Below are 47,628 nucleotides of genomic sequence, written 5' to 3'. Positions count from 1 at the left end.
GTCGTGGCTGGTCGCGCAGTTCCCCGCGCCCCTTCGGGGCGCTGCCGAACCGCAGCACGCCGCGGGGCGGAGCCCGGTTCCGGCGATCATCGCGTGGCACGCTTGATGCCTCGTCGTCGAGAGCGGTCGGAGCGGCTCCGTGGATCAGTTGGCCCTGCTGTTCTTGCTGTTGCTCGGGGCCGTGGTGAGCGTGCCGTTCGGGGACCGGCTCGGGCTGCCCGCGCCCGTACTGATGACGCTCGGCGGAATCGTTTTGGCACTGGTGCCCAGCGTGCCGAATGTCGACATTCCGCCGGAGCTGATCCTGCCCGCCGTGCTGCCGCCGCTGCTCTACGCCTCCGCACAGCGCACCTCCTGGCGGCAGTTCGCGGCCAACAAACGCCCCATCTTCCTGCTGGCCGTGGCCCTCGTGTTCGTGACCACGGCGGCCGTCGCCGCCGTCGCCCATGCCATCGTGCCGGGCCTGCCCATCGCTGCCGCCGTCGCGCTCGGCGCGCTCGTCGCCCCGCCCGACCCGGTCGCGGCGACCGCCGTCGCAGGCCAACTGGGTCTGCCGCGCCGCATGGTGTCGATCCTGGAGGGCGAAGGGCTGTTCAACGACGTGACGGCCATCGTGCTCTACCACGTCGCCATCACCGCGGCCGTCAGCGGTTCCTTCTCGCTGCCGCACGCCGCACTCGAACTGGTGCTCTCCGCCGTCGTCGCCGTCGTCGTCGGCCTTGCGCTCGGCTGGGCCGCCAACAAGCTCATGGGCCTCCTCGGCGACGCCACGCTCCAGGTCGGCCTGACCCTGCTGGTGCCGTTCGTCTCGTACGTCCTCGCCGAGGAGCTTCACGGCTCCGGCGTCCTCGCCGTCCTCACCACGGCCCTGTTCCTTGCCGAATACGCCCTCGACGCCGACGACGTGCTCACCCGCCTCAGCGGGCGCACCTTCTGGAACGTCGTCGACACCCTGGTCACCGGGGCGGCGTTCGGCCTGGTCGGGCTCGAACTGCACAACGCCGTCGGCACCGCGTCGGGCCGATGGGGCGAGATGCTCGGCTGGGCCGCCGCGATCGTCGGCGTCGTGATCCTCGTACGACTGCTGTGGCTGCTGCCGGCGACATGGCTCACCAATCGGCTGCACATGCGCCGCCGCGACGACGAGGACATCCCCGTCAGCCTGCGCGAGACGGTCGTCATGTGGTGGGCCGGAATGCGCGGCGTGGCGTCCGTCGCCCTGGCCCTCGCCATTCCACAGCAGATGAACGACGGTTCGCCCTTCCCGGACCGCGACGAGATCGTGTTCATCGCGTTCGGCGTCATCATGGCCACCCTTGTCCTGCAGGGACTCAGCCTGCCCTGGCTGGTCGGGAAGCTCGGGGTGGAGGCGGACACCGAGGCCGAGAAGGCCCTCGAGAAGAAGCTGGCGGTGCGCGCGGCCCACGCCGCCCGCCAGCGGCTGAAGGAGATCCGGGACGTCGAGGAGCTGCCCGAGGAGGTGACCGAACAGCTCCTGCGCCGCGCGCTCGACATCGGACTGCGGATCAGCCCCGACATCGGCGACGAGGAACGGCGCGAGGCACAGGCCCACCGCGTGGAGCGGATCAGACGCATCCGGCGCATCCAGGGCGAGATGCTCTCCGCCGCGCGCCACGAGGTGCTCTCCGCGCGCAGCGAGCCGGGCGCCGATCCGGAGATCGTCGACCGCGTGCTGCGCCACCTGGACGTGCGCAGCCTGAGGTGAGACGGCGCGCCCACGGAGACCGGCACCCGTGTGAACTGTCGGGTGAACCCGCCCACTTGGCCCACCAGGCCGCGGGTGACACAGAATCCCGAGGTAACGTCGCCGCATGACGCGGAACGTGGTGATCAGCGGTGGCGGTACGGGTATCGGGCTCGCGGCGGCGCTCGCCTTCGCGGCGGACGCGGACCAGGTGCTGCTGCTCGGGCGCCGCGCCGAGGTGCTGGAGAAGGCCGGGGTGCCGGGCGCCCTGACGTACGCCGCCGACCTGACCAAAGTCGAGGACGTGCGCGGAGTCGCGGAATTCGTGGCGGCCGAGCTCGGCACCGTGGACGTGCTGATCCACAGTGCCGGTGGCAGCGGGCTGCTGGAACCCGGGCCCGGGACCGAGGCCGGGGACGATCCACTGGCCGCCGTCGCGCACGCCTGGACCGTGGCCTTCCGTCTGAACACGCTCACCGCGGCCCTGCTCACGGAGGCACTCAGCGACCGGCTCGCCTCGCCCGGCGGCCGGGTGCTGTTCCTCAGCTCCATCGCCGCCTACCGCGGCTCGGGCTCGGGCGCCTACGCGGCGTCCAAGGCCGCCCTCCACCCGTACGCCTTCGATCTGGCCCGCAGGCTCGGGCCGCGGGGCATCACGGTCAATGTCGTCGCCCCCGGCTACATCGAGGACACCGACTTCTTCGGGGACCGCATGACCGAGGAGCGGCGGCAGCAGTTGATCGCCGAGACCTCCACCGGGCGGGCCGGGACGCCGGGGGACGTCGCCGCCACGCTGCACTGGCTGGCGTCGCCGTCCGCCAGTCACATCACCGCGCAGGTGGTGCAGGTCAACGGCGGTGCGGAGCGCGGGCACTGACCGTCCCGCCCCCCGGCTGGTCCTGGTCGGCCTTCGACGGGGCCCCTGGCCCCCGGACCTGGTGCGGGATGGCCGGCGGCAGTGAGGCCTGGGCGGTGGTGACGCGCGGTAGTGCGTACGGGTGTTCCTCCGTCAGCCAGCGGATCAGCTGCTCCCGCACGGTGACCCGCACCGTCCAGATGTCGTCCGGGTCCTTCGCCGTGACCAGGGCCCGTACCTCCATGGTGGTGGGTGTGGTGTCCGTCACGTCCAGGCCCCAGGCGCGGCCGTCCCACGCGGGGCAGGCGCGCACGATCTCCGCGAGCTTCTCGCGCATCTCGGGCACCGGAGCGCGGTGGTCCAGGTGGAAGAAGACCGTGCCGGTCATCTGGGCGCCGCCGCGCGACCAGTTCTCGAACGGCTTGCTGGTGAAGTACGACACCGGCATCGTGATCCGCCGCTCGTCCCAGGTCCGTACGGTCAGGAACGTCAGCGTGATCTCGTCGACCGTGCCCCACTCGCCGTCCACGACGACCGTGTCGCCGAGCCGCACCATGTCGCCGAACGCGATCTGCAGCCCCGCGAAGAGATTGCCCAGCGTGGACTGCGCGGCGATACCGGCGACGATGCCGAGGATGCCCGCCGAGGCGAGCAGCGAGGCCCCCGCCGTGCGCATCGCCGGGAACGTCAGCAGCATCGCGGCGGCAGCCACCACACCGACGACGGCGGAGACCACGCGCTGGATGAGCGTCACCTGCGTACGCACCCTGCGGACCCGCGCGGGATCGCGGCGCGCCGCGGCGTACCGGGCGTACGAGGACTCAACCACCGCCGCCGCGATACGGATCACCAGCCAGGCTGTGGAGCCGATGAGGACCAGGCTCAGGACACGGCCGATCGCCGCCGCATGGTCCTCGGCGATCCTCGCTTGCTCGTACGACCCTCGCAGCAGCCCCGTGCACAGCACGACCTGCAGCGGAAGGCGGCAGCGGCGCAGCAGCCCCCACAGGGGGGTCTCGTTGTGCCGGTCGTCGGCCCGGCGCAGAAGCCGGTCCACCACCCATCCGACGAGGAAGGTGAGCACGACCGAGCCACCGATGACGATCAGCGGACGCAGTACGTTGTCCATGCTTCGACCGTAACCAGTCCCGGCGCCCCCTGAACATGCCGCCTGAGCTGGCACCATGGGCCCATGAACATCATGCTGTTCCACTCGACGTACGGGCTCCGGCCAGCGGTGCGCGCCGCCGCGGACCGGCTGCGCGAGGCAGGGCACGAGGTGTGGACGCCCGATCTCTTCGAGGGCCGCACCTTCGACGACGTCGAGGAGGCAAGGGACTTCAAGGACGAGATTGGCAAGGACGAGCTGCTCAAGCGCGCCGTGCTGGCCTCCGCGCCGTACTCGGAGCGGGGCCTGGTGTACGCGGGGTTCTCGCTCGGAGCCGCCCTGGCCCAGACCCTGGCGCTCGGCGACGAGAAGGCGCGCGGCCTGCTGCTTCTGCACGGCACGTCCGACATCGCCGAGAACGCGTCAGCGGAGGACCTGCCCGTCCAGTTGCACGTCGCCGAGCCCGATCCGTTCGAAACGGACGACTGGCTGAGCGCCTGGTACCTGCGGATGCGCAAGACCGGCGCCGATGTGGAGATCTACCGGTACGCCGGGGCCGGGCACCTCTACACCGACCCCGACCTGCCGGACTACGACGCGGAGGCCGCGGAGTCGACGTGGCGGACCGCGCTGGGGTTCCTGGACAGCTTGTAGTCGCTCCGCCCCCGATTCCCGTTGCTCCGCACCCGATTCCGCGGATCCGCCCCGGAACAGCGAGGCTCAGCGCACCGGCGCGTAGACCCGCTCGACCTTCTGCGTGCCGCTGAGCGTGCGGTACGAACGCTCCCAGGACGCCGTCGCCTGGGGATCGGTGCGGTCGGAGAGCACGTAGTAGTCCATCTGGGAGCGCTCGGCGGTGACATCGAGGACCCCGTAGCCGTGGGAGTCCATGTCCAGCCACTTCACATGGCGGTTGGCGCCCTTGATCGCGGCCTCGGCGGCCAGCGACACCGTGTTCGGCGCGACGTGCAGGATGTCGTCGAGGTTGTCCGAGGTCACGGACGTCACCACGAACTCCGTGGCCGCCGACGCCGAGAGGGGATACGTCGACGCCTTCACCGGCACGTCGTTCGCCCAGGCCATGTGGATGTCGCCGGTCAGGAAGACGGTGTTGGTGATGCCGTTGTCCCGCAGATGCGCGATGAGCTCCCTGCGGTCGTCCGTGTAGCCGTCCCACTGGTCGACGTTGACCGCCAGGCCCTCCTTGGGCAGGCCGAGCAGCTCTGCCAGCGGGCCGAGCAGATCGGCCGGCAGCGAGCCGAAGGCGACGGGCGAGATCATCACCGACGTACCGACGAGCCGCCAGGAGGTGTCCGACGACGCCAGGCCCGACTTCAGCCAGTCGAGCTGGGCGCGGCCGGTGATCGTGCGGTCCGCGTCGTCCACGTCGCCGTTGCCGATCGTCGACTGCTGGGAGCGGAAGGAGCGCAGGTCCAGCAGGTGCAGATCGGCCAGCCTGCCGAAGCGGAGCCTGCGGTAGACGGTGCCCTCGGTGGACGGGCGCACCGGCATCCACTCGAAGTACGCCCGCTTGGCGGCGGCCTGCCGCTCGGCCCAGTCGCCCTCGGTCTCCGGCGTGTGGTTCTGGGCGCCGCCCGACCAGGCGTCGTTGGCGAACTCGTGGTCGTCCCAGATCGCGATGACGGGATGGGCGGCGTGCAGCGCCTGCAGATCCGGGTCGGTCTTGTAGCGGCCGTGCCGGGTGCGGTAGTCGGCGAGCGTGACGATCTCGTGCTGCGGCTCGTGCGTCCGGACGCCGTACTGGGCCGCCGGGTACTCGCCGGTCTTGTACTCGTAGATGTAGTCGCCGAGATGCAGCACTGCGTCCAGGTCGGCGCGGCCGGCAAGGTGGCGGTAGGCGGAGAACCAGCCCGCCTCCCAGTTGGAGCAGGACACGACGCCGAACCGGACGCCGGAGGCGGCGGCGTCGTACGCGGGTGCGGTGCGCGTCCGGCCCACGGGGGAGACGGCGTCGCCCGCGCGGAAGCGGAAGTAATAGACGCTCGCCTGGCGCAAGCCCCTTACATCGGCCTTGACCGTGTGGTCGGAGCCGGCCGTCGCGATGGTCGTGCCCCGGCCCACCACCGTGGTGAACCCCTTGTCCTCGGCTATCTCCCACCTCACCTCGGTGTCCGGGCCCTTGCCGGACCCGGGCACGGCCTCGGGAACCGGGGTGACCCGGGTCCACAGCAGCACGCCGTCGGGCAGCGGATCGCCGGAGGCGACGCCGTGCAGAAAGGCGGGGCCGTCGGCGGCCAGGGCCTCGGGGGCCGCGGCGAGCGGGGCGAGAGCGGCGGTGGCGGCCGCGGCCTTTACGACGGTACGGCGGCGCGGCGCACGGGAGTTGGGGGAGTCCGGAGAGCAATCCAGGGAGCTGAGTCGTCTGGTCACGGCCGATCAGATTACTGATCGGTATGAACGCAGAGCGGGCGAACTCGAAAAGTTCGCCCGCTCTTCCGCCGTGCTTACGGCGATTTTTGCTCAACCACCGGGTCGGCACCGGGATTTTCACCCGGCGATTTCCACCTGGGTGCGGCCACCTGGGTGCGACTGCTCAGCCCTTAAGCGTGCTGTCCGCTCAGGCCTTGAGCGCGTTGTCGATCGCCGTGTTGAACTCGGCGACGGTCATCGGCGCGTTCTGGCCGTCGGAGCCCGTGAGCTTCTTGCCGTCCATGACCAGGCCCGGCGTTCCGGTGATCCCATCCTTGTTCTTGTCGAAGACCTCGGACATGTCCAGCGCCCACTTGTCGAAGGTGCCGTCCTTCACGTCCTTCTGGAACTCCGTGTTGTTCTTGAGCGCGCCCACGGTGTTCGCGATCTTGATCAGGTAGGAGTCGTCCTTGAACTTGTCCTCGGTCTCCTCGGGGTGGTACTTGGCCGAGTAGAGCGCGGTCTTGTAGTCCAGGAAGGCTTCGGGGCTGACGTTGAGGGCGGCCCCGAGCGCGCTGAGCGCGTTCTTCGAGCCCTCGCCCTGGAGGTTGCGGTCGAGGAACGTGGCGCCGATGAACTGGAGCTTGTACTTGCCGTCCTCGACGTCCTTGTGCACCGTCGGGCCGACGGTCTGCTCGAAGCTGGCGCAGACGGGGCAGCGCGGGTCCTCGTACAGCTTGAGGGTCTTCTTCGCCGTGTCCTTGCCGATGATCACGGTGGTGCCGTTCGTGCCGGACGTGTTCGCCGGCTTGACCAGCTTGTCGTCCTTGGCGGCCTCCCAGTAGGAGGGCTTGTTGGCCTGTACGAGGGCGTAGCCGACGCCCCCGGCTATCGCGAGGACGGCGACGGCGGAGCCGGCGACGATGAGCTGCCGCCTCACCTTGTCCTTCTTGGCCTGCCGCTCGCGCTCGGCGCGCAGCCGCTCGCGGGCCGCCGTCTTCGCCGCCTGGCTGTTCCTCTTGCTCATGGTGGTGTTTCTCCGTGTGATGACGTGATGGCGTGACTGCGTACGTCGTGGTACGTCCTGCGTACGCGGGGACTGGGGGGACCGGCCGCTCTGCTCTGACCGCTCTGATCAGACGAGAGCAGGCGAGCGCGGCGGTCCGCGTCGTCCCACGGAGTGGACCAGCAGGCGCGTGCGCGCGGTACGCACCCGGCGCGCGGGCCGCGCCCGGCGGCGCCCCGGTGCCGGACGCGCGGTCACGGCGGCGACAGCGATCAGCAGCGGCCGGAACGTGCACGCCGCCACCGCCCGCAGCAGCTGCTCCAGTGCCCGCTCACCGCGCCGCAGCCACGCGGCCGCCAGCAGGCCGACGCCGACATGGGCGCCGAGCAGCAGCCACGCGGTGGCGGGGTCGGCGTGCGCCAGCAGCGCTGAGGCCCGGCCGGGGTCCCCGCCGGCCACCTGCGCCAGCGGGGTGCCCACGTCGCCGCCGCCGCACAGCAGGTCGAGGCCGACCGAGCGCAGCGGGCCTGCGACCGGGCCGCCCGCCCTGCCGTAGCAGACGTGCTGGCCCGCGGCGAACACCGTGTCGGCGGTCAGCTCCAGCGGGATCAGGAGCGCGGCGATCCGTCCGTACCCGCGCTCACGGCCTGCGAGCGCATAGGCCACGGCGAAGACGGCGGCGGCGATGACGGCGACGGTGGCCAGCGGCAGGGGGGTCCGGGACAGCAGGACATGCGACGCGACGGAGAGCATCACGACGAGTGCCGTGAAGACCACCGCGCGCACGGCTCTGAGCTGGGTCCCGGATATGACGTCCATTGCGCAGGAGTGTGCCATGGGAACGGATAAGCGACCCTTAAAGGGTCCCTGTGAGAGTCCCGACGGCCTCGGAAACGGCTACAGACCGGGAATCCGGCCGTTGCGGAACAGGTCGACGAAGATCTGGTGGTCCGCACGCGCGCGTGCCCCGTAGCTGTGCGCGAAGTCGACCAGCAGGGGCGCGAAGCCCTCCTCGTCGGCGGCGATCGCCGCGTCGATGGCGCGCTCCGTGGAGAAGGGGACCAGGGACTCGCCGGACTGGTCGTCGGCGGCCGAGTGCATCGTGGCCGTGGCCCGGCCCAGGTCGGCGACCACCGCGGCGATCTCCTCCGGGTCGTCGATGTCGGACCAGTCCAGGTCGACCGCGTACGGCGAGACCTCGGCGACCAGCTGTCCTGCGCCGTCCAACTCGGTCCAGCCGAGCCACGGGTCGGCGTGCGCCTGCAGGGCGCGCTGCGAGATCACCGTGCGGTGGCCCTCGTGCTGGAAGTACTCGCGGATCGCCTGGTCGGTGATGTGCCGCGAGACGGCCGGGGTCTGGGCCTGCTTGATGTAGATCACGACATCGTTCTCGAGGGCGTCGCTGTTGCCCTCGAGGAGGATGTTGTACGACGGCAGCCCGGCGGAGCCGATGCCGATGCCGCGGCGGCCGACGACGTCCTTCACGCGGTACGAGTCGGGGCGCGACAGGGACGACTCCGGCAGCGTCTCCAGGTAGCCGTCGAAGGCGGCCAGCACCTTGTAGCGGGTGGCCGCGTCCAGCTCGAGCGAGCCGCCGCCCGGCGCGAAGCGGCGCTCGAAGTCGCGGATCTCGGTCATCGAGTCGAGCAGCCCGAAGCGGGTGAGGGAGCGGGCGTCGCGCAGCGCGTCCAGGAGGGGGCCCTCGGCAGTGTCCAGCGTGAACGGCGGCACCTCGTCGCTCTTGGCGCCGGTTGCCAGGGCGCGGATGCGCTCGCGGTAGGCCGCCGCGAAGACCTGCACCAGTTCGGTGATCTGCTCGTCGCTCAGCGCCTTCGCGTACCCGGTCAGCGCCAGCGAGGCGGCCAGGCGCTTGAGGTCCCAGGTGAACGGGCCCACGTAGGCCTCGTCGAAGTCGTTGACGTTGAAGATCAGGCGGCCCGTGGAGTCCATGTAGGTGCCGAAGTTCTCCGCGTGCAGGTCGCCGTGGATCCACACGCGCGCGGTGCGGTCGTCCAGGTACGGGCCGCCGTGCTTCTCGGCTTCCAGGTCGTGGTAGAAGAGGCAGGCCGTGCCGCGGTAGAAGGCGAAGGCGGACGCCGCCATCTTCCGGAACTTCACGCGGAACGCCGCGGGATCGGCGGCCAGCAGCTCGCCGAAGGCGGTCTCGAAGACGGCAAGGATCTCGTCGCCGCGCTGCTCGGCGCTGGGCTGCGGGACCGACATCGCTGGGTGCCTCCTGGTACGGCTGGTGTCCGTGGTGTCTGGGGGACGGCGTTCCGTCCCCTTCCAACGGACGACAGTACGCGGGAGTGCCCGGCCTGTGGCCGCTGCGGCGATACGCGGGCGTGCCAGGAGGATGAACTGCTGGCGTGCCCTGCGTGTGTCTCGCTGCGGCACGCGCGCGTGCCCGGTCGCGGGGCTCGGATCGCGGCGCTCGTGTCCGTGGAGTGCCCTCGCCTGTCGGTGCCCGGGCATAGACTTCGAGGCTGTCCCCGGACTGTCGCCCACCCGTCACCCGACCACCACCCCTGATCGAGGCGCTTTGCGCCGCCGTAACATCGCCCTGGAGGCCAGACCGTGTCGAAGCCGCCGTTCACGCACCTGCACGTGCACACCCAGTACTCGCTGCTGGACGGTGCGGCGCGGCTCAAGGACATGTTCAACGCGTGCAACGAGATGGGCATGACCCATATCGCCATGTCCGACCACGGCAACCTCCACGGCGCGTACGACTTCTTCCACTCCGCGAAGAAGGCCGGAGTCGTCCCGATCATCGGGATCGAGGCGTATGTCGCGCCGGAGTCCCGGCGCAACAAGCGCAAGATCCAGTGGGGCCAGCCGCACCAGAAGAAGGACGACGTGTCCGGTTCGGGTGGTTACACCCACAAGACGATCTGGGCGGCGAACGCGACCGGTCTGCACAACCTCTTCCGGCTCTCCTCCGACGCGTACAAGGAGGGCTGGCTCCAGAAGTGGCCGCGTATGGACAAGGAGACCATCTCCCAGTGGTCGGAGGGGCTCATCGCGTCCACCGGCTGCCCGTCGGGCGAGCTCCAGACCCGGCTGCGCCTCGGCCAGTTCGACGAGGCCCTGAAGTCGGCCGCCGAGTACCAGGACATCTTCGGCAAGGACCGGTACTTCCTGGAGCTGATGGACCACGGCATCGAGATCGAGCGCCGGGTCCGGGACGGTCTGCTGGAGATCGGCAAGAAGCTGGGCATCCCGCCGCTGGTCACCAACGACTCGCACTACACGTACGCGCACGAGGCGGGCGCACACGACGCGCTGCTGTGCATCCAGACCGGCAAGAACCTCTCCGACCCGGACCGCTTCAAGTTCGACGGCACCGGCTACTACCTGAAGTCGACCGAGGAGATGTACGCCATCGACTCCTCGGACGCCTGGCAGGAGGGCTGCCGCAACACGTTGCTGGTCGCGGAGCAGGTCGACACCACCGGGATGTTCGAGAAGCGCGACCTGATGCCCAAGTTCGACATCCCGGAGGGCTACACCGAGGTCACGTGGTTCCAGGAGGAGGTGCGTCGTGGCATGGCGCGCCGCTTCCCCGGAGGCATCCCCGAGGACCGCCAGAAGCTGGTGGAGTACGAGATGGACGTCATCATCCAGATGGGGTTCCCGGGCTACTTCCTCGTGGTCGCCGACTTCATCATGTGGGCCAAGAACAACGGCATCGCGGTGGGCCCGGGCCGTGGTTCGGCGGCCGGCTCGATCGTGGCGTACGCGCTGGGCATCACCGACCTCGACCCGGTCCCGCACGGCCTGATCTTCGAGCGGTTCCTGAACCCCGAGCGCGTGTCGATGCCCGACGTCGACATCGACTTCGACGAGCGTCGGCGCGTCGAAGTGATCAGGTATGTGACGGAGAAGTACGGCGCCGACAAGGTCGCCATGATCGGTACGTACGGCACCATCAAGGCCAAGAACGCGATCAAGGACTCCGCGCGCGTCCTGGGCTACCCGTACGCGATGGGCGACCGCCTCACCAAGGCCATGCCCGCCGACGTCCTCGGCAAGGGCATCCCGCTCTCCGGCATCACCGACCCGAACCACCCCCGGTACTCGGAGGCGGCCGAGATCCGCGGGATGTACGAGAACGAGCCGGACGTGAAGAAGGTCATCGACACCGCAAAGGGCGTCGAGGGCCTGGTCCGGCAGATGGGCGTGCACGCGGCCGGCGTGATCATGTCCAGCGAGACCATTACCGACCATGTCCCGGTGTGGGTGAGGCACACCGACGGCGTGACGATCACACAGTGGGACTACCCGAGCTGTGAGTCGCTCGGCCTGCTGAAGATGGACTTCCTGGGCCTGCGCAACCTCACGATCATGGACGACGCCGTCAAGATGGTGAAGTCCAACAAGGGCATCGACATCGATCTGCTGAGCCTCCCGCTCGACGATCCGACGACGTTCGAGCTGCTCCAGCGCGGCGACACCCTCGGCGTCTTCCAGTTCGACGGCGGGCCCATGCGCTCACTGCTGCGCCTGATGAAGCCCGACAACTTCGAAGACATCTCCGCCGTGTCGGCCCTGTACCGGCCGGGCCCGATGGGCATGAACTCCCATACGAACTACGCGCTGCGCAAGAACGGGCAGCAGGAGATCACGCCGATCCACCCCGAGCTGGAGGCGCCGCTCAAGGAGGTCCTGGACGTCACCTACGGCCTGATCGTCTATCAGGAGCAGGTGCAGAAGGCCGCCCAGATCATCGCCGGCTACTCGCTCGGCGAGGCCGACATCCTCCGCCGCGTGATGGGCAAGAAGAAGCCCGAGGAGCTGGAGAAGAACTTCGTCATCTTCCAGGAGGGCGCGCGGAAGAACGGCTACAGCGACGCGGCGATCCAGGCGCTGTGGGACGTGCTGGTCCCCTTCGCCGGATACGCGTTCAACAAGGCGCACTCCGCGGCGTACGGCCTCGTGTCGTACTGGACCGCGTATCTGAAGGCGAACCACCCCGCCGAGTACATGGCGGCGCTGCTCACGTCCGTCAAGGACGACAAGGACAAGTCGGCCGTCTATCTCAACGAGTGCCGCCGCATGGGCATCAAGGTGCTGCCGCCCAATGTGAACGAGTCCGAGCACAACTTCGCCGCGCAGGGCGACGACGTGATCCTCTTCGGCCTCTCCGCGGTGCGCAACGTCGGCACCAACGTGGTCGAGTCGATCATCCGCTGCCGCAAGGCCAAGGGGAAGTACACGTCGTTCCCCGACTACCTCGACAAGGTCGAGGCGGTCGTCTGCAACAAGCGCACCACCGAATCGCTCATCAAGGCAGGCGCGTTCGACACCCTCGGGCACACCCGCAAGGGCCTCACCGCGCAGTACGATCCGATGATCGACAACGTGGTGGCGGTCAAACGCAAGGAGGCCGAGGGGCAGTTCGACCTCTTCGGTGGCATGGACGAGGGCACCGACGAGCCCGGGTTCGGGCTCGACGTCACCTTCTCCGAGGAGGAGTGGGACAAGACGTACCTGCTGGCCCAGGAGCGCGAGATGCTCGGCCTCTACGTCTCCGACCACCCGCTCTTCGGGATCGAGCACATCCTGTCCGACAAGACCGACGCGGCCATCTCCCAGCTCACCGGCGGCGAGCACGCCGACGGCGCAGTGGTCACCATCGGCGGCATCATCTCCGGCCTGCAGCGCAAGATGACCAAGCAGGGCAACGCCTGGGCGATCGCGACCGTGGAGGACCTCGCCGGCTCCATCGAGTGCATGTTCTTCCCGGCCACGTACCAGCTGGTGTCCACCCAACTCGTCGAGGACGCCGTCGTGTTCGTCAAGGGACGCCTCGACAAGCGTGAGGACGTGCCGCGGCTGGTCGCCATGGAGCTGATGGTCCCGGACCTGTCCAACGCGGGCTCCAACGCCCCGGTGGTCATCACCATTCCGACCACGCGCGTGACCCCGCCGATGGTCAGCCGCCTCGGCGAGATCCTCAGCCACCACAAGGGCAACAGCGAGGTGCGGATCAAGCTGCAGGGCGCCCACAAGACGACGGTGCTGCGGCTCGACCGGCACCGGGTCCAGCCGGACCCCGCGCTCTTCGGCGACTTGAAGGTGCTGCTGGGCCCGTCCTGCCTGGCGGGCTGAGGACAGGCACGCCGGCGCAACGACAGTCGAGGGGCGCACCCGCCTTTGGGTGCGCCCCTCGTGGCGTACCTACGGCCGCGTGAGCCTTATGGAAAGGCGTCAGTTGTGGCCGAAGCGACGCTGCTGCTTACGGGCAACATCAGCAGGGTTGCCCTGGGGTATCTCCGAGTGCGCTTCGGTCGCGACCGATTTCGCCTCCTGCGCCGCCTGTTCGGGCTGCGAAGCGCGTCCCTGCTGGGCACCCTGCTTGCGGTTCTTGTTCTTGGCCATGGTGATCAGCCTCCTGTGGGGGATCTAGGGGCCAGGGCCGGGACCAGATTCACATACGATGACAAGCAGCGCATTTCAGAGAATTACCGTGCGTAATAAGGGATGCAGGGAACCGATCCGCCGATACGCCACGCCGAAGATCGAGTTCGGGCCGTTAACACCCGTATGGTCGGGCAGACTCGAAGGAAACCCGAAGCACACCCGCACTCGTCGGTACGTGCGGGCCTCCGAAGACCCTTGAGGGAAACCTCGAGGAAATGCCCAGGGAAAGAGGGTGGATCGCGTGGACCGCTGCGTCGTCCTGGTGGACGCCGGATATCTGCTGGGGGCCGCCGCGAGTCTCCTCGCCGGGGAGCCGTCCCGGTCCCGGATCACCGTCGACCACGCCGCCCTCATCCAGGGGCTGCGCGACCGCGCCGAGTCGGATACGGAGCGGCCGCTGCTGCGCATCTACTGGTTCGACGGCGCCCCCGACCGCGTACCGCAGCCGGAGCACCGCAGGCTGCGCGTGATGCCGCGGGTGACCGTCCGGCTCGGTGCTCTGACCCGCAGCGACGGGCGCTGGGCGCAGAAGGGCGTCGACGCCGCGATGCACGCCGAGCTCACCGAACTGGCGCGCAACCGGGCCTGCTCCGATGTGGTGCTCGTGACCGGCGACGGCGATCTGCTGCCCGGCATGATGGCGGCGAAGGAACACGGGGTCGCCGTGCACCTGTGGGCTGTGCAGGCCGCCGGAAGCGACTACAACCAGTCCGAGGACCTCGTCGCCGAGGCCGACGAGCGGCGCGTCCTCGATCGGGCCTGGATCACCAAGGCCGTACGGGCCAAGGAGCTCGGCGGGATCTGCACGACGCCGCCCGCGCCGCGACCCGAGATCGCCGCGATCCTCTCCGCGCCGCTGCCCGAGTCCGCACTCGCCGCCGCGACCGAGCGGCCCGACGGCGAGCCGTCCGGTGTGCAGCACCCGCCCGCGGCCCGTACGGGCAACGGGACGGGCGAACGCGGCCCGGCGGCCGCCCCCAAGGGGGTTCCCACGCCGAAGGACCTGGCCGCCCTGCGCGGCCCCGGCACGCAGGCGGCACAGCATCCCGCCGGCGCGACGCTGCGCTGGTCGTCCGACAGGGGCTGGGTCGACCGCACCGGGATCGCCGAGCCCCCGGAGGCCGCATCGCTGCCGACGCTCGCGCAGCTCACGACCGCCGAGCAGGGGTGGGCCGACCGCGAGGAGGACATCACGACGGTGGGGGGCGATCCCTACGAGGTGGGGGAGGTCTTCGCCCGGCGCTGGATGGAGCGGCTGCCGGATCAGGGGCATGTGCAGCGGCTGTCCGCCATGTATCCGCGGATTCCGCACCGGATCGACGGGGAGCTGCTGCGGTACGCGGCGCGGTTCGGGCTGCTCGCCCATAAGGATGACCAGATCGATGAGCATGATCGGTATGCGATTCGGGCGGGGTTCTGGCGGGAGGTCGGGGTGCGGACCGCTGCGGAGCATGCTCCCGCGGGGGATTGAGTCTCTGGGTGCCCTCGTGTGTCGGGGTGCCCGGCGTCGGGGTGCCCGGGGGTACGACGGTGTGCCCTGCGTCGGAGGGTCCGCCTGTGCCCACCCGTTCCGCCCCAGCGGAACGATTGCCCACAGGCGGGGGGGCGGCGCGCGGAGCGACTGCCCGCAGGCGGCGCAGGCTCGGGCCCCGGCGCAACCGCCGGGGGCTCGACCACGTAGGCTCGTCCTTCGTGAGTACGCGCACCGCACTGTCAGGACACGGTATCGATGTCGTGTGTGCCGTGCGGGGCCTGGTGAAGACGTATCCCGCGACGCGCGGGCGGCGGGGGGTGCCCGCTACGGCCGAGGTGCGGGCCACCGACGACGTCGACCTCGACATCCGGCGCGGTGAGATCTTCGGGCTGCTCGGGCCGAACGGTGCCGGCAAATCCACCCTCGTACGCCAGCTGACCGGTCTGATGCGGCCCGACGCCGGAAGCATCGGCATCCTCGGGCACGACATCGTGCGCCACCCCGAGCGGGCTGCGCGGATCCTCGCCTACCTCGGGCAGGAGTCCACCGCCCTGGACGAGCTGACGGTGTCGCTGGCCGCCGAGACCACCGGGCGGCTGCGCGGACTCGACGTCCGGCGTGCGCGGGCCGAGCGGGACGCCGTGCTGGACGAGCTCGGGCTCGGCCCCATCGCCGCGCGGCCGCTGAAGAAACTCTCCGGAGGGCAGCGCCGCCTCGCCTGCTTCGCCGCCGCGCTCGTCGGCGAGCGCCCCCTCCTCGTACTCGACGAGCCGACGACCGGCATGGACCCCGTGGCGCGCCGCGCCGTCTGGGGGGCCGTCGACCGGCGCCGCGCCGAGCGCGGCACGACCGTGCTGCTCGTCACCCACAACGTCATCGAGGCCGAAACGGTCCTCGACCGGGTCGCGGTCCTCGACCGCGGCCGCGTCATCGCCTGCGACACCCCCGCGGGGCTGAAGGAGAAGGTCGCCGGGGCGGTACGGGTGGAGCTCGTGTGGCGGGAGCAGGCGCCGCTCGACGTGCCGGAGGTCGCCGCGCTGCGCGGCTCCGCCGTCGAGTCCGGCCGCCGCTGGACGCTGCGTCTGGCCCCGGACGAGGCCCGTGCCGCGGTCGCCGCGGTGACCGGCGGCGCCGCCTTCGCGGCCCTCGACGACTTCACGCTCGCCACGCCGAGCCTGGAGGACGTCTACCTCGCCCTCGGCGGCAGCGAGAACAGCGTGAAGGGCCTGGTGAAGTCATGACCCCCGCCCACGGTGCGACCTCGGCCCTGACCTCGGTCGCCGACGCACATGGCGCGTGCGGGCGCGTCCACGGCCCGGACAGGAGTGGTGTGCGATGAGTGCCGTGCCCTTGGAGGCCCCCGTTCACGCGGGCGGCGGTGGCGCCGGCGGCGGAGAGGCCGTCCACGGTGCCGCCGTGCTCGCACCCCGCGCCCGCCTGTTCCCCGCGCTCGCGGCCGTATACAGAGCGCAGCTCTCCCGGGCGCGGGTCGCCCGCATCCCGCTGCTGTTCGTGGCCACGTTCCAGTCCATCGGAATCATGATCCTGATGCGGGGCGTCGTCGACGGCGGGGGAGAGGCGCGGGCCGTCGTGGCCGGGTCGTCCGTCCTGGTCGTCGCGTTCGTCGCACTGAACCTGCTCGCCCAGTACTTCGGGCAGCTCAGGGCGGACGGCGGGCTCGACCACTACGCCACGCTGCCGGTGCCGCCCGCCGCCGTCGTCCTGGGCGCCGCGGCCGCGTACGCCTCCTTCACCGTGCCGGGCACGGTCGTCACGGCCGTCGTCGGCTGCACCCTCTTCCAGCTGCCGCTCGCGCACCTGTGGGTGCTGGTCGCGGTGATCCCGCTCGCGGGCGCCGCACTCGCCGGGCTCGGCGCCGCCCTCGGGCTGCTCGCGCCGCGGCCCGAACTCGCCACGCTGCTCGGCCAGCTCGGCATGTCCGCCGCGCTGCTGCTCGGCGTGCTGCCGCCGGACCGGCTGCCGTCCGTCGTGCAGTACGCGCGTGACCTGCTGCCCTCCACGTACGGCGTGGAGGCTTTCGCACGCACCTTCGGGCCGCACCCCGACTGGGCCGCCGTGCTCCTCGACCTCGCCGTGTGCGCGGCCGTCGGCGTCGTGTCCCTGACCGTGGCCACCATGGCGTACCGTCGGGCCGCCGTCCGATGACGCGTCCCGCGGCGGGGACTGGCACGATGTCAGGGTGACCGCACCGCTGACACCACCGCCGCATCAACCGCCCGCGCACGGCCCCTGGCAGTCCCCGGCTGCCGGACCCTCGGGACCCGCCGGTCCCGCTGGAGGAGGTGCGGTGCCGCCTGTCGCGTATGCATACGACGAGGACGGGCCCGGCATGAAGACCGAACTGCGGCAGGCCGCCGTGATCACGGTCGCGGTGGCCGTCGGCGGTGTCCTGCTGGGGCTGCTGTGGCTCTGGCTGGCGCCGCGCGTCCCGCTGGTCGCGGACGACAGCGCCGTCTATCTGAAGGACACCGAGGGTGAGCAGGCCATCGGTGTCGACGGCACCTTCACCCTTCTGGCGCTCGCCTTCGGCGCGGTCAGCGGGCTCGTCGTCTTCCTGATACGCAGGCGCGGCGGCATCCCGCTGGTCGTCGGGCTCGCCCTGGGCGGGCTGCTCGGGTCGGTGCTGGCCTGGCGGCTCGGGGTCTGGCTGGGGCCGGCGCAAGATGTAGTGGCGCATGCCAAGGCGGTGGGGAAGGGGGTCACGTTTGATGCGCCGCTGAAGCTGAATGCCAAGGGGGCCCTGCTGGCCTGGCCTGTGGCGGCCATGGCCGTGCATCTCGGGTTGACCGCGTTGTTCGGGCCGCGGGATCCCGAGCCGTACCCGGGCCCGTACGGGGGCGCCGCCGGGGCCTGAGGGGGCACCGCCGTCGTGGTGTTGTGCCCACCCTCCCCCAGCTACCGCTGGGAGGTGCCCCCAGCCCTGCGGAACGCCTGCCCACAACGGTAAGAACGCGTTATGCGCGGCCGATCGGCGCCAGTACCGCGTCCGTCAGCTTCGTCAGGTCGGACGGGGCCAGTTCGATTTCCAGGCCTCGGCGGCCTGCCGAGACGCAGATCGTTTCGTGCTTCTCCGCGGATGCGTCGAGTACGGTGCGCAGCTTCTTGCGCTGGCCGAGGGGTGAGATGCCGCCGCGTACGTAGCCGGTGGTGCGCTCGGCTGCCGCCGGGTCGGCCATCGCGGCGCGCTTGCCCGACACCGCCGACGCCAGCGCCTTGAGGTCGAGCGAGCCGGAGACCGGCACGACGGCGACCGTGAGTTCGCCGTCGACCTCGGCGACCAGCGTCTTGAACACCCGCTCCGGTGACACACCCATGGCCTCGGCCGCCTCCTCGCCGTACGAGGGGTGCGCCGGGTCGTGCTCGTACGCATGCACCGTGAACGACGTGCCCGCGGCGGTGAGGGCCACGGTCGCAGGGGTCCCCCCGGACTGGTTCTGTTTCTTCGACTTCTTCGCCATCCGGCTTCTCGCTTCTCCCCTGCGGCAGTTGGACCTGTGTCGTCGGTCAGTTGAGGCTGGTCGGCGCGCGGGTCAGCTCCGTGGCGGGCAGCGACGGCAGATTGCGGATGATCGCCGTCTCGGTGCGCAGCAGCCTCAGCTCGTCGCGCAGCCGCGACGACGTGTCCGGCGCCTGCAGCAGCCGCTGCTTCGTCGGGGTGTCGAGCATCGCGGCCGCGGCCACCAGGTACGACACGACCGACGGCTCGTCGGGCAGTTCCGCGCCCGTCGACAGCGACCGCTCGCGCGCCCCGGCCAGCCGCTTCTGGTACGTGCGGAAGGCGCGCAGCACGCCGTCGGCGAGAGCGCCCGCCTCGTCGCCCGGCTCCTCCGGAAGCTCCTCGAGCTCCGCGGTCAGAAACGCCCCGGAGGCGTCGACCGAGCGCAGCCGGACCCGGGTGGTGCCGGTCGCCAGCACCTCGAACGTGCCGTCCTCACGCTCCCGTATGGTCGCCGCGTCCGCGATGCAGCCGACGCCGTGGAACGCCTTCAGCGGGTCGTCGCCGAAGCCCGCGGCGGGGCCGCGTTCGGGCCGCGCCGTCTGGTCGGGCAGGCCGGGCGCGCTGGGCGCCACCTCGTGGCCGTCGCGGATCGCGACGACGGCGAACCTGCGCGGTTCGTCCTCGGGCGTCTTGAGCAGCTCGCGCATCATGGCGCGATAGCGCTCCTCGAAGATGTTCAGCGGCAGGACGAGCCCCGGGAACAGCACCGAGTTCAGGGGGAAGAGCGGGAGCCGGACGGTGGTCACGACGTAAAAGACTAATGGTCGCCGCCTGCTATCGGCCGCCGGTGTCCTCAGCCACGCGGCGGGCGCGCAGCGGCATGGCCGAGGCGACCTCGATGCGAACGCCGTCGCGCAGTTCCAGGAACTGGCCCAGCGGATCGTCCGAGACCCGGTCCCAGGGGAACGAGGTCGCGTACGGCCCGGTCAGCCGCAGCTGCTCCAGGGCATCGGTCCAGCGCTCGAGCCGGACGAGGACGTAGACGAGGAGGTTGCGGACCTCCGCCGGCCAGGGGTCCGCGGCCGCGTACTCGGACGACAGGGCGATCGCGAGGTCGGCGGCGGCGTCGAGACGCTCGCGCGGCACCAGCCGGGCGAAACCCGCCGGGCCGCCGCCCGGGTCGCTCGTCAGATACGCGAAGGCGGCGCGTGCGGGAAGCGCCTGCACCAGGGAGCCCGGGAGTGCGTCCTGGGCGGCGCGCTCGGCGAAGTCGAAGCACTCGCGGTGCGAGCCGTACCAGGCGGCCGACAGGTACTTGAGCGCTGCCACATGGCAGCCGTAGTGGTGCGGCGAGCGGCGCACCGCCTCCGTCCACAGCTCCTCGAAGACGGTGTGCGGGGCGTTGGTGCCGCGGGCGTGGTCCAGGGCGATGCGCCACGGCACCGGGTCGCGGGGGTCGCCGTCCGCGGCCGCCGCGATCAGCGGGCTCACCTCGCGCAGCAGCTCGGCGCGGGCCGGGGACTCCCAGCCGCGGACGACGGCCAGCTGTGCCTTCACCAGCAGGGCGTCCGGGTCGTGCGGGGCGGCGAACTGCCAGTACGCGAACCACTCGGGGCGGGACTGCGCGAAGCCCGCCAGACGCATCACGTACCGGTCGCGGTTCTCCCATTCGGCGGACTCGCGCGTGGCGGCGAGGAGCTTGGCGGCTAGGTCGTACTCGCCCCGGCCCGCGGCGACGAGAGCGGGCGCGAGGCGGTCGTCGGGCGCGTCGAGGAGCACCTCGTCGTCGGGGGGAAGTCCCGCGGCGAGGCGCGGGGTGTGCCTGGCCATCCGCGCGGCGCGGAACAGGGCATCCAGCAGGGCCATGGGTGGGGGCTCGCCCTCCTGGGGTCGCTCGATTGATGGTTGCGGTGGAGAGACCGCTGAACTGCAGAGATGGTTGCCTGCGCGAGATAACGGTTCAGCAATCTGCGCGGCTGTCGCGTGACGGTTCAGCCTCTGCGCAGTAGTCGCGTGACGGTTCAGCTTCTGCGCAGCAGCCGCGTCGCCCCCGCCGCCACCGTCGTCGCCAGGATCCAGCCCACGATGATCAGCCCCGCTGCGGCCCACTGCCAGCCGCCGTGCAGTTTCCAGTAGCCGTCCTGGCCGAGATCGATGACGGGCAGCAGCAGGTCCAGCGCGAACAGCGAGGCGTTCCACTCGGGGTGCTCGCCGCCGCCCTTGAGAGGCGGGTGGTCGGCGTGCGAGAAGGCCACCGCGCTCACCGCCCACAGCACGGTCATCCACACGGCGGCCCGCCCCGGCCGGTATCCGTAGGCGACCGTCCAGTCCTGCACGTATCCCCACAGCTTCGCCGCGAGCGGCAGCGTCTCGCGGCGGCGGCGCTGCTTGGCCAGCAGCACCTCGCGGGCGTCGGCGTCCTCACCGCTGTTGCGCAGCACGGTCGCCAGCCGCTCGTACGGCTCCGGGTTGTACTCGGGGGTCGCCGCGGCCAGCCAGTCCAGTCTGCGGGCCAGTGGGAAGCTGCGGCGGGGCACCAGGTTCTCGTATGCGAAGCCGCCCATGGCGAGGCCGCCGGGCCCGGGCCAACTCTCCGCCATGTCCATGAGGTTGACGATCCTCGCCCCCGACAGCACGACCCGGCCCCGCTCCGGCCGCCGGCCGAGGAAGCGCAGCTCGGGCGTCTGGATGCGGCGCAGCGACAGCTCCTGGTCGTGCTCCATGACGAAGCTCGCCTGCTCCAGATCGACGGCGTCGCCGAACCGCCCGTCATCGAGCCGGATTCCGCCCAGGCACTCGAAGTGCTGGACCCGGGTGCCGCGGGCCGGCGTCGTGCCGCTGGTCAGCACCGGATTGCCGAGGCCCGCGGGGGTCAGGTAGAGGGAGCGCTCCACCGTCAGCTGGGGGGCGTTCAGCGCCCTGCGCCCCTCGGGGTTGGCCAGCCGGCTGCCGCGCAGGCTCAGCGAGACGCCGATCTTCGCGCCGCGCAGGCTGAGCTCGCCGTGCGCCTGGAGCATCTCGGCCTGCAGGTCCTGACCCACGGTCAGGCCGTCCGCCATGATGGAGCGCCCACGCCGGTCCCGGTGCACGACCGCCTGGTTGAGCAGCAGGTCCGTGCCGATCTGGGCGTCCGTGAGCCGTATCCCCTTGTGGAAACGGCACCGCGGCAGATGCAGATCGCCCTCCGTGTGCACCCGGGCCGCCTCGAGCCGGGGGATCGAGCAATCGACGAGCCGGACCGTGGTGAAGCGGGCCTCCGGCAGCAGGATCTCCTTCTCGAACCGGCACGCCTTCATCTCGACATACGGGACGACCGTGCCGCCCGCGAGATCCAGCAGGTCCGTGATCTGCACCCCGACCAGCTTCAGCGCGGAGACCCGGCCGGGCAGCGCGGGCGGCCCGTCGAGCAGCAGCCAGCACACGATCCGCGCCCGCACACTGCGCTCCGGGCCCCATGCCGGGCCGCCGTGCGGATCGTCCACCGCCTGGTCGCCGCTGCTGAGGTCGTAGACCGTGCCGCTGCGGAACGCCTGCCACATCCCGCGCTCGACCTCTGTCAGCGCCTCAGGTGGCTCGCCCGTGCCCGTGGTGTCGACCACGTCTCTTCTTCCTCCCCGTATGCCCGTCGCCACATCTACTCGTGGGTTCGTACCACCGGTCATGCCCGCTGGGTGACCGGCTGAACGCGCGGAGTGGCGATTTCGTGTGCGGACACGGAGGGTCTGTGTCCGCTCGCCGCGGTCGCCCGTAGCGCATGCCGCGGACCCTCCGTATCAGCGGATGCGGACGCGCGTATCAGACACTGATACAGACGTCCGGGCGCCGGTCGCGGTCTGAGAGAATTGGCCATGTGATTTCCCGAATCGATCTGCGCGGCGACGCCCTTCCCGAGGGCCCCGCCCTGCGCGACCTGCTGCCCCGAGCCGACTTCGACGTATCGGCCGCCCTCGAGAAGGTGCGCCCGATCTGCGAGGCCGTGCATCATCGGGGCGACGCGGCGCTGATCGACTACGCGGAGATGTTCGACGGCGTACGCCTTGACCAGGTGCGGGTCCCCGCGGCCGCGCTGCAGCGGGCCCTGGACGAGCTGGACCCGGCCGTGCGTGCGGGCCTGGAGGAGTCCATCCGGCGCGCCCGCATCGTCCACCGCGAGCAGCGACGCACCTCGCACACCACGCAGGTCGTGCCCGGCGGCACGGTGACCGAAAAATGGGTGCCGGTCGACCGCGTGGGCCTGTACGCGCCGGGCGGCCGGTCCGTCTACCCGTCGTCCGTGATCATGAACGCGGTCCCGGCGCAGGAGGCCGGCGTCCCGTCCATGGCCCTCGCCTCACCGGCACAGAAGGACTTCGGCGGCCTTCCGCACCCGACGATCCTCGCCGCGTGCGCGCTCCTCGGCATCGACGAGGTGTACGCGGCCGGAGGCGCCACGGCCGTCGCCATGTTCGCGTACGGCACCGAGTCCTGCGCCCCGGCCAACATGGTCACCGGGCCCGGCAACATCTGGGTCGCCGCCGCCAAGCGGTACTTCACGGGACGTATCGGCATCGACGCCGAGGCGGGACCGACCGAGATCGCGATCCTCGCCGACGACACCGCCGACCCGGTGCACATCGCGTCCGACCTGATCAGCCAGGCCGAGCACGACCCGCTCGCGGCCGCCGTCCTCGTCACCGACTCGCCGGACCTCGCCGACGCGGTCGAGAAGGAGCTGAAGCCGCAGGTCGCCGCCACCAAGCACATCGAGGACCGGATCGTCCCGGCCCTCAGCGGCAAGCAGTCCGCGATCGTCCTGGTGGACGGCCTGGAGGAGGGCCTGCGGGTCGTCGACGCGTACGGCGCCGAGCACCTGGAGATCCAGACCGCCGACGCGTCCGCCGTCGCCGACCGGGTCCGCAACGCGGGCGCGATCTTCGTCGGCCCCTGGGCGCCCGTCTCGCTGGGCGACTACTGCGCCGGGTCCAACCACGTCCTGCCCACCGGCGGCTGCGCCTGCCACTCATCGGGCCTGTCCGTGCAGTCGTTCCTGCGTGGCATCCACGTCGTGGACTACACGCGCGACGCCCTCGCCGAGGTCGCGCACCACGTGGTGACCCTGGCCGAGGCGGAGGACCTGCCCGCGCACGGCGCGGCGGTCAAGGCGCGGTTCGGATGGAAGGTCCCGGAGAGCAAGTGAACGACGTGACGCAAGCGAACGACCTGACGATCGACGACCTGCCCATCCGGGACGAACTGCGCGGCAAGTCCCCGTACGGCGCGCCCCAGCTGGACGTGCCCGTCCGGCTGAACACTAACGAGAACCCGTACCCGCTCCCGGAGCCGCTCGTCGAGCGGATCACCGAGCGCGTGCGCGAGGCCGCGCGCAACCTCAACCGCTACCCCGACCGCAACGCCGTCGAGCTGCGCACCGAACTCGCCAAGTACCTGACCAGGACCGGCAAGTACCCGGTCGGCCGCGAGAACGTATGGGCCGCCAACGGCTCCAACGAGGTCATCCAGCAGCTGCTGCAGACCTTCGGCGGACCCGGCCGCACGGCCATCGGCTTCGAACCGTCGTACTCGATGCACGGCCTGATCGCCCGCGGCACGGGCACCGGCTGGATCTCCGGACCGCGCAACGACGACTTCACGATCGACCTGGCGGCCGCCGAGAAGGCCATCGCCGAACACCGGCCGGACGTCGTCTTCATCACCACGCCCAACAACCCGACGGGCAACGCGGTCCCGCCCGAGACGGTCCTCGCGCTGTACGAAGCCGCGCAGGCCGCGAAGGCTGAGACTGCCGGGGCGCTTGTCGTCGTCGACGAGGCGTACATCGAGTTCAGCCACGGCGACTCGCTGCTGCCCCTGCTCGAAGGACGGCCCAACCTCGTCATCTCGCGCACGATGTCCAAGGCGTTCGGCGCGGCCGGGCTGCGCCTCGGCTATCTCGCCGCGCACCGGGCGGTCGTGGACGCGGTCCAGCTCGTACGGCTGCCGTACCACCTGTCGGCCGTCACACAGGCCACCGCGCTCGCCGCGCTCGAGCACACCGACACGCTGCTGAAGTACGTCGAGCAGCTGAAGGCCGAGCGCGACCGCCTGGTCGCCGAGCTGCGCGCGATCGGCTACGAGGTCACCGCGTCCGACGCGAACTTCGTGCAGTTCGGGCGGTTCGACGACGCGCACAAGGCCTGGCAGGAGATCCTCGACCGGGGCGTCCTGGTCCGGGACAACGGCGTACCGGGGTGGCTGCGGGTCACCGCAGGCACCCCGGAAGAGAACGACGCGTTCCTCGACGCGGTTCGTGAGTTGCAGTGTTTTGTGGGGGACACCCCCACGCCCCCGAAGGAGCAGAGCGCATGAGCCGCGTAGGACGCGTGGAGCGGACGACCAAGGAGACCTCGGTCCTCGTCGAGATCGACCTCGACGGCACCGGCAAGACCGACATCGCGACCGGCGTCGGCTTCTACGACCACATGCTCGACCAGCTCGGCCGCCACGGTCTGTTCGATCTGACCGTGAAGACCGACGGCGACCTGCACATCGACTCGCACCACACCATCGAGGACACGGCCCTCGCGCTGGGCGCCGCCTTCAAGCAGGCCCTCGGCGACAAGGTGGGGATCTACCGCTTCGGCAACTGCACGGTGCCGTTGGACGAGTCGCTCGCCCAGGTGACCGTCGACCTCTCCGGCCGCCCGTACCTCGTGCACACCGAGCCCGAGAAGATGGCGCCGATGATCGGCGAGTACGACACGACGATGACCCGGCACATCCTGGAGTCCTTCGTCGCGCAGGCGCAGATCGCCCTGCACGTGCACGTGCCCTACGGGCGCAACGCGCACCACATCGTGGAGTGCCAGTTCAAGGCGCTGGCGCGGGCGCTGCGTTACGCCTCCGAGCGTGACCCGCGCGCCGCCGGCATCCTTCCGTCCACGAAGGGTGCGCTGTAAAGCCATGAACGGACTGTCCACCGTCCTCATCGTGGTCGGGCTCTTCCTCATCGGCGGCATCATCTCCTTCGTCAAGCAGGAGATGCCGAAGAGCCTCATCACGGTGCTTTCCATCGGCGCCGCGATGTGTCTCGTGGCGGGCGTCCTCCGGCTGGAGGTGTGGAATTGAGTACCCAGGCAAAAAACGTGGTCGTCTTCGACTACGGCTTCGGGAACGTCCGGTCCGCCGAGCGTGCCCTCGCCCGCGCGGGCGCCGACGTCGAGATAACGCGTGACTTCGACAAGGCCATGAACGCCGACGGGCTGCTCGTCCCGGGCGTCGGCGCCTTCGCCGCCTGCATGAAGGGCCTGAAGGAGGCGCGCGGCGACTGGATCATCGACCGCCGCCTGTCGGGTGGCCGCCCGGTCATGGGCATCTGCGTCGGCATGCAGATCCTGTTCGCCCGCGGCATCGAGCACGGCGTCGAGACCGAGGGCCTGAGCGAGTGGCCCGGCTCCGTCGAGCCGCTCCAGGCTGAGATCGTCCCGCACATGGGCTGGAACACGGTCGACGCCCCGGCTGGCACGGAGCTGTTCAAGGGCGTCGACCCGGACGCCCGGTTCTACTTCGTGCACTCCTACGCCGTGCACGACTGGTCCATGGAGACCGCGAACCCGGCTATGCGTGCCCCGCTCGTCACTTGGTCCACGCACGGCAAGCCGTTCGTTGCCGCCGTCGAGAACGGCGCCCTGTGGGCCACGCAGTTCCACCCCGAGAAGTCCGGCGACGCCGGAGCGCAGCTGCTCAAGAACTGGATCGGAACCCTCTGATGCCCTCGAAGTCCTCCGCCAAGCTTGAACTCCTCCCCGCCGTGGACGTGCGCGACGGCCAGGCCGTCCGCCTGGTGCACGGCGAGTCCGGTACGGAGACCTCGTACGGCTCTCCGCTGGAGGCCGCCCTGGCCTGGCAGCGGTCGGGCGCCGAGTGGCTGCACCTCGTCGACCTGGACGCCGCGTTCGGCACCGGCGACAACCGCGAACTGATCGCCGAGGTCGCCAAGGCGATGGACATCAAGGTGGAGCTGTCCGGCGGCATCCGCGACGACGACACGCTCGCCGCCGCCCTTGCCACCGGCTGCACCCGCGTGAACCTCGGCACGGCCGCCCTGGAGACCCCCGAGTGGGTCGCCAAGGTCATCGCCGAGCACGGCGACAAGATCGCGGTCGGCCTCGACGTACGCGGCACCACGCTGCGCGGCCGCGGCTGGACCCGCGACGGCGGCGACCTCTACGAGACGCTGGAGCGCCTCAACAAGGAGGGCTGCGCCCGCTACGTCGTCACGGACATCGCCAAGGACGGCACGCTGCAGGGCCCGAACCTGGAGCTGCTGAAGAACGTGTGCGCGGCCACCGACCGCCCGGTCGTCGCCTCCGGCGGCGTCTCGTCCCTGGACGACCTGCGGGCGATCGCCGAGCTCGTCCCGCTGGGTGTGGAGGGCGCGATCGTGGGCAAGGCGCTGTACGCGAAGGCGTTCACGCTGGAAGAGGCCCTGGAGGCTGTGTCGCGATGACGTCCGATGCCGTGCGGCGCGTGCAGAGCGGGACCCCCTGGGAGGACTCCATCGGCTTCGCGCGCGCCGTCGCGGCGGGCGACCGCGTCCTCGTCGCGGGTACGACGTCCTTCAAGGGCAGCGTGCTGTACGGCGAGGGCGACCCGTACGAGCAGGCCAAGGTGGCCTTCTCGCACGCACTCGAGGCGATCGCCGAGTTCGGGCTCGGCATCGAGTCGGTGATCCGTACGCGTATGTATCTGACCCATGCGCGGGACCTGGACGAGGTGGGCCGGGCCCACAAGGAGCTGTTCGACTCCGTCCGCCCGGCCGCGACCATGCTGGTCGTGGAGGGCTTCGTCGACCCGCGCATCCTGGTCGAAGTGGAACTAGAAGCTTTCAGAGGAGCCTGAGGTGACCCTGGCGGTCCGAGTCATCCCCTGCCTGGACGTGGACAACGGCCGTGTCGTCAAGGGCGTGAACTTCCAGAACCTGCGCGACGCGGGCGACCCCGTCGAGATGGCGAAGGTGTACGACGCCGAGGGCGCGGACGAGCTCACGTTCCTGGACATCACGGCGTCGTCGGGCAACCGCGAGACGACGTACGACGTGGTGCGCCGCACGGCCGAGCAGGTCTTCATCCCGCTCACCGTCGGCGGCGGCGTGCGCACCGCCGAGGACGTCGACAAGCTGCTGCGCGCGGGCGCGGACAAGGTCGGCGTCAACACGGCGGCGATCGCCCGCCCCGACCTGATCCGCGAGATCGCCGAGCGCTTCGGCCGCCAGGTCCTGGTCCTGTCGGTCGACGCCCGCCGCACCGACGCGGGCACCCCGTCCGGGTACGAGGTGACCACCCACGGCGGCCGGCGCGGCACCGGCATCGACGCCGTCGAGTGGGCCCACCGCGCCGCCGAGCTGGGCGCGGGCGAGATCCTGCTCAACTCGATGGACGCCGACGGCACGAAGGACGGCTACGACATCGCGATGATCGAGGCCGTCCGCAAGCACGTCACGATTCCCGTCATCGCCTCCGGCGGCGCCGGCAAGCTCGCCGACTTCCCGCCGGCGGTCGCGGCGGGCGCGGACGCGGTGCTGGCGGCGTCGGTGTTCCACTTCGGTGATCTGCGGATCGGCGAGGTGAAGGGGGCGCTGCGGGCGGCGGGGCACCCTGTGCGCTGAGGTAGGGCAACCACTGCTTGCCGTGATGCATTGTGCGGCATCTTGCTTGTGTACAGCGCACACGGAAGGTGGTGCTCCATGTCTGTCACGCGCATCGATCTGGACGACGAGGCGCTGGCCGAGGCGATGCGGCTGATGGGCTCGAAGACCAAGCAGGACGCGGTCAACATGGCCCTGCGCGACTACGTGGCCCGGGTCCGGCGGTTGGAGGCCGCGGAGAAACTGGCCGCGCGTGGCGCCGCGGGCGAATTCGACCAGGCGGCGGCGGCCCATGAGGCGGCCAAGCGCGCCCGGCGGGCGCCCGTCAAGTAGTCAGAATCCCCACGCTGAGTCGGCGCTGGACGCCAGAAACCGGGGCGAGATATATTGGGGCTTCTTATATATATCGCGGCCGAGGAGGCAGGCATGTCCAAGACCCTTGTGGACGTCGACGATCAGATGCTCGCCTTCGCCCAGCAGCAGCTCGGTACGGCGACGAAGCGCGACACCATCAACCGTGCATTGTCGATAGCTGCCGCAATCAGCGCGGATGACCGTGCGCGGGCGCTGCGCTGGCTGCAGGACAACGCCGGACAGTTCCTCGACTTCGAGGTGCTCGAGGAGCGGGAGCGTTCGGGCCTGTGAACTACCTCGCCGACACGTCAGCCGTCTGGCGACTTCTGCGAGGGCAGATCGGTGAGCCTTGGCCCCAGCACGTGGCTCGGGGACTCGTCTCCATCTGCCCGCCCGTCGAGTCCGAGCTCATGCCGGGGCTGCGCGCAGACCGCGACTACGAGCCGTTCTTCACGATGCTCGGACGGACCTTCGGCTGGGTGCCCGCTCTGGAAGAACCATGGCCGAAGGTGATCGCGGTCCAGCGGGATCTGGTGAAGATCGGCCACCATCGTGGGCCGTCGCCCATGGACATCCTCATCGCGCTGACAGCCGAACAGCATCGCCTGACGGTCCTGCACGTGGACGACGATTTCGCAGCGATCGCCAAAGTGCGCCCGGACATCTCCATGCTCCGGCTCCAGCCGCAGACCGGCTGAAGGCCGTTCCAGGAGCCGGCAGCGCCCCTCAGATCCCCAGCTGCTTCGTCTCGTGCAGCTTGGCGATCGCGTCCTTGTCGCCGTCCAGCTCCACGTTCGCCGCCTCCTGGCGGCCGAACGCGAACATGGTCAGCTCGCCCGGCTCCCCGGTGACCGTGACGACCGGCGTGCCGCGCTTGCCGACGGCCGTCTGGCCGTTCGGGCGGCGCAGGACCAGGCCCGACGTCGCACCGCGACACAGGATGCGGGCCGAGCGCTCCAGGCGGGACCAGAGGGCGTCGGCGAAGACCGGGTCGAGTTCGCGCGGCGTCCAGTCGGGCTGGGCGCGGCGCACGTCCTCGGCGTGGACGTAGAACTCGACGGCGTTCGCCGCCTCGTCGATCTGCTTCAGCGCGAACGGCGAGAAGCGCGGCGGGCCCGTACGGATGAGCTGGATCAGCTCCTCGTACGGCTTGGCGGCGAACTCGGCCTGCACCCGTTCCAGGCGGCTCGCCAGCGGCTTGATCAGCGCTCCGCCCGCCGCGTCCGGACGGCGCTCGCGCACCACCACGTGCGCGGCCAGATCACGGGTCTGCCAGCCCTCGCAGAGGGTCGGCGCCTCGGGCCCCGCCGCCTCCAACAGGTCGGCGAGGAGCAGTCGTTCACGCTTGGCATGGGTCGACATGGGGCAAGCGTACGGCCGCGCCCCGGCGCCTGCCACGGTACGGGGCCGTGCAGGGGCGCAACTGGGCCACGGGGTCCGCGCACGGCGACTGTCCACCGGGCGGACGGCGCGCCGCGTTGTCGTACCCATCCCGCACAATGGCACCCATGAGCAGCACGCCCCCTCCCAGCAGCCTGGACCCGGAGATCGCCGCGCGCCTCAAGCGCAGCGCGGACGGACTCCTGCCCGCCATCGCCCAGCAGTACGACACCGGTGAGGTGCTCATGCTCGGCTGGATGGACGACGAGGCGCTGCACCGCACGCTCACCACGGGGCGGTGCACGTACTGGTCGCGCAGCCGCCAGGAGTACTGGGTCAAGGGCGACACATCCGGCCACTTCCAGTACGTCAAGTCCGTCGCCCTCGACTGCGACGCCGACACCGTGCTCGTGAAGGTCGACCAGGTCGGCGCCGCCTGCCACACGGGCGCCCGTACGTGCTTCGACGCCGACGTCCTCCCTCTGAGTCAGTAAGGTCGCCCGCCATGGACCTCGAGACGTTCCGCAAGCTGGCCACCGACCGCCGCGTGATCCCCGTCAGCCGCAAGCTGCTCGCGGACGGCGACACCCCCGTCGGGCTCTACCGCAAGCTCGCCGCCGAGCGCCCCGGCACCTTCCTGCTGGAGTCCGCGGAGAACGGCCGCTCCTGGTCCCGCTACTCCTTCGTGGGCGTGCGCAGCGCGGCGACGCTCACCGAGCGCGACGGGCAGGCGCACTGGCTCGGCGCCCCGCCGGTCGGCGTGCCGGTCGACGGCGACCCGCTCGCCGCCCTGCGCGCCACCGTCGAGGCGCTGCACACGCCGCACGACCTGGGCGCCGGGATGCCGCCGTTCACGGGCGGCATGGTCGGCTACCTCGGGTACGACATCGTGCGGCGCCTGGAGAAGATCGGCCCCGGCGAGCACGACGACCTGCAGCTCCCCGAGCTGACCATGCTGCTCACCAGCGACCTTGCCGTCCTGGACCACTGGGACGGCACCGTCATGCTCATCGCCAACGCGATCAACCACAACGACCTCGACACGGGCGTCGACGAGGCCTACGCGGACGCGGTGGCCCGCCTCGACGCCATGGAGGCGGACCTCTCCCGGCCGATCGCCCAGCCCCCGGCGGCGCTCCCGCCGTCCGAGCTGCCGGAATACACCGCGCAGTGGGGCGGCCCGGACTTCGAGGACGCCGTCGAGGACATCAAGGAGCGCATCCGCGCGGGCGAGGCCTTCCAGGTCGTACCCTCGCAGCGGTTCGAAACCCCGTGCACGGCAAGCGCGTTGGACGTCTACCGCGTGCTGCGGGCGACCAACCCGTCGCCGTACATGTACCTCTTCCGCTTCGACAGCTTTGACGTCGTCGGGTCCAGCCCGGAGGCCCTGGTGAAGGTCGAGGACGGGCGGGCGATGGTGCACCCGATCGCCGGAACCCGGCCGCGCGGCGCCACGCCGAAGGAGGACCAGGCGCTCGCGGACGAGCTGCTCGCCGACCCCAAGGAGCGTGCCGAGCACCTGATGCTCGTCGACCTCGGCCGCAATGACCTCGGCCGCGTGTGCGAGCCCGGCTCGGTGGAGGTCGTCGACTTCATGTCCATCGAGCGGTACTCGCACGTGATGCACATCGTGTCGACGGTCACCGGGCGGGTCGCGGAGGGGCGCACGGCCTTCGACGTCCTGACGGCCTGCTTCCCCGCGGGCACCCTGTCGGGCGCGCCCAAGCCCCGCGCGATGCAGATCATCGACGAGCTCGAGCCCGCGCGCCGCGGACTCTACGGCGGCTGCGTCGGCTACCTCGACTTCGCCGGCGACTCCGACACGGCCATCGCCATCCGCACCGCCCTGCTGCGGGACGGCACGGCGTACGTCCAGGCGGGCGCCGGCATCGTCGCCGACTCCGACCCGGTCGCCGAGGACACGGAGTGCCGCAACAAGGCGGCGGCGGTGCTGCGGGCGGTCCACACGGCGAACCGGCTGGGCACGGCGGGGTCGTAGCGATCAGCGATTTCGGGGGCTGGTGGCTGAGCCCGGGCGCGGGGCGTTGGGTTCCGAGCGCGGGGCGGGGGCCGGCACCCCGCCCCGTCGGGCACCGAGGGGCGTGGGGGATAGTGGACGGGTGACTTCTGCAGCAGTTCCCCAGCCCCGTCGCGAAGGCCGTGAAGGGGCGTCCGCGACCTCCGCCCCCCGCGGCGGCCGCCGCAGCCTCGCAGCCGCCCTGCTGCTGGGTGCCGTCGGCGCGGCTGTCGTGCTGCTGGCCTCCCGGCAGGAGTGGGCCGGGGGGACGGCCTCCGTGGCGGGTGGCGACTTCCCGCTGACGGCCAAGGGCAGCGACGTCACCGGAGTGCCGGCCGCGCTCGCGATAGTGGGCCTCGCCGCCCTCGTCGCGGTCTTCGCGGTGCGCCGTGCGGGACGCGTGCTCGTCTCCGCCCTCCTCGCGCTCTCCGGAGCCGGCACCGTCGCCGCGGCCGTGCTCGGCGCCGGCGACAGCTCCGTACTGGACGAGAAGGCCGCCGAGGCCGCCGGCAACACCGCCGCCACCGTCGGCGCACTCACCCACACCGCTTGGCCGTACGTGGCGGCCGCGGGCGGCGCACTCCTCCTCCTTGCGGGGCTGCTCGCGCTGCGCTATGGACGCGGCTGGCCCGCCATGTCCGGGCGGTACGAGCGCGACGGCACGCCCCGTCCCCGTAAGGCCCCGGTCGTCGACCCCGACCGGCCCGAGGACCTGTGGAAGGCCCTCGACCGCGGCGAGGACCCGACCCGCGAGGTGTGAACCCGGGACCCGGGAACGGACCCGCTTGCTCGGGCCCGACTGCGATGGCCTGGGTTCGGATCTCGTGGCCCGGAAGTCCCTGAGCCCCTGGGTCTTCGGGCCTGGCGACCCGGGACCCCCGCCGCTCGGGCATACGTGCGAGTACGGAAGAATGGGTGCTGAGCGTCCGGCTCACCACCGCGTAGCACGTCACGCACACAGCCGCGTATCGCGCACACAGCAACGAGAGCAACGAGGAGCACAGCAATGGCGGGCAGCAGCCACGGACACGGACACACCCCGGCCGCGTGGACCGGTGTCATCATCGCCTTCATCGGTTTCTGCGTCGCGGGTACCTTCATGGTCATGGCGAACCCGCTGGGCTTCTGGGCCGGCATGGTGATCATCGCCGTCGGCGCGATCGTCGGCGGCGCCATGAGCATGGCCGGCCTGGGCCAGAAGCGGCCGCAGCCGCAGGCCGTGCAGTCCGAGAGCTGACGCTCGCGCGCTCCCCGATTCTCCACGCCGAAGGAGGCGGCACCGGTCCGAGGCCGGCGCCGCCTCCTTCGACGTGTCGACGACGGTGCCGCCTCCTTCGCGTACCGGCGACGGTGCCGTCGGCGGGCGGAGCGTGTGCCTCCGGGGGAGAATGCCCGCGTGAATCCCGAACCCCGGAGCACAGCGCCGACCGACCGCGCGGCGTTCACACCCGGCCAGGTGGACGTGCCGGGTCACGTGGACGTGCCCGGTCACGCAGGTGCGCCCAGCCACGCGGCCGCGGCCGGTCGCCAGACCCCGGCCCCGGCCACCCCCATCCCCGACGTCCCCGGCCCGGGCCCTTCGTCGGGCGCCGCCATCCAGCGTCTGCTCGTGCCCGGCGGTGTGCTCGTTTCCGTTGCCGCCGCCTTCGCCTACGTCGGAGTGGTCGACCCCAATGAGCCCGGGCACTATCCGGTCTGCCCGCTGCTCCGGTTCACCGGCATCTACTGCCCCGGCTGCGGTGGGCTGCGCAGTGCGCACGCCTTCGTGCACGGCGACTTCGCGGCCGCGGTGCAGGACAACGCGCTGGCCGTCGCCGGCTATGTGCTCTTCGCGGTGCTGTGGGTGGTCTGGGCCGTCAGGGCGGCTCGGGGGCGCCCGCTGCGGATCGATCCCCGTCCGGCGCACCTCTGGGCGTTGGGCGTGCTGGTCCTCGCGTTCACCGTCGTCCGGAATCTGCCCTTCGGTGGCTGGCTGCACCCTTGATCAACTAGCGAATGTCCAGGTAGTGGGACCAAGGTCCGCCGGATGCGGGGCCATGGCCCTCCTACGGATACCATCGCAAGTGACCATCGGAATGCCGGTGCGTCAGTTCGAACAGCTTCAGTGCTGCCGCAACCGTCAGGAAGGGGGCCGCTCGCGTGAGTGTGCTCGACGAGATCATCGACGGAGTCCGTGCCGACCTCGCGGAGCGGCAGGCGCGCGTCACCCTCGACGAGCTCAAGGAGCGTGCGGCAAAGGCTCCTCAGGCCAAGGACGGAGTCGCCGCGCTGCGAGGCGACGGCGTCAAGGTGATCTGCGAGGTCAAGCGCTCCAGCCCGTCGAAGGGCGCGCTCGCCGCGATCGCCGACCCGGCCGGGCTCGCCGCCGACTACGAGGCGGGCGGCGCGGCCGTCATCTCCGTCCTGACCGAGCAGCGCCGCTTCGGCGGATCGCTCGCCGACCTCGAGGCCGTCCGAGCCCGGGTCGAGATCCCGGTGCTCCGCAAGGACTTCATCGTCACGTCGTACCAGCTGTGGGAGGCCCGGGCGTACGGCGCCGACCTCGCGCTGCTGATCGTCGCGGCCCTGGACCAGCCCGCTCTCGAGTCGCTGATCGAGCGCGCCGAGTCCATCGGGCTCACGCCCCTCGTCGAGGTGCACGACGAGGACGAGGCCGAGCGGGCGCTCGACGCGGGTGCGCGCGTCATCGGCATCAACGCGCGCAACCTCAAGACGCTCGAGGTCGACAGGTCGACCTTCGAGCGTGTCGCACCCGAGATCCCCGACTCGATCGTCAAGGTCGCCGAGTCCGGTGTCCGCGGGCCGCACGACCTGATCGCCTACGCCAACGCCGGGGCCGACGCCGTCCTGGTCGGTGAGTCCCTGGTCACCGGCAAGGACCCGAAGACGGCGGTCGCCGACCTCGTCGCCGCGGGGACGCATCCCGCGCTGCGGCACGGCAGGGGCTGACCCCGCCATGACCCGCGGCCGCCTCGCAGCCCGGCACCGGACGAGCCTCCGCTCGGCCGGTGCCGCCGTCTGCGCGCGGCCGGGCGGGGGTGGGGGGGCGCCCCGGGACCCGTACGCCCGCCTTGCCCGCGGCTGCCGGCCGCGCGGGTGCCGGGCGCCGGCCCGGCGGGTGCACGGGCGGCGCGTGCGCTATGTGATCGGGGACGAGCCCGGGCAGGTCAACGGGATGCGATGGCGCGAGCACGCCGCGCGCGTCCGTGCGGGGCTCGGCCCCGCCGCCTGACCCCGTTGTGGGCAGGCGTTCCGCAGGGCGGAACGGGCCGACGTCGTCGGGTTCCGCCTGTGCCCACCCGTTCCGCCCCTGGGGGCACCTCCCAGGCCCTTAAGGCACTGGGGGAGGAACGACTGCCCACAGGCGGGCGGAACCGCGGCGGAACCGGCGGACGCCCAGGCGCGCGGCAGCGCTACCGTGACCATCGTCAACCCGAGAGACGGGGCGCAACGCCCCAGCGAGGTTCGCATGCCCAGCGAGTTCTTCATTCCCGACCCGGAGGGTCAGGTCCCCAGCGCCGAGGGGTACTTCGGCGCGTTCGGCGGCAAGTTCATCCCGGAGGCGCTGGTCGCCGCCGTGGACGAGGTCGCCGTGGAGTACGAGAAGGCGAAGTCCGACCCGGAGTTCGCGCGCGAGCTGGACGACCTGCTCGTCAACTACACCGGCCGGCCCAGTGCCCTCACGGAGGTGCCCCGGTTCGCCGAGCACGCCGGTGGTGCCCGCGTCTTCCTCAAGCGCGAGGACCTGAACCACACCGGCTCCCACAAGATCAACAACGTGCTCGGTCAGGCCCTGCTCACCAAGCGCATGGGCAAGACCCGCGTCATCGCCGAGACCGGCGCCGGCCAGCACGGCGTCGCGACGGCCACCGCCTGCGCGCTGTTCGGCCTCGAGTGCACCATCTACATGGGTGAAATCGACACCCAGCGCCAGGCCCTCAACGTCGCCCGCATGCGCATGCTGGGCGCCGAGGTCATCGCCGTGAAGTCCGGCTCCCGGACGCTGAAGGACGCCATCAACGAGGCCTTCCGCGACTGGGTCGCCAACGTCGACCACACCCACTACCTCTTCGGGACCGTGGCCGGACCGCACCCGTTCCCCGCCATGGTGCGCGACTTCCACCGCGTCATCGGCGTGGAGGCCCGCCGCCAGATCCTGGAGCGGGCCGGGCGGCTGCCCGACGCCGCGATCGCCTGCGTCGGCGGCGGCTCCAACGCCATCGGCCTCTTCCACGCCTTCATCCCCGATGAGTCCGTACGCCTCATCGGCTGCGAACCCGCAGGTCACGGCATCGACACCGGTGAGCACGCGGCCACCCTCACCGCGGGCGAGCCCGGCATCCTGCACGGCTCCCGGTCGTACGTCCTGCAGGACGAGGAAGGCCAGATCACCGAGCCGTACTCGATCTCGGCCGGGCTCGACTACCCGGGCATCGGGCCCGAGCACGCGTACCTCAAGGACAGCGGGCGTGGCGAGTACCGCGCCGTCACCGACGACGCCGCGATGCAGGCCCTGCGGCTGCTGTCGAAGACCGAGGGCATCATCCCGGCCATCGAGAGCGCCCACGCGCTCGCCGGGGCCCTCGAGGTCGGCAGGGAGCTGGGCAAGGACGGGCTGATCATCGTCAACCTGTCCGGGCGCGGCGACAAGGACATGGACACTGCCGCCCGGTACTTCGGGCTGTACGACCGGAACGAGGTCAAGGACCAGGCGGCGGTCGACGCGGCCGTCGAGGCGGACGCGAACGGCGGGGTCGCCGAGATTCGGGGGGACGCGAAGTGAGCGGGGCTGCATTCATCGGTGGAAAGCGCCAACTGCTGAGCGACACCCTCGCGGCCGCCAAGGCCGAGGGCCGGGCCGCCCTCATCGCCTACCTCCCGGCCGGATTCCCGACCGTGGACGGCGGCATCGAGGCGATCAAGGCCGCCTTCGACGGCGGAGCCGACGTCGTCGAGGTCGGGCTGCCGCACAGCGACCCCGTCCTCGACGGGCCCGTCATCCAGACCGCGGACGACATCGCCCTGCGCGGCGGGGTCAAGATCGCGGACGTGATGCGCACGGTCCGCGAGGCGTACGAGGCCACGGGCAAGCCGGTGCTCGTCATGACGTACTGGAACCCGATCGACCGCTACGGCATCGAGCGGTTCACCGCCGAGCTCGCCGAGGCGGGCGGCGCGGGCTGCATCCTGCCCGACCTGCCGGTGCAGGAGTCGGCGACCTGGAGGGAGCACGCCGAGAAGCACGGCCTCGCCACGGTCTTCGTCGTCGCGCCGAGCAGCAAGGACGAGCGGCTCGCGAAGATCACCGCGGCCGGTTCCGGGTTCGTCTACGCGGCCTCGCTCATGGGCGTGACGGGCACCCGGGAGTCCGTCGGCGCACAGGCGCAGGACCTCGTACGGCGTACCCGTGCCACCACCGACCTGCCCGTCTGTGTCGGCCTCGGCGTCTCGAACGCCGAGCAGGCCACCGAGGTCGCGGGCTTCGCCGACGGCGTCATCGTCGGCTCCGCGTTCGTCAAGCGGATGCTGGACGCGGAGGACGACGCGGCGGGCGTCGAGGCGGTCCGCGCGCTGGCGAGCGCCCTCGCGGAGGGCGTGCGACGCCGAAACGCGTAACCCGAACCCGCGAGTACCGCACCCCACCAGTCACCCCGGCTGGTGACCCGTACGAGGTGATCCGTGCGAATCGCCCCTAAGGGTGCATAACTCGTATGGGTGGACCTGGGACCGGGGAGGCACGCTCGTGCCTCCCCGGTTCGTTTGGCGGGGTGTGAGTGACAAGAACCGTGAGGGAAAGCGCAACGCACGCGAGCGGATCGCGGCCGAGCGAGAGCGTGAGAAGGCGCGGGAGAGGCGGCGCCGGACGCTGATCGTCGGGGCGACCGTGGCGTGCGTGCTGGCACTGGCCGCCGTGATCGGCGTGATCGCCGCCAATACCGGCGAGGACAAGCCCGACACCTCGGGCCCCGTCGCGGCGCCCACCGGCGCGTCCGGGCAGGACAGCCTGGTGATCCCCGTCGGGCAGGACACCGCCAAGTCGACGCTCACGGTCTGGGAGGACTTCCGCTGCCCGGCCTGCAAGAACTTCGAGGACCAGTACCGTTCGACGATCCATGAGCTGACCGAGGCGGGCCAGCTCCGCGTCGAGTACCGCCTGGCCACGCTCATCGACAAGAACATGGGCGGCAGCGGCTCCCTGCGCGCGGCCAACGCCGCGGCCTGCTCCCAGGACGCCGGCAAGTTCACCGCGTACCACGACGTGCTCTTCGAGAACCAGCCCGAGGAAACGGACGACGCCTTCGCCGAGAACAGCAAGCTGATCGAGCTGGCGGGCAAGGTGGATGGGCTGGTCACGCCCACGTTCGAGAAGTGTGTGAACGACGGCACCCACAACAGCTGGGTCGCCAAGTCGAACGAGGCCTTCGAGGCCGCAAACCTCGGGGGCACCCCGACCGTCCTGCTCAACGGCAAGAAGGTGTACGGGGACCCCCAGAACCCGCTCACGCCGCAGAAGCTGAAGCAGATGGTCGAGGACGCCGCCAAGGCCTGAGGCGGACCGGTCATACGACCGGTGTTATGGAGCCGTAGCCGGGCGGGTTGCCGTGTCTCCCGTCCGGCACGGTAGCGTCGACCCTGCCATGGACCTTGCCTTCATTCCCAGCCCGTCGCGCGGTGTGCTGTACCTCGGCCCCATTCCGCTGCGCGGCTACGCGTTCTGCATCATCATCGGTGTCTTCGTGGCCGTCTGGCTCGGCAACAAGCGGTGGATCGCCCGGGGCGGCCAGTCCGGCACCGTGGCCGACATCGCCGTGTGGGCGGTGCCCTTCGGCCTGGTCGGCGGCCGGCTCTACCACGTGATCACGGACTACGAGCTGTACTTCAGCGAGGGCCGCGACTGGGTCAACGCCTTCAAGGTCTGGGAGGGCGGCCTCGGCATCTGGGGCGCCATCGCCCTCGGCGCGCTCGGCGCGTGGATCGGCTGCCGGCGGCGGGGCATCCCCCTTCCGGCGTACGCCGACGCGGTCGCGCCGGGCATCGCCTTCGCCCAGGCGATCGGCCGCTGGGGCAACTGGTTCAACCAGGAGCTCTACGGTCGTGCCACCGACGTGCCGTGGGCGGTGGAGATCACGTCGTCCGAGGACGGACGGATCCCCGGCACGTACCACCCCACGTTCCTCTACGAGTCGCTGTGGTGCATCGGCGTCGCGCTGCTCGTGATCTGGGCCGACCGGCGCTTCAAGCTCGGGCACGGACGGGCCTTCGCGCTCTACGTCGCCGCGTACTGCACCGGCCGCTTCTGGATCGAGTACATGCGCGTCGACGAGGCGCACCACATCCTCGGTCTGCGGCTCAACAACTGGACCGCGCTGCTCGTCTTCCTGCTCGCGGTGATCTACATCGTCGTCTCGGCGAAGCGGCGGCCGGGGCGCGAGGAGGTCGTGGAGCCGGGTGCCGAGGGCTCCGACGAGGGCGAGAAGGCCACCGAGGAGAGCGGCTCCGCCGAGGGTGACAAGGCCGCCGAGGGTGAGAAGGCCGCTCTCGGAGACAAGGCCGGCGATGCTCCCACTGGCTCCGACGAAGCGTCGGAGTCCGCCGAGGACACCGCCGTACCCGAGCCGTCGGGCTCCGCTGAGGACAAGGACGAGGCCGGGTCGGCCAAGAAGAGCTGACGGGCCGGGAGCACGCCGGCTGCGCAGCCGGTACCCACCGAGTACGCACACGGGGCCGCCGGACGAGATGTCCGGTGGCCCCGTCGCATGCGTTCCGGGCACGACAAGGTCCACACGGGGGAGGGGGCCGACGACGCGGGATCAGGGAGCTCACCGGATGCACCCCGATCGCCGAGGCGGTTCGCAAGGCCATCGAGGACGAGTGTGCGGACCCTCAGTCCGCACTCAGCCCGCGTGCTGCGCCAGCGCCAGCGTGCGGTGGGCGCAGGCCACGATCGCCGGATCGACGAAGCGGCCGTCCGGGAGGGCGAGGGCCCCGGAGTCCGACGTGGCGCTCTTGAGAATCTCTTCCGCGGACGCGATCTCCGCCGGGGACGGAAGGTAGGCCCGCTTGATCACCGGCAGCTGGCGCGGGTGGATCGCCATGCGGCCGAGGAACCCCAGCGCGCGGCCGTGGGCGCAGGAGGCCATGAGTCCCTCGATGTCGCGTACGTCCGGGTACACGGACTGGGCGGGCGGTGCGAGCCCCGCCGCGCGCGCCGCCAGCACGATCCTGCCGCGCGCCCAGTCGAGCCCGGCGTCGTCCCGCACGCCCAGATCCGCGCGCAGATCGGCCTCGCCGAGTGCGATGCCGCGCAGCGCCGGGTGGGCGCTCGCCACGGCGAAGGCGCGCTCCACGCCTAGGGCGGACTCCAGGAGGGCGTAGAGCGGAAGGGCGCCGCCCTCCGCGGGCGCGGCGAGTTCCGCGACACGCACAACTTCGTCCGGGGACGTGATCTTCGGCAGCCGCAGCCCGGAGAGGCCGGGGAGGGCGGCGACGGCACGGATGTCGGCCTCGGCCAGCGGGCTGTCCAGCGCGTTGACCCGGACGTGGACCGGGACGGGCGGCCGCTCGGACAGCAGTTCGGCGGTGGCCGCGCGCGCGTACTCCTTGCGGTGCGCGGCCACCGCGTCCTCCAGGTCGATCACGACGACGTCGGCGCCGGAGGCGAGCGCCTTCGCCGCCACCTCCGGCCGGTCTCCGGGCGCGTACAGCCAGGTCAGCGGGGGCGGGGAGGTGGGCAGGACGCCGGTTCCCGGCCAGCCGCCGGTCCCCGGCCTGCCGCTGCTGCCGTGCGCGCCCTCCATGCGGTGCATGCCGTCCATGCGGTGCATGCCCTCCGTGTGGTGCATGCCGTCCATGCCGTTCATACGGCACCCTCCGAGCGCAGGGTCTCGATCTCCTCTTCCGTGAGGCCCAGTTCCGTCAGGAGGGCGTCCGTGTCCGCGCCGTGCGGCCGGCCCGCCCAGCGGATGCCGCCGGGGGTCTCGGTGAGGCGGAAGAGGACGTTCTGCATACGCAGCGGGCCGAGTTCGGGGTCGTCGACGGTCGTGAGCGCGTCGCGGGCCGCGTACTGCGGGTCGCCCATGATGTCGCGTACGTCCTGGACGGGAGCGACGGCCGCCTCGGCCTTGGCGAAGGCATCGAGTACCTCGGCGCGGGTGTGCCGGGCGATCCACGAGCCGACCGCGTCGTCGAGCACGTCGGCGTGGCGGGCCCGGTCCGCGCCCGTCGCGAACCAGGGCTCGGAGATCAGCTCGGGCCGTCCGACCAGGTGCATCACGCGTTCCGCGATGGACTGCGCCGATGTGGAGACGGCGACCCAGTGATCGTCGGCCGTGCGGTACGTGTTGCGCGGCGCGTTGTTCGCCGACCGGTTGCCGGTCCGGGGCTGTACGTGGCCCAGCTGGTCGTACCAGAGCGGCTGCGGGCCGACGACCGTCAGGATCGGTTCGATGATCGCCATGTCGACGATCTGACCGCGGCCGGTGCGGTCGCGGGCGCGCAGCGCCGTCATCACCGCGTACGCCGTCGTGATGCCCGCGATCGAGTCGGCGAGGCCGAACGGCGGTAGCGTCGGCGGTCCGTCCGGGTCGCCGGTCACGGCGGCGAAGCCGCTCAGGGCCTCCGCGAGGGTGCCGAAACACGGCTGGTGCGCGTACGGGCCGAACTGGCCGAAGCCCGTGACCCGCGCCAGGACCAGCCGCGGATTGACCGCCGACAGCTCCTCCCAGCCCAGGCCCCAGCGCTCCAGCGTGCCCGGGCGGAAGTTCTCGACGATGACATCGGCGGTGGCGGCCAGGCGCAGGAGCGTCTCGCGGCCGCCCGCCGTGGACAGGTCGGCGGTCATCGTGCGCTTGTTGCGGCCGAGCAGCTTCCACCACAGGCCGACGCCGTCCTTCGAGGGGCCGTGGCCGCGGGACGGATCGGGCCTGCGGGGATGCTCGATCTTGATCACCTCGGCGCCGAAGTCGCCGAGCAGGGTTGCGGCGAGCGGCCCGGCGAAGAGGGTCGCGATGTCGAGTACGCGGAGGCCGGTGAGGGGCGGCTGGGATCCTGCGGTGGCGGGCTGCCGCATGCCGGCCGCCGACTGCTCTGCTGAGGTGTTCGCTGGGCTGTTCATGAGAGGTGCTCGCCCTGCTTGTCCTGCTGCTCATGCTGCTCCTGCTCCTCGTGCAGGGCCAGTTCGTCGATCTCGCCGCGGCAGGGCATGGCGGCCGACGCTCCGGGCCGCTGCACCGAGAGCGCGGCCGCGGACGACGCCCAGGCCAGCGCCTCGGGCATCGGCCTGCTCTCACCCAGGGCCACGGCAAGGGAGCCGACGAACTCGTCGCCCGCGCCGGTCGAGTCCACGGCTGTCACGTGCGGAGCAGGGACGGTGATCTTCTCGGCGCCCCGTGCCGCGTAGAGACAACCGGCCGAACCCAGCGTGACCACCACTTCCGGCACCTGCTTGAGGAGGGCGTCGGCCGCCTCGTACGGGTCGGTGACGCCGGTGAGCGCGGCGGCCTCGTGCTCGTTCGGTACGAGGAGGTCGGTGGCGGCGAGGAGCCCGGGCGGCAGGGGCTGGACGGGCGAGGGCGTGAGGACGGTGCGTACGCCGTGCCGGTGCGCGGCCTCGGCCGCGGCGAGCACGCCCTCCAAGGGGATCTCCAGTTGCAGCAGCAGCATGTCGGCGAGGGCCAGGACGGCCTCGTCGCCGGGGGCGAGGCCCGTGAGGGTGCCGTTGGCGCCGGGGATGACGACGATGGCGTTGCCGCCCTCGTCGTCGACGACGATGTGCGCGGTGCCGGACGGGCCCTCCGCGGTGCGCAGCAGGTCGGTGTCCACGCCCGAGTGTTCGAGCGTGGCCCGCAGCTGGGTGCCGTAGGCGTCGGCGCCCACCGCACCGATCATCGACACCGTGCCGCCCGCGCGGGCTGCGGCCACGGCCTGGTTGGCGCCCTTGCCGCCGGGGAGCGTACGGAACTCGCGGCCCGTGACGGTCTCTCCACGCTGCGGGGCCTTCGCGACGTACGCGACGAGGTCCATGTTCGCGCTGCCGAACACGACGATCTGGGTCATGGGTGGTGTGCCTCCCGGTAGGTGACGCGGGCGTGGGTGAGCTGGGAGTCGTTGAGCTGACCGTGAGTGACCTTGGCGTGGGTGGCCTGGGTGTGAGTGGCCTGGGCGTAGGTGACTTGGGCGTGGGTGAGCTCGGCGAGGGTGTCGAAGCCGATTCCGTCGAAGCCGGCGACGGACGTGGCGAGGCGGTTCTTGAGCGGGGCCGTCCAGCGCTCGGGCAGCGCGTCCGGACGGCCCGCGAGCAGCCCGGCGATCGAACCGGCGGTCGCGCCGTTCGAGTCGGTGTCCCAGCCGCCGGACACCGCACGGCAGATGGAGCCGGTGAAGTCGCCGTCGGCGTGCGTGAGCGCGGCGGCGAGCAGGGCGGCGTTGGGGATGACGTGCACCCAGTGGTACGTGCCGTAGGCGGCGTGCAGCTCGTCGACCACCCTGTCGAAGTCCCCCCCGCCGTGGGCGAGTTGAATGCCGTGGCGTACGGCGCGGGCCAGGCGGGAGTCCGCCGGTACGACGGTGAGCCCGGCGCGCAGGCACTGGTGGACGTCGCTCCGTCCGCCCGCCGCCTCTGCGATCGCGGCTGCGGCGAACATCGCGCCGTACACGCCGTTCGCGGTGTGCGTGAGCACCGCGTCGCGGTGCGCCTGCGCGGCCGCGGCGGCCGGGTCGCCCGGGTTCGTCCAGCCGTGCACGTCGGCGCGGATGAGGGCGCCGATCCACTCCCGGAACGGGTTGCGGTGGCGGGCCGTGAGCGGCGGCTCGATGCCGTCGAGGAGATTGCGGTACGCGATGCGCTCCGCGGTGAACGTGCGGCCCGCGGGGAGTTCGTCGAGCCAGAGCCGGGCCACGTCCGTGGTGGTGAAGGCGGGGCCGTGGCGCTGGAGCAACAGGAGGCCCAGCAGGGGGTAGTTGAGGTCGTCGTCCTCCGGCATGCCGTCAATGTTCTCGGCGAGGGAGGTTGGTGCGGAGCGGCGGTTCCAGGGGTGGGTGCGGGTGAGGGCGTCGGGGACGCCCTGGGCTGTGAACCAGGTGGTCAGGGGCCAGTTGCCGGTGGCTTGGGCGAGGGCGCGGATGCCTTGCAGGGGGAGTTTCTCGACCGGCTTGCCCCGGAGGCAGCCGGCCGCTCTGCCCAGCCAGGCGGCTTCCAGGCGGGGGAGGAGGGTGGTGTCGGCTGGCGGTGGGGGGTTTTCTTCCCCAAGCCCGCCCCTTCCCGCAACTGGGGGCGTGCCCCCAGGCCCCCGTGTGAGGGGCTGAGGTCCGCTGTGCCCACCCGTTCCGCCCCAGCGGAACGACTGCCCACAGCGCGGTGCGGCGGCCGTGGGCCAGTTCGGGCACAGGGCCCTGATGGCGTCGATGTCCGTTGGTTCCGTTGCCGCCAACCGTGTGGGAATTGCGGCAAGTTCGGTGAGGAGTTGCTCCGCGAGTGTGCGCAGGTGGGTGGAGGCCGGGTTCGCGGACGCGCCCGCGCGGGGCGGGGACTCCGGGCCGCCCGCTGATCGCCAGCGCTCCGCGATGGCCGTCGCGTCGCGGCCGTCCTCCGCGGCCTGTCGCAGTTCGTGGCCGAGGAGGTCCTCGGGCTGGACCCAGGTGAGGCGCAGCGCCGGGTGCTCGTCCGGTTCGGAAGGCGGCGCAGGCCTGGTCGGCTCCCGGGGCGGGCCCGTCATCGGAGGCCCGCCATCTCTGCGAACGCGGCCTCGTGGGCTCGGCGGCGGCGTACGTCGCGGGCGAAGACCTCGCGGGTCACCTCGGCGAGTGTCCGTGCCGGTGCGTGCAGGTCGAGGCGGCTCGCGTCGGCCACCGCCTTCGCCCACTCGTCCGGGACCTCTGAGCCCAGGGCGCCCGCGAGTGCGCCCGCCATCGTGGCGATCGAGTCGCAGTCGCGGCCGTAGTTGACGGAACCGAGGACGGCGTGGCGGTAGTCGCCGGCCGCCACGACGAGCATGCCCAACGCGATCGGCAGCTCCTCGATGGCGTGCAGCCGGGACGGGCGGCGGGCGCCGAGCGAGGGCGCGCGGTAGTCGGGGCCGACCGTGTCGTACGGCTCGACCGCGGCGCGCAGCGGCGTCAGCGCGGACTCGAACTCCGTGTGGCGGGAGGCCGCTTCGCAGACCGCCTCGATCGCGGCGCGCGTGCCGTCCTTCGCGAGGGCGAGGCAGGCGTCGACGACCGACGCGGGCGTCGCGCCGGGCCGGCAGGCCGCGGCCACGGCGGCGGCGAAGACACCTGCCGCCTCCCGCCCGTACGACGACTGGTGCGCACCGGCGACGTCGATCGCCTCCGCGTACGCGCCCCGCGGATCGGCCGCGTTGACCAGGCCGACCGGGGCCATGTACATCGCCGCACCGCAGTTGACGATGTTGCCGGTGCCCGCCTCGCGCGGATCCACATGGCCGTAGTGGAGCCGCGCCACCAGCCATTTCTCGGCGAGGAAGATCCGCTGGAGGGGGAGGGCCTCCGACTCCAGTTCCGGGATCCACACCGGACGGCTGATCAGTTCGGGGACCAGGTGCTCGGCCACCGCGTAGGCGTCGAGATGGTCGCGGACGGTGGCGTAGACGCGTACCAGCGCGTGCGTCATCAAGGTGTCGTCGGTGACGTGCCCGTCGCCCTTGTGGTACGGGGCGATGGGGCGGGCGGTGCGCCAGTCGTCGCCGTGCCAGGGGCCGACGACGCCCTGCACGCGGCTGCCGTGGCGCTCCACGATCTGTTCGGGCGAGTAGCCCTCGACGGGGCCGCCGAGCGCGTCGCCGACGGCGGCGCCGACGAGGCAGTCGGCGATCCTCTCCTCCAGGGTTACGCCATCGGTCACGGCGTCGGACACGCCGTCGGTTACGCAGTCGGTTACATCCTGAATGTCCCGCATGTGTGAATCATCCCTCTGTGGTGGTCGATTCCGTGTGTGCGAGGTGTTCGGCGAGTTCCACGAGGTCGGTGCCGGTGAGGCGGGGGAGGGCGCAGCCGGGCAGGGTGCGGCAGGCGTCGCGCCAGGCGGGGGGCACGGCGTCGCCCCCGCCGAGCGCGCCGGCCAGGGCGCCCGCGAGGGCGGGGGCCGAGTCGGCGACGCGCGACAGGCACGCGGCCGCGGGCACGGCCTCCTGCAGTCGGCCGCGGGCGGCGGTCACGAGGGCGAGGGCGACGGGGACGGTCTCGGCGGCCGCGATGCCGTAGCTGTAGACGTGGTCGACGATCTGGTGCTCGAGGAGCGGGACGAGGCCGAAGGCGCTGTCGGCGGTGTGGGCCAGTGTCAGGGCGTGGCGTGCGTTGCGGCCGATCTCTGTGGGTTCGGGCAGCTGGGCGAGCGCCGCGGCCACGCAGATGTCGACGTCCGCGCCGCCGAGCGCGGCGGCGACAGCGGCGGCCATGGCGCGGGCGCCGTGCACGCCGTCGCCGTCCTGGGTGTAGCGGGCGTCGAACTCGGCGAGGTCCGCGGCCTCCTCCGGGTCGCCGGGGTGGGCGACGGCGAGTACGCAGGCGCGTACGCAGGCGGCGTCGTCGAAGTAGTGCGGGTTGTCGTGGCCCGTGGCCGGCGGGCGCAGGCCGGTGGCGAGGTTGCCGAGACCGGCCCGTACGGAGATGCGGGCGCGCAGCTGGAGGACGGCCGACTCGACCTCGGGGGCGCGGTCCGCGGCGGCGGCGACCTCTCCGGCGAGGGTGTTCCAGGACAGGTCGATCGCGGCGCGCATCCGGCGCCCCCGGCCGAGGTCGCCGAGGGCGCTGCTGTCGGCCGCGCACAGCAGGGCCCCGGCGGCGAACGCGGCCCACTCCGCGTCGTCGGACGGGCCGAGGCGCAGAGGCTCCGGGGGCTGGTTGAGCGCGATGGGGACGGGCAGCGTGGTGGTCGCGTTCTCCTCGGCGAACGTGTCCAGCTCCCGGGTGAGCCGCCGCGTCCATTCGGGCATCCGGGCGGCCCGGTGCCGCGCGGCCGGCCACCCGGCGGCGTCCCCAGCGGCCAGCCCGAGCAGGAGCCCTTCGATACGCCGGACGGGGGGCCGGGCGCGGCCCGCTTCGTGGGCGTCGCCTGCTTCGGCGGCGCCTGCGGCGGTGCTTACGGGGGCGCTGCTTACTGGGGCGCGGGCTGCTGAGGCGGGCCGCGCAGCCGCAGCGTTCCCGCCGGGCATGGCGGGGGCCTCCGGCGCTACGGGGGCCGTGTCAAGGGCGTGCTTATCCGCTGGAGGTGCGTACGCATCCGCTGGAGGCGCGTGCTCGTCGGCTGGGGATGCGTGATCGGCCGCTGGAGGTGCGTACTCGTCGGCCGGAGGTGCGTACTCATCGACCGGAGGCACGTAGCCGTCAGCTGCCAGCACGTATCTGTCCGTGGTGTTCGTCTTGCCGTAAGCCGTCGGGGTGCGTCCGTCCGTGGCGTGCCCGGACTCCTTCCTCCTCCGCCCGCGGCCGTCCGCTCCCCGCGTGGCCGGCGCACGTCCTGCCCGAGGCGCCGGGTCGGCCGGGGCCCGGCGTGGGCCCACCGGCCCGCCGGGGGACGCGGCCTCGCCGTCGGGCACGTAGCCGTCGGCTTCCGGCGTCGCCTGCGTCGGGCCTGCGTGGCGCGTGTCGCCCTCGGGCGGCTGGTGGCGGCCTCTGGGCCCGGCCGGTACGTCCATGTCGGTCACGGAGCCGCCCCCTCGTCGGGCCCGCCCGTGTCCACCGGGCTGCCGTCCGCCACCGGGCTGCCGGGATCGCAGTGCGGATCAGCGGGCCGGTGGGGATCAGGCCGGCGGTGGGGGCCACGCGGCCCCGGCCCAGACCCTGATCCCGGCCCAGACCCCGGCCCAGACCCCGATCCCGGCCCAGACCCCGATCC

General features: G+C 71.6%; 47 protein-coding genes. 30 read left to right on the top strand and 17 right to left on the bottom strand.

From position 1 onward, the window contains the following. Positions 1-139 precede the first annotated feature (139 nt). Both STSP_RS11090 and STSP_RS11085 read left to right on the top strand, forming a co-directional pair. Positions 140-1,726, top strand: a complete 1,587-nt coding sequence (locus STSP_RS11090) for a Na+/H+ antiporter (protein ID WP_067275422.1) — start codon at positions 140-142, stop codon at positions 1,724-1,726. Between the two features lie 106 nt (positions 1,727-1,832). Then, complete coding sequence (locus STSP_RS11085) at positions 1,833-2,582, top strand: SDR family NAD(P)-dependent oxidoreductase (RefSeq protein ID WP_067275419.1); 750 nt, start codon at positions 1,833-1,835, stop codon at positions 2,580-2,582. Here the strand turns inward: STSP_RS11085 and STSP_RS11080 are convergent. Next, positions 2,554-3,690, bottom strand: coding sequence for a mechanosensitive ion channel family protein (locus tag STSP_RS11080; RefSeq protein WP_067275416.1), 1,137 nt, complete (start codon positions 3,688-3,690; stop codon positions 2,554-2,556). The two genes, STSP_RS11085 and STSP_RS11080, sit on opposite strands and share 29 nt — an antisense overlap. Positions 3,691-3,753: 63 nt before the next feature. On the opposite strand from STSP_RS11080, the gene STSP_RS11075 reads away from it, so the two are divergent. Then, on the top strand, positions 3,754-4,323 hold the full coding sequence (locus STSP_RS11075; RefSeq protein WP_067275415.1) for a dienelactone hydrolase family protein: 570 nt from the start codon (positions 3,754-3,756) through the stop codon (positions 4,321-4,323). Positions 4,324-4,389: 66 nt separating this feature from the next. On the opposite strand, the gene STSP_RS11070 is transcribed toward STSP_RS11075, so the two are convergent. The 4 genes from STSP_RS11070 to STSP_RS11055 form a co-directional block, all read right to left on the bottom strand. Then, the gene (locus STSP_RS11070) at positions 4,390-6,060 is read right to left on the bottom strand and encodes an alkaline phosphatase D family protein (protein WP_078067070.1); all 1,671 of its coding nucleotides are present in this window, start codon (positions 6,058-6,060) and stop codon (positions 4,390-4,392) included. Positions 6,061-6,247: 187 nt separating this feature from the next. Continuing rightward, on the bottom strand, positions 6,248-7,066 hold the full coding sequence (locus STSP_RS11065; RefSeq protein ID WP_067275413.1) for a thioredoxin domain-containing protein: 819 nt from the start codon (positions 7,064-7,066) through the stop codon (positions 6,248-6,250). A gap of 108 nt (positions 7,067-7,174) precedes the next feature. Next, positions 7,175-7,864: a hypothetical protein gene (locus tag STSP_RS11060; RefSeq protein ID WP_067275411.1), complete on the bottom strand. Its 690-nt coding sequence runs from the start codon at positions 7,862-7,864 to the stop codon at positions 7,175-7,177. A gap of 78 nt (positions 7,865-7,942) precedes the next feature. Then, a complete protein-coding gene (locus STSP_RS11055; protein ID WP_067275409.1) occupies positions 7,943-9,268 on the bottom strand; it encodes a DUF2252 domain-containing protein in 1,326 nt (441 codons plus the stop codon). 354 nt (positions 9,269-9,622) lie between these two features. Between STSP_RS11055 and dnaE the strand changes: the two genes are divergently transcribed. Then, positions 9,623-13,159 carry a DNA polymerase III subunit alpha gene (gene dnaE, locus STSP_RS11050; RefSeq protein WP_067275406.1) on the top strand — a complete coding sequence of 1,179 codons (3,537 nt, stop codon included), beginning with the start codon at positions 9,623-9,625 and terminating at the stop codon, positions 13,157-13,159. 99 nt (positions 13,160-13,258) lie between these two features. Here the strand turns inward: dnaE and STSP_RS39595 are convergent, their stop codons facing one another. Beyond that, on the bottom strand, positions 13,259-13,429 hold the full coding sequence (locus STSP_RS39595) for a hypothetical protein (RefSeq protein ID WP_198547313.1): 171 nt from the start codon (positions 13,427-13,429) through the stop codon (positions 13,259-13,261). A 283-nt stretch (positions 13,430-13,712) separates the two neighbouring features. Between STSP_RS39595 and STSP_RS11045 the strand changes: the two genes are divergently transcribed. From STSP_RS11045 to STSP_RS11030, 4 genes are all read left to right on the top strand, one after another. Next, entirely contained in the window at positions 13,713-14,942 is a 1,230-nt protein-coding gene (locus STSP_RS11045) for an NYN domain-containing protein (protein WP_067275405.1), read from the top strand. A 263-nt stretch (positions 14,943-15,205) separates the two neighbouring features. Next, the gene (locus tag STSP_RS11040; protein ID WP_067275404.1) at positions 15,206-16,186 is read left to right on the top strand and encodes an ABC transporter ATP-binding protein; all 981 of its coding nucleotides are present in this window, start codon (positions 15,206-15,208) and stop codon (positions 16,184-16,186) included. Between the two features lie 94 nt (positions 16,187-16,280). Next, on the top strand, positions 16,281-17,111 hold the full coding sequence (locus STSP_RS11035; RefSeq protein WP_078067069.1) for an ABC transporter permease: 831 nt from the start codon (positions 16,281-16,283) through the stop codon (positions 17,109-17,111). A gap of 34 nt (positions 17,112-17,145) precedes the next feature. After that, positions 17,146-17,820, top strand: coding sequence for a hypothetical protein (locus STSP_RS11030; RefSeq protein ID WP_067275403.1), 675 nt, complete (start codon positions 17,146-17,148; stop codon positions 17,818-17,820). A 100-nt stretch (positions 17,821-17,920) separates the two neighbouring features. Here the strand turns inward: STSP_RS11030 and ybaK are convergent, their stop codons facing one another. The 4 genes from ybaK to STSP_RS11010 form a co-directional block, all read right to left on the bottom strand. Next, positions 17,921-18,424, bottom strand: a complete 504-nt coding sequence (gene ybaK, locus STSP_RS11025; RefSeq protein ID WP_067275401.1) for a Cys-tRNA(Pro) deacylase — start codon at positions 18,422-18,424, stop codon at positions 17,921-17,923. A gap of 46 nt (positions 18,425-18,470) precedes the next feature. Continuing rightward, positions 18,471-19,211: an LON peptidase substrate-binding domain-containing protein gene (locus tag STSP_RS11020; protein ID WP_067275398.1), complete on the bottom strand. Its 741-nt coding sequence runs from the start codon at positions 19,209-19,211 to the stop codon at positions 18,471-18,473. A 28-nt stretch (positions 19,212-19,239) separates the two neighbouring features. Beyond that, positions 19,240-20,271 (bottom strand): hypothetical protein, encoded by a 1,032-nt coding sequence (locus STSP_RS11015; protein WP_067275396.1) that lies wholly within the window; start codon positions 20,269-20,271, stop codon positions 19,240-19,242. 155 nt (positions 20,272-20,426) lie between these two features. Next, on the bottom strand, positions 20,427-21,944 hold the full coding sequence (locus STSP_RS11010) for an oxidoreductase (protein ID WP_232789589.1): 1,518 nt from the start codon (positions 21,942-21,944) through the stop codon (positions 20,427-20,429). Positions 21,945-22,255: 311 nt separating this feature from the next. On the opposite strand from STSP_RS11010, the gene hisD reads away from it, so the two are divergent. From hisD to STSP_RS10960, 11 genes are all read left to right on the top strand, one after another. Then, positions 22,256-23,581 (top strand): histidinol dehydrogenase, encoded by a 1,326-nt coding sequence (hisD, locus tag STSP_RS11005; RefSeq protein ID WP_067275391.1) that lies wholly within the window; start codon positions 22,256-22,258, stop codon positions 23,579-23,581. 5 nt (positions 23,582-23,586) lie between these two features. Continuing rightward, positions 23,587-24,750 (top strand): histidinol-phosphate transaminase, encoded by a 1,164-nt coding sequence (locus STSP_RS11000; protein ID WP_408646260.1) that lies wholly within the window; start codon positions 23,587-23,589, stop codon positions 24,748-24,750. After that, positions 24,747-25,340 (top strand): imidazoleglycerol-phosphate dehydratase HisB, encoded by a 594-nt coding sequence (gene hisB / locus STSP_RS10995; protein WP_019328035.1) that lies wholly within the window; start codon positions 24,747-24,749, stop codon positions 25,338-25,340. Before STSP_RS11000 ends, hisB begins: the two co-directional genes overlap by 4 nt. A gap of 4 nt (positions 25,341-25,344) precedes the next feature. Continuing rightward, entirely contained in the window at positions 25,345-25,509 is a 165-nt protein-coding gene (locus STSP_RS39590; RefSeq protein ID WP_198547312.1) for a hypothetical protein, read from the top strand. Continuing rightward, positions 25,500-26,150, top strand: coding sequence for an imidazole glycerol phosphate synthase subunit HisH (hisH, locus tag STSP_RS10990; protein ID WP_067275386.1), 651 nt, complete (start codon positions 25,500-25,502; stop codon positions 26,148-26,150). Before STSP_RS39590 ends, hisH begins: the two co-directional genes overlap by 10 nt. Beyond that, on the top strand, positions 26,150-26,890 hold the full coding sequence (gene priA / locus STSP_RS10985; RefSeq protein ID WP_067275384.1) for a bifunctional 1-(5-phosphoribosyl)-5-((5-phosphoribosylamino)methylideneamino)imidazole-4-carboxamide isomerase/phosphoribosylanthranilate isomerase PriA: 741 nt from the start codon (positions 26,150-26,152) through the stop codon (positions 26,888-26,890). Before hisH ends, priA begins: the two co-directional genes overlap by 1 nt. Further along, positions 26,887-27,282, top strand: a complete 396-nt coding sequence (locus STSP_RS10980) for a RidA family protein (RefSeq protein ID WP_067275382.1) — start codon at positions 26,887-26,889, stop codon at positions 27,280-27,282. Before priA ends, STSP_RS10980 begins: the two co-directional genes overlap by 4 nt. Before the next feature lies 1 nt (position 27,283). Next, positions 27,284-28,048, top strand: a complete 765-nt coding sequence (gene hisF, locus STSP_RS10975) for an imidazole glycerol phosphate synthase subunit HisF (protein WP_067275377.1) — start codon at positions 27,284-27,286, stop codon at positions 28,046-28,048. A gap of 78 nt (positions 28,049-28,126) precedes the next feature. Beyond that, a complete protein-coding gene (locus STSP_RS10970; protein ID WP_067275369.1) occupies positions 28,127-28,360 on the top strand; it encodes a type II toxin-antitoxin system VapB family antitoxin in 234 nt (77 codons plus the stop codon). 93 nt (positions 28,361-28,453) lie between these two features. Next, positions 28,454-28,672 (top strand): hypothetical protein, encoded by a 219-nt coding sequence (locus STSP_RS10965; protein ID WP_067275366.1) that lies wholly within the window; start codon positions 28,454-28,456, stop codon positions 28,670-28,672. Next, positions 28,669-29,079: a PIN domain nuclease gene (locus STSP_RS10960; protein ID WP_067275364.1), complete on the top strand. Its 411-nt coding sequence runs from the start codon at positions 28,669-28,671 to the stop codon at positions 29,077-29,079. Before STSP_RS10965 ends, STSP_RS10960 begins: the two co-directional genes overlap by 4 nt. A gap of 28 nt (positions 29,080-29,107) precedes the next feature. Here STSP_RS10960 and STSP_RS10955 read toward each other — a convergent pair whose 3' ends face one another. Beyond that, positions 29,108-29,743, bottom strand: a complete 636-nt coding sequence (locus tag STSP_RS10955; RefSeq protein WP_067275362.1) for a TIGR03085 family metal-binding protein — start codon at positions 29,741-29,743, stop codon at positions 29,108-29,110. Positions 29,744-29,889: 146 nt separating this feature from the next. Between STSP_RS10955 and hisI the strand changes: the two genes are divergently transcribed. From hisI to lgt, 11 genes are all read left to right on the top strand, one after another. After that, the gene (hisI, locus tag STSP_RS10950; RefSeq protein ID WP_067275434.1) at positions 29,890-30,255 is read left to right on the top strand and encodes a phosphoribosyl-AMP cyclohydrolase; all 366 of its coding nucleotides are present in this window, start codon (positions 29,890-29,892) and stop codon (positions 30,253-30,255) included. Positions 30,256-30,266: 11 nt separating this feature from the next. Next, entirely contained in the window at positions 30,267-31,760 is a 1,494-nt protein-coding gene (locus tag STSP_RS10945; protein WP_067275359.1) for an anthranilate synthase component I, read from the top strand. 121 nt (positions 31,761-31,881) lie between these two features. Beyond that, complete coding sequence (locus STSP_RS10940) at positions 31,882-32,538, top strand: TIGR02234 family membrane protein (protein WP_067275356.1); 657 nt, start codon at positions 31,882-31,884, stop codon at positions 32,536-32,538. Between the two features lie 246 nt (positions 32,539-32,784). After that, positions 32,785-33,015 (top strand): HGxxPAAW family protein, encoded by a 231-nt coding sequence (locus STSP_RS10935; RefSeq protein WP_067275354.1) that lies wholly within the window; start codon positions 32,785-32,787, stop codon positions 33,013-33,015. 315 nt (positions 33,016-33,330) lie between these two features. Continuing rightward, entirely contained in the window at positions 33,331-33,762 is a 432-nt protein-coding gene (locus STSP_RS10930) for a DUF2752 domain-containing protein (protein ID WP_067275432.1), read from the top strand. 155 nt (positions 33,763-33,917) lie between these two features. Next, positions 33,918-34,727, top strand: a complete 810-nt coding sequence (trpC, locus tag STSP_RS10925) for an indole-3-glycerol phosphate synthase TrpC (RefSeq protein ID WP_067275352.1) — start codon at positions 33,918-33,920, stop codon at positions 34,725-34,727. A 7-nt stretch (positions 34,728-34,734) separates the two neighbouring features. Then, positions 34,735-35,010 (top strand): tryptophan biosynthesis modulator TrpM, encoded by a 276-nt coding sequence (gene trpM, locus STSP_RS40950; RefSeq protein WP_078067068.1) that lies wholly within the window; start codon positions 34,735-34,737, stop codon positions 35,008-35,010. 237 nt (positions 35,011-35,247) lie between these two features. Continuing rightward, positions 35,248-36,561 (top strand): tryptophan synthase subunit beta, encoded by a 1,314-nt coding sequence (trpB, locus tag STSP_RS10920; RefSeq protein ID WP_067275349.1) that lies wholly within the window; start codon positions 35,248-35,250, stop codon positions 36,559-36,561. 14 nt (positions 36,562-36,575) lie between these two features. Beyond that, positions 36,576-37,394 (top strand): tryptophan synthase subunit alpha, encoded by an 819-nt coding sequence (gene trpA, locus STSP_RS10915; protein WP_067275430.1) that lies wholly within the window; start codon positions 36,576-36,578, stop codon positions 37,392-37,394. A gap of 154 nt (positions 37,395-37,548) precedes the next feature. Continuing rightward, the gene (locus STSP_RS10910; protein WP_067275348.1) at positions 37,549-38,328 is read left to right on the top strand and encodes a DsbA family protein; all 780 of its coding nucleotides are present in this window, start codon (positions 37,549-37,551) and stop codon (positions 38,326-38,328) included. A gap of 88 nt (positions 38,329-38,416) precedes the next feature. Beyond that, entirely contained in the window at positions 38,417-39,448 is a 1,032-nt protein-coding gene (gene lgt, locus STSP_RS10905) for a prolipoprotein diacylglyceryl transferase (RefSeq protein ID WP_067275347.1), read from the top strand. Between the two features lie 225 nt (positions 39,449-39,673). On the opposite strand, the gene STSP_RS10900 is transcribed toward lgt, so the two are convergent. The 6 genes from STSP_RS10900 to STSP_RS10875 form a co-directional block, all read right to left on the bottom strand. Next, a complete protein-coding gene (locus STSP_RS10900) occupies positions 39,674-40,630 on the bottom strand; it encodes an HpcH/HpaI aldolase/citrate lyase family protein (RefSeq protein WP_408646259.1) in 957 nt (318 codons plus the stop codon). Between the two features lie 5 nt (positions 40,631-40,635). Further along, complete coding sequence (locus tag STSP_RS10895; protein WP_067275426.1) at positions 40,636-41,847, bottom strand: CaiB/BaiF CoA transferase family protein; 1,212 nt, start codon at positions 41,845-41,847, stop codon at positions 40,636-40,638. A gap of 41 nt (positions 41,848-41,888) precedes the next feature. Next, positions 41,889-42,833 carry a ribokinase gene (rbsK, locus tag STSP_RS10890; protein ID WP_078067067.1) on the bottom strand — a complete coding sequence of 315 codons (945 nt, stop codon included), beginning with the start codon at positions 42,831-42,833 and terminating at the stop codon, positions 41,889-41,891. Then, on the bottom strand, positions 42,830-44,491 hold the full coding sequence (locus STSP_RS10885) for an ADP-ribosylglycohydrolase family protein (protein WP_078067066.1): 1,662 nt from the start codon (positions 44,489-44,491) through the stop codon (positions 42,830-42,832). Before STSP_RS10885 ends, rbsK begins: the two co-directional genes overlap by 4 nt. Then, positions 44,488-45,636, bottom strand: coding sequence for an ADP-ribosylglycohydrolase family protein (locus STSP_RS10880; protein WP_232789585.1), 1,149 nt, complete (start codon positions 45,634-45,636; stop codon positions 44,488-44,490). The genes STSP_RS10885 and STSP_RS10880 overlap by 4 nt, the downstream gene beginning before the upstream one ends. Before the next feature lie 61 nt (positions 45,637-45,697). Then, positions 45,698-46,945, bottom strand: a complete 1,248-nt coding sequence (locus STSP_RS10875; RefSeq protein WP_078067064.1) for an ADP-ribosylglycohydrolase family protein — start codon at positions 46,943-46,945, stop codon at positions 45,698-45,700. Between the last annotated feature and the right edge of the window lie 683 nt (positions 46,946-47,628).

It is taken from the genome of Streptomyces jeddahensis, assembly GCF_001642995.1.
GTDB classification, from domain to species: Bacteria; Actinomycetota; Actinomycetes; order Streptomycetales; family Streptomycetaceae; genus Streptomyces; species Streptomyces jeddahensis.
Note: the sequence above shows the minus strand (reverse complement) of the source record. Positions and strands in the feature narration are given on the sequence as shown.

Excerpts from the sequence above, each read along its gene's own strand:
- STSP_RS11085 (WP_067275419.1), top strand. The coding sequence starts at position 1,833 with ATGACGCGGAACGTGGTGATCAGCGGTGGCGGTACGGGTATCGGGCTC.
- STSP_RS11080 (WP_067275416.1), bottom strand. The coding sequence starts at position 3,690 with ATGGACAACGTACTGCGTCCGCTGATCGTCATCGGTGGCTCGGTCGTG.
- STSP_RS11075 (WP_067275415.1), top strand. The coding sequence starts at position 3,754 with ATGAACATCATGCTGTTCCACTCGACGTACGGGCTCCGGCCAGCGGTG.
- STSP_RS11065 (WP_067275413.1), bottom strand. The coding sequence starts at position 7,066 with ATGAGCAAGAGGAACAGCCAGGCGGCGAAGACGGCGGCCCGCGAGCGG.
- STSP_RS11060 (WP_067275411.1), bottom strand. The coding sequence starts at position 7,864 with ATGGACGTCATATCCGGGACCCAGCTCAGAGCCGTGCGCGCGGTGGTC.
- STSP_RS11055 (WP_067275409.1), bottom strand. The coding sequence starts at position 9,268 with ATGTCGGTCCCGCAGCCCAGCGCCGAGCAGCGCGGCGACGAGATCCTT.
- STSP_RS39595 (WP_198547313.1), bottom strand. The coding sequence starts at position 13,429 with ATGGCCAAGAACAAGAACCGCAAGCAGGGTGCCCAGCAGGGACGCGCT.
- STSP_RS11035 (WP_078067069.1), top strand. The coding sequence starts at position 16,281 with ATGAGTGCCGTGCCCTTGGAGGCCCCCGTTCACGCGGGCGGCGGTGGC.
- ybaK (WP_067275401.1), bottom strand. The coding sequence starts at position 18,424 with ATGGCGAAGAAGTCGAAGAAACAGAACCAGTCCGGGGGGACCCCTGCG.
- STSP_RS11015 (WP_067275396.1), bottom strand. The coding sequence starts at position 20,271 with ATGGCCCTGCTGGATGCCCTGTTCCGCGCCGCGCGGATGGCCAGGCAC.
- STSP_RS11010 (WP_232789589.1), bottom strand. The coding sequence starts at position 21,944 with ATGTGGCAGGCGTTCCGCAGCGGCACGGTCTACGACCTCAGCAGCGGC.
- hisB (WP_019328035.1), top strand. The coding sequence starts at position 24,747 with ATGAGCCGCGTAGGACGCGTGGAGCGGACGACCAAGGAGACCTCGGTC.
- STSP_RS39590 (WP_198547312.1), top strand. The coding sequence starts at position 25,345 with ATGAACGGACTGTCCACCGTCCTCATCGTGGTCGGGCTCTTCCTCATC.
- priA (WP_067275384.1), top strand. The coding sequence starts at position 26,150 with ATGCCCTCGAAGTCCTCCGCCAAGCTTGAACTCCTCCCCGCCGTGGAC.
- STSP_RS10980 (WP_067275382.1), top strand. The coding sequence starts at position 26,887 with ATGACGTCCGATGCCGTGCGGCGCGTGCAGAGCGGGACCCCCTGGGAG.
- STSP_RS10970 (WP_067275369.1), top strand. The coding sequence starts at position 28,127 with ATGTCTGTCACGCGCATCGATCTGGACGACGAGGCGCTGGCCGAGGCG.
- STSP_RS10965 (WP_067275366.1), top strand. The coding sequence starts at position 28,454 with ATGTCCAAGACCCTTGTGGACGTCGACGATCAGATGCTCGCCTTCGCC.
- STSP_RS10955 (WP_067275362.1), bottom strand. The coding sequence starts at position 29,743 with ATGTCGACCCATGCCAAGCGTGAACGACTGCTCCTCGCCGACCTGTTG.
- hisI (WP_067275434.1), top strand. The coding sequence starts at position 29,890 with ATGAGCAGCACGCCCCCTCCCAGCAGCCTGGACCCGGAGATCGCCGCG.
- STSP_RS10945 (WP_067275359.1), top strand. The coding sequence starts at position 30,267 with ATGGACCTCGAGACGTTCCGCAAGCTGGCCACCGACCGCCGCGTGATC.
- STSP_RS10935 (WP_067275354.1), top strand. The coding sequence starts at position 32,785 with ATGGCGGGCAGCAGCCACGGACACGGACACACCCCGGCCGCGTGGACC.
- trpM (WP_078067068.1), top strand. The coding sequence starts at position 34,735 with ATGACCCGCGGCCGCCTCGCAGCCCGGCACCGGACGAGCCTCCGCTCG.
- trpB (WP_067275349.1), top strand. The coding sequence starts at position 35,248 with ATGCCCAGCGAGTTCTTCATTCCCGACCCGGAGGGTCAGGTCCCCAGC.
- lgt (WP_067275347.1), top strand. The coding sequence starts at position 38,417 with ATGGACCTTGCCTTCATTCCCAGCCCGTCGCGCGGTGTGCTGTACCTC.
- STSP_RS10900 (WP_408646259.1), bottom strand. The coding sequence starts at position 40,630 with ATGGACGGCATGCACCACACGGAGGGCATGCACCGCATGGACGGCATG.
- STSP_RS10895 (WP_067275426.1), bottom strand. The coding sequence starts at position 41,847 with ATGCGGCAGCCCGCCACCGCAGGATCCCAGCCGCCCCTCACCGGCCTC.
- rbsK (WP_078067067.1), bottom strand. The coding sequence starts at position 42,833 with ATGACCCAGATCGTCGTGTTCGGCAGCGCGAACATGGACCTCGTCGCG.
- STSP_RS10885 (WP_078067066.1), bottom strand. The coding sequence starts at position 44,491 with ATGACGGGCCCGCCCCGGGAGCCGACCAGGCCTGCGCCGCCTTCCGAA.
- STSP_RS10875 (WP_078067064.1), bottom strand. The coding sequence starts at position 46,945 with ATGCCCGGCGGGAACGCTGCGGCTGCGCGGCCCGCCTCAGCAGCCCGC.